Raw genomic sequence first — 56,636 nt, forward strand, 5'->3', positions numbered from 1 at the left:
GGCGGTTGACCCCGCTCCCTTTCACGCTGCGCATCTTCGTCGCGCGCGACGGGGCCGGCCAATGGCGGGTGATGCCCGGCGGCTTTGCTCGGCTGGCGGGACATGGCGACATGCGCGCCGTGCTGATGGGGCAGGGAGACATGTCGGCCGACCTGTGCGTCATCGACAGCAAGCCGGCCCCGCCCGACAGCCTGCCGGGCGATCAGGTGCCCGCGATCCGGCGCATCGGGGGCATGTTGCCGGCCAAGGCGGCGGACAATCTCTACTGGCTCGGGCGCTATATCGAGCGGGCGGAAACGACCCTGCGCGTGATCCGCGCAATCGTGGGCGGCTCGATCGAAGCGGATCTTGGCCCGTCGTCCGCCAGCGCGACCATGACGCGGCTGGTGGATCAATTGATGCTGTGGAACAGCGTGGCGGACGGGAGCGCGAACGTTGGCGCACTCTGCGCCGCGGCGCTGGGCGACGCGCAGCAGCCGGGAAGCGTCCGCACGTTGATGACCACGGTTGCCGCCATCGGCGAAGGGTTGAGGGACAGGCTGGCCAGCGACTTCTGGCGGCTGGCGCGCCTGCCGCTGCCGATGTTTGACGGAGAGGTGACCGAGACGTTGCTCGACGCATCGTCGCGGATGATCGAGCGCATATCGGCGTTGGCGGGGCTGGCGGCGGAAAATATGGGAAGGAGCGACGGCTGGCGCTTCCACGACATGGGCCGCAGGGTGGAACGCGCCATCAATGGCTGCCGCCTCGTCGCGCTGTTCGGAAGCGACAGGGCCGGCGCCGATGACCTGACGGTGCTGCTGGACCTGATGGACAGCCAGATCAGCTATCGGACCCGCTATCTGGCGGGGCCGGCGTTGGCCCCGGTGCGCGACCTGCTGATGTTGGAACCGCACAATCCGCGCGGCGTCGCCTATCAAGCGATGCGGCTGGCCGAGCATGTAGCGGCGCTGCCCAATTTGCGCGCGGACGGCATGCCGGAAGAGCAGCAGCGGCTGGCGGACGATGTCGCCGGCCGCCTTTCATCGCTGACCGGCGACATACTGACGGTGATGGACATCGCCGATGTGGAAAGCCGGTTGCTCCGCCTGTCGGACGCCATCGGGCAGCGCTATTTCCTGCAAGTCCACAAGACGCCCGACATGGACCTGCTCGCATGATCTATCGCGTCCGTCATCGCACGCTGCTGCGCTATCAGACGCCGGTGCGGCTGGCGCGCTTCAATCTGCGGTTGAAGCCGGCACCCTGGCGCGGCCAGTGGACGTCCGATCATGTTCTGGAGGTAGATCCCGCGCCTGTCCTGATCGAGCCGCGCCCGTCCGGCTGGCCGATGCAGGTCGCACGGCTGGTAATCGAGAGGCCGATCCGGCAACTCTCCATCGAAAGCCGGTTCCGCGCCCGCGTGGAGGGCGACGCCATGGGGCCGCAGCCGGACGATCCCACCGTCGGCACGGTGGCGTGCGCGGCTCTGGCGGACAGGGATATGGCATCGACTGCGCCCGCCCATTATCTTTTCTCCGGGTCTCGAACGCCCATGCTGGCGGCGATCGGCCAATGGGTGGGCGGCGACCTGGCGGTCGACCGGCCTGTGGTTGCCGCCGCGCTGGCGATGGCTGAGAGAATCCGGGCGGAGTTCGCCTATCAACCCGGCGTGACCGATGCAGGCACGCCGGTCGGCGACGCCTTCGCGGCGCGGCATGGGGTGTGCCAGGATTTCGCGCATGTCATGGTGGTCGCGCTGCGCCTCGCCGGCCTGCCCGCCGCCTATGTCAGCGGCTATCTGCGCACCCTGCCGCCGCCCGGCATGCCGCGGCTGGTGGGCGCGGACGCGATGCATGCCTGGGTCATGCTCTGGTGCGGGCCGGCGCGTGGCTGGATTGGCTTTGATCCCACCAATGGCTGCATCACCGGCGATGGGCATGTCTTCGTCGCCATGGGTCGCGACTATGCCGATGTCGCGCCTATGGATGGGCTGTTCGTTGGCGCAGCGGGACAGAGCCTGTCCGTGATGGTCGACGTCGCCCCGGAGGAGGAGGCGCTGCCGGTCAGCCAGCCTGCGTGAACAATAGCGGCATGCCGGTGCGCGGACGGATGGTGAGACGGCTGATCGGTTCGGGCCGAAAACCGCATGGAACGCTGATGCGATACCGCCGCACGACGCTGGCGATCACTGTCATCACCTCCTGCTGGGCGAAGCCCGCACCGACGCAGACCCTGGGGCCGCGGCCAAAGGGAAACCATGCCTGCTTCGCCATGTCCGCATTGGCAGGATGGTCGAACCGGTCGGGATCGAAGGCATGGGGGCAGGCCCAGTTGTCCTTGTTCCGCTGCGTCAGCCACGGCGCGACCACCAGCATCGCGCCAGCCTCCAGATGCTTGTCCCGCATCGGCATGGGACAGGTGACCTCGCGCGGGAGAAAGGAAACCGGCGGATAGAGCCGCAGCGTTTCCTTGAAGATGTTGCGCACCTGTCCCATGTCCTTGAGCATTGCGGCGGTGAACGGCTGGTCGCCCGCGATACGCGCGACCTCTTGCCGGACGCGGTCCTGGATATGCGTGCATTCGCCCAGCATGTAGAGCGCCCAGGTCATGGTGCTGGCCGAGGTCTCATGCCCTGCGAGGAAGATGGTGGAGACCTGCTCCATCACCTGATCGCAAGTGAAATGCGCGCCGGTGTCGGGATGCTTCGCTTCGATCAACGACTGGAGGATGTCGCGCGTCCCCGCCTCTCCCCGTGCATGGAAGCCCTCATAGCGCGCCTCGACGATCGGGCGGAACACGTCGTGAATGGCGCGCGCCGGGCCGCGCGAGCGCTTTTCGAACCAGCCGGCCGGGATGCCGTAGAGCCGCAGCATCGAAGCGCTGTGAGCGAGGCGCTGGAACTTGCCGAATGCGGTGTGGATGATGTTGGAGCGTTCCGCGTCGAGCGTCTGGCTGAACAAGGTCCGGAAGATGATATCGGCCGCGACATGCGTCATCATCGGATCGATGTCGACCGGCTTGCCCGCTTGGCTGGCCGCGTCGATCCGGGCGAGCAGATCGTCCGCCGCCGCGACCATCAGCGGCATCGACCGGCCGAGCGCGGTGTGAGCGAAGGCGGGGTTGACCATCGCACGCTGGCTTTCCCAATCCTCGCCATTGGCGGAAAAGACCGAATTGCCGATCAGCGGATCGAGGTTGCGCACCAATTCGCTATGCTTGGGGTAAGCGGTCCCGCCGCGCAGGATCTGGTCCACAAGGCTGAGTTCGTTGGCGATGTACATGGTGCGCCCCGGCAGGCGGATCTCGCCCATCTTCATCGTGTAGCTCTTGTCGAAAAGCACATGAATCCAGCTGTGCCAGCCGCGCAGGAAGCGCTTCACAAGGCCACGCTTGCTCTTTGGCGGTCGGGGATAGGGCGGGGTGAAAAGGTCGGTCAAGCGATGGTCCTGAATGCGGCGACAGCCTGATCCACGGTGCGGCGACCGGCGGTCAGGCTGATGAAGTCGAGCGGCGACAAGCGATCACCCACGCGGAGATAGTCGAAATGCGCCTCATATTTGTTCGACCAGCCGCCATGATAATTTTCCGGCCGGTAGAAGAGGTGGAAGCGTGGCGAGAGCATGTCTACGCGCGCGGCATGGCTGTCGGCCACGAGGCGGAAAGGATTGACGTCGAAATAGGCGGCACCATCGGGCGGCGAGCTGACGTCGACATAACGGAAGGGCTTGTCGGCAAGCGCGCGCAGATCGTCATGATACCAGGCCGCGTCGCGGCGTAGCCCGATCACCGGCACCACCTGGCCCAAGCCGAGCATGACGAAATGATCGGGCAAGGCATCCCCGCGCAGCGCAATCACGCGGCGGAGGAGGCGCATGCCCAGGATCGTGCCAGCGCTGTGGGTGACGAGTTGCACCTCGTCCCAGTCGCCGTCCAGTTCCTGCGCGATGCGCGCGGCGAAGCGGTCAAGCCTCTCGTCGAGCGCGGCGCCCGGCCCCTGCCGCGCCAATGCGCCATGATAGGTCATGAAGCGCAGCAGCCAGGGAACGACCAGCTTGGCGAGGATACGGCCCGACAGGGTGGCGCTCACGCCCACGCCCAGTAGCGCCGCCGCCCACCAGGGGATGAGCAGCGACAGGATGAGGGCCGGGACGAGCGCGAGCAGCAGCGGGATAAGAACGGCGAGTATCGGCGGATAAAGAATGGTTATGACTGGTCCCTTGCGCAGTCGTCGCATCCGCAGGAAGTCCATGTGGCGCGCATGGCCGGCATAGGCGCGCGCGGACTTGATCGCGAGAGCCAGCGGATTGCGGATCCAGACCTGTCCGATCAGGTCTTCCCAACGGAGATATTCATAGTGCGTCTCGACACCGGCGGTCGGGTTCGAAACGGTCCAGCACGCCGACACCGAAGCACCGGCAGGGCCGGACTGACGCCCGCTGACCTCGACCGCATCGCCGGTGAGCGCGGCATAGCGCGCCGCCTGCTCGCGATAGAGCTGGTGGTAGAAGCGCACGCCGCGCGGGTCGAAACCGCCGAGATAGAAGACTTTACGCTTGAACTTTTGCAACGGCATCGCCCTAATCGCGCGCATGAGCACGCCCGAACGCGACTACTGCTATTTCATCGACCACCGCAAATACAACCGCAATGTCGGCTGCCGGAAACATGACAACATGTACGGCATTAACGGCGGAGGCAGCGAACGGGACCGCTGGCACGCGGACCTGACATTTTACCGCCACATGAGGGCGAACGGAGATCCGATGGCGCTGCCGTCGCTGATCGCCTGTCTGGCGCTTGGTTGGTTCTGCTGGAATTACCATCCGGGCAAGGGGCTGTGGCGCGGACAATTGTTGCGCCGCTTCGTAAAAGCGCCCAAGTGACCACGCCATGACCAGCCCAAAGCATGTCAGCGTCGGCCCGATCACCATCGGCAACGACCTGCCCTTCATCCTCATATCCGGTCCCTGCCAGATCGAAAGCCGCGACCATGCGCTGTTCATGGCCGAGGCGCTCGCGAAGACGGCGGATGCCGCTGGCGTGCCCTTCATCTTCAAGAGCAGTTTCGACAAGGCCAACCGCACCTCCGTCTCGGGCAAGCGCGGCGTCGGCATCGATGCCGGGCTGGCGATCCTTGCAGAGGTGAAGGCGACGCTGGGCTGCCCGATCCTGACCGATATCCATGACGCCACCCAGGTCGAAGCGGCGGCGCAGGCGGTGGACATCCTCCAGATCCCGGCTTTCCTCTGCCGCCAGACCGACCTGCTGGTCGCGGCAGGCAAGAGCGGCGCGGTCGTGAACGTCAAGAAGGGTCAGTTCCTCGCCCCCTGGGACATGGCGGCGGTCGCGCAGAAGGTTGCATCGACCGGGAACGAGCGCATCCTGCTGACGGAGCGGGGGGCGAGTTTCGGCTATAACACGCTGGTCAGCGACATGCGCGCGCTGCCCACCATGGCGCAGACCGGATATCCCGTGGTGTTCGACGCCACCCATTCGGTGCAGCAGCCGGGCGGCCTGGGTTCCGCGTCGGGCGGCCAGCGGGAATTCGCTCCCCTGCTGGCGCGCAGCGCGGTGGCGGCGGGGGTGGCGGCGGTGTTCGCCGAGGCCCATGACGATCCCGACAATGCGCCGTCCGACGGGCCGGTGATGCTGCCGCTCGACTGGGTCGGCCCGATGCTGGCGACCCTGAAGGCGATCGATGCCGTGGTGAAGGGCCGATAGGATATCACCCGCTTAACTTCGCATATTTCCCGCAGATTTTGACATTTTATTGTGCCGCGCTGATCCTATTGGAAAGATGGGCCTGCCGCTGTCGTTGACCAATGATCGCAGTGCGGTGCGCTGTAGGACAGGGAGGCGGCCCTACGGCCGGGTCTGCCCCTGTCCTCGCACGATCCACTTGTAGGTGGTGAGCCCTTCCAGCGCCACTGGCCCGCGCGCATGGAGGCGCCCGGTGGAAATGCCTATTTCCGCCCCCAGCCCGAATTCGCCGCCGTCGGCGAATTGGGTGGAGGCGTTCCACATGACGATGGCGCTGTCCACCGCGTTGAGGAAGCGCTCCGCCGTTTCCGCGTCTTCCGTGATGATAGCGTCGGTATGGTGGCTGGCGTGAGCCGCGATATGCGCGATCGCACCGTCGACGCCGCCCACCAGCCCCACTGACACGATGGCGTCCAGATATTCGGTATCCCAATCCTCGTCCGCGGCAGGCTTCACGCGCGCATCCATCGCCTGCACGTCCGTGTCGCCGCGCACTTCGCAGCCCGCATCGATCAGCACCTGAACCAGCGCCGGCGCGTGGGCGTAGCTGCGGTCGATCAACACCGTTTCCGTCGCGCCACATACGCCGGTTCGCCGCATCTTGGCATTGACGACCAGCGCCTGCGCCATGGCGGGATCGGCCGCACCGTCCACATAGCTGTGGTTGATGCCATCGAGATGCGCGAGGACAGGCACGCGCGCCTCTTCCTGCACCCGCGCGACGAGGCTCTTGCCGCCACGCGGGACGATGAGATCGACGAACTCCGACGCCTTGAGCAGCGCGCCCACCGCTGCCCGGTCGGTGGTGGGGACAAGCTGCACCGCTTCGGCGGGCAGGCCGGCGGCGACGATCCCGTCGACCATCGCCGCATGGATGGCGCGATTGCTTTCCTTTGCCTCGCTGCCGCCGCGCAGGATGACCGCATTGCCGGCGCGCAGGCACAGCGCGGCTGCGTCTGCGGTCACGTTGGGCCGGCTTTCATAGATGATGCCGACGATGCCCAGGGGAACGCGAATGCGGCTGAGTTTCAGTCCGTTGGGGCGGACGGCGGTGTCGATGACGCTGCCAAGCGGATTGGCAAGCGCCGCCACCTGATCGACGCCGTCGGCGGCGGCAGAGATCCTGTCCTCGTTGAGCTTGAGCCGGTCGAGCAGCGCAGGCGACAGCCCGTTGGACAGGGCATTGTCCATGTCGCGCGCATTGGCCGCGAGGATGGCCGGCGCCCGTTCCCGCAACGCCTGCGCAGCCCGGCACAGTGCGTCCGCCTTCTGCGCGTCGCTTGCACCGGCCAGAAGGGCGGCGGCACCACGGGCTCGTGCGCCAAGCTGGGCGATCAGCATTTCGGGGGTTTGGGTCAGGTCGTTCATGAAAGACGTCTCGCGGCTTTGGTCGGGCGCGCCTTAGCATGAAAGGCGGGGCGGACAAAGCCGGCGAACAACGGGTCGGTAAGGGTTCCGACGACCGGACCATGGGTCGCGAATGATCCGGTCGCCGGGCAGGGCAGCGGTTGCCGCCTCACCTGGGACAATAGAGCAGGGGGCTCACGCCCACATAGTTATACGGGGTAAGCATCTAAAAATCAGGGATAAATTGCTGCAGCGACGATCAGGCGGCCTGGGCCATCTGGAGTTCGCGGGTGGCGCGGATCACGCGGCAGGGAGGAATGTTGCGCCATTCGGTTTCTTCCGACACGCTGTCGAACAGGGGCGTCAGGAACCGGCGGACGAATGAGGAATATTGGTAGATGAGGAACGCCCCCCCCGGCCGAAGCGCGGCGCGGGTTTCAGCACAGATATGCGCGCCCACGCCCTCGGGCAAGGTGGAGAAGGGAATGCCGGACAGGATATAATCAGCCTGGTAATGGCCCGCTTCTCGAATAAACCGGCCGACATCCGCTGCCGATCCGTGCATGACGCGCAGGCGCGGATCGTCGATCTGTGCTTCGAGATAAGCGACGAAGTCGAGGTTGAGGTCGATGGCGATCAGCGTGGCGTCCGCCGGCAAACGATCCAATATCTGCCGGGTGAAGGTGCCGACGCCCGGCCCATATTCCACGAAGACGCGCGTCGAGCGCCAGTCCACCTGATCCAATATGCGATTCACCAGCATGGGAGAAGACGGGATCACCGAGCCGATCATGCCGGGATGCTTGACGAACTGGCGGAAGAACATGCCCCACTGGCTGAGAAACGATCCGGCGCCGCCGGCCTTTGCCTTCGTCTTCTTCAATGGAATGGAGGCCATCAAAATCCGTCCGTAAATTTCATCTGCAGCGACTCGCAAATCCTGCGAGAACTGGCAAGCGCGTTTGCAACATGCCTGTCATGAACGCGGTGCCGGCGGATGGGTTCAATCCGCCGACACCGCTTTCGGACCCGCGCATAACCAGGGTCAGTCACCGCGTTCCCGCGAACGGACCATGCCGGGGGACACGAACCCGATGGGATCGACCTGCATCGCGCGCTGCTTCAGCTGCGACTGGATCTGTTCATATTCGCGCTCCATTTCAGGCGTTACCGACGCCCGGGTTTCCTCCAGTGCGGCATCGAAATGCGCCTGCGTGACCTTCTCCACGCCCAGCGACTGCCGTAGCGCGACGAGGCCGGCGCGGCGGACGAGATCCTCAAGATCGGCGCCGGTAAACCGCTCCGTATCCTTCGCCAGAGCGACCAGATCGATATCGTCGGCAAGCGGCATCTTGGCGGTGTGGATGCCTAGGATGCGGAGACGGCCCGCCTCGTCGGGCACCGGCACATAGATAAGCTCATCGAAACGGCCGGGGCGAAGCAGCGCCGGATCGACCAGCGTCGGCCGATTGGTCGCGCCGATGACGACCACGGACTGCAATTCCTCCAGCCCGTCCATTTCGGCAAGGATGGTGTTCACCACCCGCTCCGTCACCGCCGGTTCGCCAAGGCCGCCGCCCCGCGCGGGCACCAGGCTGTCCAGTTCGTCGATGAAGATGACGGTGGGCGCCACCTGCCGCGCGCGGGCGAAGAGGCGCGCGATCTGCTGCTCGCTTTCGCCATACCATTTGGACAGGAGATCGCTCGATTTTGTCGCGATGAAATTGGCCTGCGCCTCGCGGGCAACGGCCTTCGCCAGCAATGTCTTGCCGGTGCCGGGCGGGCCATAGAGCAGGAAGCCCTTGGCCGGGCGGATGCCGATGCGGCGGAAGGCATCGGGGTCTTTCAGCGGCAGCTCGACTCCTTCCTTGAGGCGCATCTGCGCATCGTCGAGACCGCCAATGTCGGCCCAGCCGATGTTCGGCGCCTGCACCATGACTTCGCGCATGGCGGACGGCTGGACGCGCTTGATCGCGGACATGAAGTCCTCACGCGTGACGGACAGTTCCTCCAGCACGTCGGCGGGAATGGTCCCTTCCTCCAGGTTCAGGCGCGGCATGAAGCGACGAACCGTCTCGATCGCCGCTTCCCGGCTGAGCGCGGCGAGGTCCGCGCCGACGAAGCCGTAGGTCATGCGGGCGAGTTCACCCAGATCGACCTTGTCGCCCAGCGGCATGCCGCGCGTGTGGATGCCCAGGATCTCGCGCCTGCCGCGCTCGTCCGGCACGCCGACAATGATTTCCCGGTCGAAGCGGCCGGGGCGGCGCAGCGCCTCGTCGATCGCCTCCGGCCGGTTGGTCGCGGCGATCACGACGAGGTTGGTGCGCGGCTCCAGCCCGTCCATCAGGGTCAGCAGTTGAGCGACGAGGCGCTTTTCCGTCTCGCCGGTCACATTGCCGCGCTTGGGCGCGATCGAATCGATCTCGTCGATGAAGAGGATCGACGGCGCGGACTTGGCCGCTGCCTCGAAAATCTCGCGCAACTGCTTTTCCGACTCGCCATAGGCCGAACCCATGATCTCCGGGCCGTTGATCAGGAAGAATTCGGCATCGGATTCATTGGCGACGGCGCGCGCAAGGCGGGTCTTGCCGGTGCCCGGCGGGCCATGGAGCAGCACCCCCTTGGGCGGATCGACGCCGAGCCGCTCGAACAGTTCGGGGTAGCGCAGCGGCAGCTCGACCATCTCCCGCAGCTGGTCGATCGTTTCCGCCATGCCGCCCACATCGTCATAGGTGACGTCGGCGCGGCGCGATTCGCGCGGTTCTTCATATTCGGCGCGCAATTCGACTTCCGTATCCTCGTCGATCCGGACGATGCCCTTGGGCGTGGTGGACACGACGACGAGCCGGATTTCCTGCAACGCATAGGCCGGCGCGGCGAGCATCTGTCGCAGCTGGGGCGGCATGTCACCCGGAGGAACCTGTTGTTGTCCGGCTGTAGCGACGATGTCGCCGGATGAGAGGGGCCGCTGGAAGAAAACGCGCTTCAACGCGTCGGGATTGCCCTGGAGCCGGAGGTTGTTTTGTGCGGGCGCGAACACGACGCGCTGGGCAGGTCGGGGATCGACTTTGGCGATCTGGACGAAATCGCCCGACCCCACGCCGGCGTTGGCGCGCTGAAGACCGTCGAGGCGGAGCACGTCGAGCCCCTCATCTTCCTTGTACGGACGCACCACGCGCGCAGAGGTCGGGCGCTTGCCCGCAATCTCTATCACATCGCCTTCGGCAAGATGTAGTTCGGCCATCACGCCGAGCGGCAGCCGCGCCAAACCGCGCCCGGCGTCTTCCGGCCGCGCGTTGGCGACCTGGATCCTGCGTTCCGTCCTGTCCTGATCGGCCACTCGCCATCCCCGTCTTTGTCGTTCCGTAACGAGATAGGAAACGCAAAGCGGTCCGGAAAGACCCCCGGATGACGATAACATGGGACAAAAAAAGGGCCGGCGATAAAGCCAGCCCGGAAGTTTTAGGAGAGGATGCCTGAAAGGCCCGTCCTATATGCGTTGCAGCGTGAAATTTTGCAAGTGCGAAAGAAACGGCCAGGTTGCAAAAATTGCATCTTGCCATTTCCGCCCTTTTCCTGCTCATTAGGGAGAGGATGCTTGGAACCGGGATGCGCGCCGTTCGATAAAGAGAATTGACGCGGCGCAGCGGATCGGCTTCGGAACTTGACAGATTATGCGCAGATTGCCGCCCCTTACGGCCCTGGAGGCCTTTGTTCAGGTCGCCCGCCTCGGCTCCGTCAAGGCAGCGGCCGAAGAGCTTGCGCTCTCTACGCCCGCGCTGAGCCGGCGGGTACAGGCGCTCGAACGCTTCATCGGCAGGCCCCTGTTCGACCGGAAACACCAGGCGCTGGAGATCAACGCGGACGGACAGCGGCTGCTGGACGACATCGCGCCGGCGCTGGATTCGCTCAGCCAGGCGCTGGAGAATATCCAGAGCGGGGGCAATCAGTTGCGACTACGGCTCGCGGTAATGCCGCTATTCGCCACGCAGCGGCTCTTTCCCCATCTCGGCCGGCTGCGCCAGCAGCATCCGCAGCTCCATATCGACATCGAAACCACCCCCCATGCCGTCGCGCGGCTGGGCGAAGGGCTTGACGCCGCCATCGTGCTGATGGCGAAGGACATCGACCCGGCGCTCTATGCGCATGAGCTGGACCATGAGGAAGTCTATCTGATCGGCCGGCGGCAGTTGCTGGAAGGCCCGCACGCGCTGACATCGCCCGAGGAACTGGCGCAGCAGACGATCCTGCTCCACCGCGACATGGTGCTGTCCTTCGACGCCTGGAAGGAAGCGGCGGGCCTGCCCGACCTGCAGCCGCTGGCGGTGGACAATTATGATTCGGGCCAGTTGATGCTGGAGGCGGCGGCGCAAGGCTTGGGCGTGGCGGTGATGCACGCCAGCCATTTCGAACAGTCGGGCGATCCCCGCCTGGTCCGCCTGTTCCCGATCCATGTCGAAAGCCCCTATCGCTATTTCTTCGTCTGCCGGCCGCGCGCGCTGCAGACGCGGGCGGTGCGCATCTTCCGCGACTGGCTGGTGGCCGCGGACATCTGACGCCTTTTTTGCCCCGTTCTTTGAGCGCGTTTTAAAGTTAATGGGAAGATGGCCGTTATGAGCCGCATGACCGCGGCAGCATCTCCCTCCTCCACCGGCCCGCAACATGGGCTAACCGACCGTCTGGCACGCTGGGCCAGGGGCTTTTCGCACAAGGCCGAGGAGGAAGAAGCCGAGGAGGTCGAGCTTCGCCCGCGCGCCGGCACCGCCGCAAGCCGGGAGATCAATCGGCGGCGGCAACTCTATTCCGAGATCGGCGACTTCCTGTTCGCCCATGACCTGGATCTCACCCCGGTCAATTTCAGCGTCGCGCTGGATTACCTGACCGGCGCCAACGTGGGCGTCGAGAAGGCGATCCGGGCCGTGATGATGGAGCGGGGCAAGATCACCAACGGCTGGCTGGAAGCGCTGGCCGCAGACCAGCGCGCCGACGAGATCACGCCGGACGGGCTGGCGACGATGCTGGATAAGGTCGAGGAGAATCTGACCCAGTTCACAGGCCTGATGCACGAGTCCCGCAATTCGGCGAAGGATTATGGCGCGGCGTTGCAGGAGCAGGCCAAGGAACTGAGCGAGAGCAGCGACAGCGAGCCGGTGCTCGCCCGCCTGGTCGGTCTGACCCGGTCGATGGTGGAGAAGACGCGGCAGGTCGAAAACCAGCTGCGCGAGAATCAGCGCCAGACGCAGGCGCTGAAATCGAGCCTGGAGTCCGCCCGCCGCGCTGCCGAACATGACCATCTGACCGGCCTGCCCAACCGCCGCGCCTTCGAAGCCGTGCTGCGCGAGGAAACGAAATTGGCGCAAGACGGTGGCGAAGCGCTGTCGGTCGCCTTTTGCGACATCGACCATTTCAAGCAGATCAACGACCTGCACGGTCACGACACGGGTGATCGGGTGCTGAAGTTCGTCGCCGGCCTCCTCGCGAAAATATCGAACGACCGCTGCCATGTCGCCCGGCATGGGGGCGAGGAATTCGTCCTGCTGTTCCGCGGCAAGACGGCCGGCGAGACATGCGAGGCGGTGGACGGCGTGCGCGAAGACTTGGCGGGTCGCAGTCTGGTCAATCGCACCAATGGCGAGCGGATGGAACGGGTGAGCTTTTCGGCCGGTGTCGCCAACGTGCTGGCCTATGACGACCCGCGCGCCGCGCTGAAGGCCGCCGACCGGGCGCTATACCTGGCCAAGGAACATGGGCGCAACCGCGTCTATCTGGCGGCGGAAGCCGACTGAAAGCCTTGAAGGCCCGCTTCCCTAGAAGTCCGGCTTTTCATAATGGGGCGGCGGCGTGATGACCTCCATCCGTTCGGACAGCAGCGGCCGGAAGGACGGGCGCGACTTGAAGCCGGCATACCAGCGCTTCACCGGCTCGTGCCCCGCCCAGTCGATGCCCCCCAGATAGTCCGCGACAGAGAGGTGCGCGGCAGCGGCGATGTCGGCAAGGCTGAGCGTAGCACCGGCCATCCAGCTGCGATGGTCGAGCAGATAATCCATGTAATCCATATGGACGTTGGCGCGCTTCATCGCTTCCCGCAGCACGCGCGCGTCGGGCGGCGCCCTGTCGATCAGCCGCTTCTTCATCCGTTCCTGCAGCAGCGGCCCGACCACGTCGCCGTAGAAATTCTGGTCGAAGAAGGCGGTCAGCCGCCGCACTTCCGCCCGGGCGGCGGCGGCACCGGAAATGAGCGGGAATTTTTCCACCGTCTCTTCAAAATATTCGCAGATCGCCTGGCTGTCGATCAGGGTGATGCCCTTGTCCTGGTCCACCATGACCGGCGTGGTGCCCGCAGGATTGAGATCGAGAAATTCGTCCCGCATCACCCAGGGCGATTCGCGCACCAGATCATAGCCGATCCCCTTTTCACCCAGCAGCAGCCGGACCTTGCGGGAAAAGGGGCAGAGCGGAAATTGATAAAGCAACCACATAGGCGATCCCTGTTAGGCGCGCCGGAGGAAAGGGGAAAGCCGCAAAATGCCGCTCCCGCCAGCGATATGGTTCCGGCCTTGAAGGCGGCAAAAAACGGCATGTTTCGCCCTTGCGGTGCGCCAATGCGGCGATAGAAGGGGCGCGAATTTGATTTCGCGACGGAAAGGATGCCCGATGTCTGACGATTTCTTCCCGGTGCCGGGCACATGGGCGCAGGACGCGCTGTTCGACCGCGCGGGCCGTGAAGCCGACTACCGCCGCTCGATAGAAGATTCTCACGCCTATTGGCTGGAACGGGCGAAGCGGCTCGACTGGATCGAAGCGCCCACCCTGACCGACGAGAGCAGCTTCGCCGAAGCCGATTTCGGCGTCCGCTGGTTCGCCGACGGCGTCCTCAACGTCAGCGCCAACTGCATCGACCGCCACCTGGCCGAACGTCGCGACCAGACCGCGATCCTCTGGGAACCCGACTCGCCCGACGCGGAAGCGCGGCGGTACAGCTACGCGCAGGTCCATGAAGAGGTGTGCCGCCTCGCCAATGTGCTGAAGGCGGCGGGGGCGAAGAAAGGCGACCGGATCACCGTCTATATGCCGATGATTCCGGAGGCCGCCTTCGCACTGCTGGCCTGCGCGCGCATTGGCGCTGTGCATTCGGTGGTGTTCGGCGGCTTTTCCCCCGAGGCGCTGTGCGGCCGCATCCAGGATTGCGACTCCACCCTGGTCATCACCGCCGACGAAGGGTGCCGCGCGGGGAAGAAGGTGCCGCTCAAGACCAACGTCGATGCGGCGCTGAAGGATTGTCCGGGGGTGAAGACGGTCCTGGTGGTGAAGGCGACGGGCGGCGACATCGCCATGCAGCCGGGCCGCGACCTGTGGCTGCATGAGGAGGCCGCCAAAGTGTCCGCCGACTGCCCGCCAGAACCAATGAACGCGGAAGACCCGCTGTTCATCCTCTATACTTCCGGCTCGACCGGCAAGCCCAAGGGCGTGCTGCACACCACCGGCGGCTATCTGCTTTGGGCGAGCCTGACGCACGAACTCTGCTTCGATTATCGCCCCGGCGACATATACTGGTGCGCCGCCGACATAGGCTGGGTCACCGGGCACAGCTATATCGTTTACGGCCCGCTGGCGAACGGGGCGACGACTCTGATGTACGAAGGGGTGCCCAACTGGCCGACGCCCAGCCGCATCTGGGACGTGGTGGACAAGCATCAGGTCCATACGCTGTTCACCGCGCCCACGGCGCTGCGCGCGCTGATGAAGGAAGGCGACGAGCATGTGACCCGCACCAGCCGCGCGTCGCTGCGCGTGCTGGGGACCGTGGGCGAGCCGATCAACCCGGAGGCGTGGCGCTGGTATCATGGCGTGGTGGGCGAAGGCCGCTGCCCGATCATCGACACCTGGTGGCAGACGGAAACCGGCGGCGCGATGATCGCGCCGATGCCGGGCGCGACCGACCTGAAGCCGGGCAGCGCCACCTTGCCGATGCCGGGCGTGGTGCCGCAGATCGTCGACGGCGAGGGCAAGGTGCTGGAGGGCGCGGCCGAGGGCAATCTGGTGATCGCGCAAAGCTGGCCAGGGCAGATGCGTACCGTGTGGGGCGACCATGACCGCTTCTTCCAGACCTATTTTACCACTTTTCCCGGCAAATATACCACCGGCGACGGCGCGCGGCGCGACGCGGACGGCTATTACTGGATCACGGGTCGGGTGGACGACGTCATCAACGTGTCGGGCCACCGGATGGGCACGGCCGAGGTCGAAAGCGCGCTGGTGCTGCATGAGGCGGTCGCGGAAGCGGCGGTCGTGGGCTTTCCCCATGACGTCAAGGGCCAGGGCATCTATGCCTATGTGACGCTGAACAGCGGGCAGGAGCCGAGCGACGATCTGCGCCAGACGCTGATCAAATGGGTACGAACGGAAATCGGCCCGATCGCGACGCCGGACGCCATCCAGTTCGCGCCCGGCCTGCCCAAGACCCGGTCGGGCAAGATCATGCGCCGCATCCTGCGGAAGATCGCGGAGGGCGAGGTGTCGGCCCAGGCGCTGGGCGACACCAGCACGCTGGCGGACCCTTCGGTAGTGGAGAATCTGGTGGCGAACCGGGTCGGGTGAGGGCGTGATTGAATCTTAATGCCCCGGATGCTATATCGTTTGTGCAAATGTCATGGGTTATGCCCCTGATACCGAACCCCCGTCATTGCCGTGGCGGGGGTTCACTCGTCCAAGGGGCGAGTTGCCGCCCGCCCCTTGTCCGTCGCACATCTTATTTGGAGCGCGAAACCTCCACGATCTTGAGGACCAAGGTCGCAAAGGCGATCATCACCCCAAGCGCGATGCACGAGTCTGCAAATGTCATGTGCTCTCCTTCTGATACGCGGCGGAAGTGCCGCGTCATCGGAATAAGGAAAGAACGCGCGCGTGCCTATTAAGGCTTTGTCACACCATCTCGCCGGTCAGCAGGCGGGGCAGCGCGCCGGACTGGCCGCGCGCCTCCGCCATGAAGCGATTCTTGAGCGGGGTTGTGCGTTGCACGGCGGCGAGGCCGGCGCGGCGGACGAGCGAGGGGAGCTTGCCCGGCACGTCGAACAGGCGGACGAGGCCGTCCATGGCGACGCTGGTCATCATCGAATCGAGGCCGCGCCAGCGCTGGTAGCGGGCCAGAAGCTGCGCGTCGCCGGGATCGAGACCGAGGCGCATGCCGTCCACCAGCACCTCCACCAACGCGGCGGCGTCACGAAAGCCGAGGTTAAGGCCCTGCCCAGCGATCGGGTGGATGGCATGGGCGCTGTCCCCGACCAGCGCGAGGCGGGTGTCGGTGATGCGCGCGGCATGGTGAAAGCCGAGCGGATAGGAGGAGCGCGGGCCGGCGAGGCTGATTTCGCCGAGGAAGCCGCCGATCCGCTTCTGCGCTTCGGCGAGCCAGGCGCGTTCGGAGAGCTTGAGCATCGCGGGCGCCTGGTCGGTCGGCACGGTCCAGACGACGGCGGAGCGGGTGCCGGGCTGCATCGGCAACAGGGCGAAGGGGCCGCCGACATAGAAGATTTCGTAGGCCGTGTTGGCGTGCGGCACGTCATGGTCGATCGCGGTGACCATGGCGGTGTGCTTGTACTGCCATTTGGTGGTGCGGATGCCGGCGGCTTCGCGCGTTGGGCTGTTGCGACCCTCCGCCGCGACCAGCAGCGCGCCATGGAGCGTCGCGCCGCTCGCCAGCGTCAGCGTGACGCAATCGGCGGTGCGATCCACATGGGTGGCGCGGTCGGGCTGGAAGATGGTGAGGTTGTCCGCGCCCTTTGCCGTTTCCGCCAGTGCCAGGCGTAGGTCGCGATTGGGGAACATGGTGCCCATGACGCCATCCTCCGCGTCGGGCACGAAGTCGAGCGCGCCCGGCTCCAGCCCGTCGCTGACCCAGATGCGGTCGATCGGACAGCCCTTCCCCGCGAGATGATCCGCCACGCCGATGGCCGACAGCATGGCATAGCTGGTCGAGCTGATCGCCGAGACGCGTCCGTCGAAGCCAGGCGCGGTCTGCGACAGGGGTTCGGCCGGATCGATGACGGCGGTGCGCACGCCATGGCGCGACAGGGCGATGCCAAGGGTGAGGCCGACCAAGCCCGCACCCAGAATGACGACGTCGAAGCGTTGCATGGCCCCCATGTAGAGGGTCGGACGGCGCTTGGGAAGGATGGCAAAAGAGACAGCGAAGTAGACAGCCAAAACGCTCCACATATCATTAGTTAGCTAACTAATTATTGGCGCTCCGGCGGGTTCATGGCTTGCTTACCAATTTGCGCTAGGGCGGCCTTATGAGCCGTGCAGACCCCCGCCCCCGTTCCGCCGTCAGCCATGGCGTTGGCGTCGCGGGCCTCGTGGGACTGGCGGCATGGACGCTGGTCGCGCGCCATTATGGCATGAACGGCCCCAATGCAGGGTTCGCGGCGGTCGTCGCCTGCGGGCTGCCGATGGTGCTGTGGTCGCTGCTGGTGGATCGGGTGCATCGCCATCCGTCGACCGGGATCGACTGGAATGCGCCGGCGCGGCCGTGGCGGGCAGCGGGCGACACGGCCATCGTCAAGATCGCCGGCCTGTGGGCGACATGGCTGGCGATCGCGCTCTTCTACTGCGTGGCGCGCTGGTATTGGAGCGGCAATTATCGTTATTCGATGGATTTGTTCACCGCCGCCGCGCCGTGGCTGCTGGTTGCGTCCATCCCCTATATTCTCTGGATCGACCGGCGGCTGGTCGATCCGCATGATGCCTCATACCATTTCGGCCAATGGGTGATCGGCGGCGCGGCCGGCAGGCCCGACATGGAACAGGTGGCGCATCATGCCCGCGCCTGGGCGGTGAAGGGCTTCTTCCTGGCCTTCATGGTGTCAATCGTGCCCGGCAATTTCGCGAGCGTGGTCGACTGGCGGGTCGAGGACGCGCTGGCGCATCCAGTGGCGCTGGCCGGCTTCCTGATCGCCATCATGTTCATGATCGACGTCTGCATGGCGACGGTCGGCTATATCCTGACCTTCAAACCGCTCGCTTCGCATATCCGCACCGCGAATCCGTATCTGGGCGGATGGATCGCGGCGCTGATCTGCTACCCGCCCTTCGTGCTGATGGGCGGCGGAGGGCCGCTTGACTATCATGCGGGCGGGCAGGAATGGGATGCATGGGTCGCGGGAATGCCGGCGCTGCAATGGACGCTGGGCGGGCTGCTGGTGTTGCTGACGGGTATCTATGCCTGGGCGACGGTGGCGTTCGGACTGCGCTTCTCCAACCTTACCCATCGCGGCATCCTGACGCATGGGCCTTATCGGTGGAGCCGGCACCCGGCCTATCTGTCGAAGAACCTCTTCTGGTGGCTGTCGTCGCTGCCTTTCCTGAGCGTCAGCGGTTCGATGACGGACGTGGTGCGCAACTGCATTTTGCTGGGCGCGACCAATGCCATCTATTATTGGCGGGCCAAAACAGAAGAGCGACACCTGTCGGCCGACCCCGATTATCGCGCCTATTGGGAGTGGATGTCGCGCAACGCGCCGGTGCCCCGTCTTTTCGCGTGGCTGACGGGGAAGCGGCCGATCGCGCCGCTGGCGCAACCGGCGGAATGATCAGAAACTCTCTTCCGCATAGACTCGGCTGAGGTCACCCGCCCATTCGCGATGATAGCGGTCGAGCAGCCGTTCGGCGTTGGTCTTGCCCGATGCGACGACTTCTTCGAGGAAGCTGAGATACCCCGTTTCATTGTCGCCGGCACCGTTGAGTCGCGCGCGCGAGGCGAGGCCCGAGCGGGCGATGTTCACGACTTCGCCAGCGATATCGCGCAGCTTGCGGCCGCCGCCGATCGGCGCGTCGAGGCCGAGCTTCGGCACGGAGTCGCGCAAGACCTGCCGCTCCTCCATCGACCAGTCCTTCACCACGTCCCAGGCGGCGTCGAGGGCGCCCTGGTCGTAGAGGAGGCCGACCCAGAGAGCGGGCAGCGCACAGATGCGGTTCCAAGGGCCGCCGTCCGCGCCGCGCATTTCGAGGAAGCTCTTCATCCGCACTTCGGGGAAGGCGGTGGAGAGATGATCCTCCCAGTCCTTTTCGGTGGGCTTCTCCCCCGGCAGGACGGAGAGGCGGCCGTCGAGGAAATCACGGAAGCTGAGGCCCGCCGCGTCGATATATTTGCCGTCGCGGTAGACGAAATACATCGGCACATCGAGCGCATAGTCGGCGTAGCGTTCGTAGCCGAAGCCGTCTTCGAACACGAAGGGCAACATGCCAGTGCGGTGCGGATCGGTATCAGACCAGATATGGCTGCGGTAGGAGAGGAAGCCGTTGGGCTTGCCGTCGGTGAAGGGCGAATTGGCAAAGAGTGCGGTGGCGAGCGGTTGCAGCGCGAGGCTCACGCGGAACTTCTGCGCCATGTCGGCTTCGCTGCCATAATCGAGATTGGTCTGAATGGTGCAGGTGCGCAGCATCATGTCGAGGCCCATGGACCCCACGCGCGGCATGTGCCGCAGCATGATCCCGTACCGGCCCTTGGGCATGATGGGCAGGTCTTCGCGGGCCTTGTCCGGCCACATGCCAAGGCCAAGGAAGCCCAGGCCCAGCATGTCGCCCACATATTTGACCTGTTCCAGATGGCGGCCGGTTTCCGCGCAGGTCTGGTGGAGATTTTCGAGCGGCGCGCCGCTGAGTTCCAGCTGGCCCGCCGGCTCCAGGCTGATCGTGCCGTCGCTTCCCGACAGGGCGATGATATTCTCGCCCTCGAACACCGGCTGCCAGCCGTAGCGGGTGAGGCCGATCAGCAGCGTGTGGATGCCGCCCTTTTCCTCATAGGCAGGGGCGTGATGGTCGGACCGGGCATAGACGAATTTCTCATGCTCGGTGCCGATGCGCCAGCTTGTCCGGGGCTTTTCGCCCCTGGCAAAGGCCGCGATCAGCTGCTCGCGGCTTTCGATGACGGGATCATGCCCCCCTGAGTCGGTTCTGGTGCTCATGCCCCGCCCTTAATCCTTCCCCTCGGCGCGTCAAACCAGAGCGCGCGGCGCACAGATAAGTTGCGCCCCGGAGGAACGCAACAACATAGCGAAATGAAACTATTTCGGGTCGTGCCAGTCGCCGTTGATCGCCATCCAGGCCGACGTGGCGGCGATGGCGGCGGTTTCGGCGCGTAGGATGCGGGGGCCGAGCGACACCGGCACTGCGCCCGGCGCTGCCCGGACAGCCTCGCGCTCTGCCGGGTCGAAGCCGCCTTCGGGGCCGACGAGAAAGGCGGCGGGGCCGGGGTGCGCGCGTAACGCCTGTTCCAGCGGCGCGCCGCCGGTCTCGTCCGCGAAGAAGAGGTGGCGACCGGCGGGCCAATCGCGCAGCAGGGCGTCGAGCTTCACCATCTCGCCAAGCTCGGGCAGCGCGGTGCGGCCGCATTGTTCCGCCGCCTCGACCAGATGGGCGTGCAGCCGGTCGAAATTGAGCTTGTCCACCACCGCGCGGCGGGTGAGGACGGGTTGCAGCCGAGCCACGCCCAGCTCGCACGCCTTTTCCGCGATCAGGTCGATCCGCCCCTTCCTGATCGGCGCGCAGCAAAGCCAAAAATCGGGCACGACCTCCGGCGGCCTGGTCTGCTCCACGCATTCCAGCACCAAATCCCGCTTGCGGATGTCGCGCGCGCGCGCCGCCCACTCGCCCGAGCGACCGTCGAAGAGCAGGATGATGTCATCCGGCTTCACGCGCATGACGCTGATGAGATAATGGGCGGGATTGCCGTCCACCGGCACGGCCACGCCTTCGCCCAGCTGGGTTTCGACATAGAGGCGCGGCGCGCTTTGCGGGGGCCAGGCAGGGGTGGCGGTCATTTCATGTCTTTCGTCCGACGGAGCTTGCCCGGAGGCAGGACAAGTCTTTAGAGAAACGAGGGGCTTCGACAAGCTCAGCCCGAACGGAGTGCAGCGTTGAGCGAAACCATCGTCCCAGACAGCCAGGCGCGCGGATTGCTTGCCCGGTTGCCGGACACGCCCCGGATGCTGGCGCAGCTGGCGCGATTCGACCGGCCCATCGGCTGGTGGCTACTGTTCTGGCCCGGCGCCTGGGCCGTCGCGCTGGCGGGCGGAGCCTTCGCACGCTGGCCGCTGATCGCCTGGCTGCTGTTGGGCAGCATCGCGATGCGGGGCGCGGGATGCGTGTTCAACGACATTGTCGACCGCGACATCGACGGGAAGGTCGCGCGCACCGCCGTGCGCCCGCTCGCCAGCGGGGCCATGTCGATCAGGACGGCTTGGGTCTGGTTGGTGGCGCTGTGTCTTGTGGGACTGGTCGTGCTGCTGCAACTGCATCTTTATGCGCAGGTCGTGGCGCTGGGCAGCCTGGCGCTGGTCGCGGCCTATCCCTTCATGAAACGGATCACCGGATGGCCGCAGCTGTGGCTCGGCCTCGTCTTTTCCTGGGCGGCGCTGGTGGGATGGAGCGAGGTCGTGGGCGCGCTGACGCCGGCGGGGTTGACGCTCTATGCCGGATGCATCTTCTGGGTGGTGGGCTATGACACCATCTATGCGCTGCAGGATCGGGAGGACGACTCGCTGATCGGGATCGGATCGAGCGCCCTGTCGATGGGGCGGCATGTGCGGGCGGGCGTCGCTCTCTGCTACATGCTGGCGCTGGCGTTGTGGGCGGCGGCGATCTGGCAGGTGCGGGGCCAGGCGCTGGCACTCGCCACGCTGCTGCCGGTGACGGCGCATTTGCTGTGGCAGGTGGCAACGTTGAAGGAGGATGGCGTCGATCCGCTGGCGAAATTCCGGTCCAACCGCTTCGCCGGACTGCTGATGTTCCTCGCCTGCCTGACCGTGGGGAGCGCCGCATGACGCCGCAGCCGGGCCGCGATTGCTGGCGCATCGAGCGGGCCGACAGCGCCAGCGTCATCATTGACGCCGACAGCTATTTCCGCCACGCCCGCGCCGCGATGATGAAGGCGAAGCATCGCATCATGCTGATCGGATGGGATTTCGACGCGGCGATCAGCCTGATCCGCGAGGACGAGGCGGATGACGGCGCGCCGGTGGCCATCGGGGAATTCATCAGCTGGCTGGTGGAGCGCAGGCCGGAGCTGCACATCTTCCTGCTGCGCTGGGACGTGGGCGCGATGAAGTCCATGGTGCGCCCCACCAACCTGTTCACCACGCTCAAATGGATGGCGCATCCGCGCGTGACGGTGAAGCTGGACGGCCACCATCCGCCGGCGGCTTCCCACCATCAGAAGATCGTGGTGATCGACGACTGCTTTGCCTTTTGCGGCGGGATCGACATGACGGGCGACCGGTGGGACACGCGCCATCATCGCGACGAAGACCCCGGCCGGCACCATCCCGACGGGTCGCCCTACGGGCCGTGGCATGACGCCACCACTGCGCTGAAAGGCCCCGTGGCGGCGGCGCTGGGGGAACATGCGCGGTCCCGCTGGACGGGCGCGGGGGGCGATCCGCTGGAGCCCATTAAGGGGGTGCAGGATTGCTGGCCCGACACCCTGCCGGTGATGTTCGATCAGGTCGACGTGGCGATCGCCCGCACCGCGCCCAAGATGGACGATCAGGAGGAGCTGACCGAGATCGAGCAGCTTTACCTCAGCCAGATCGCCGTGGCGAAGCGGCACATCTACGCCGAAAGCCAATATTTCGCCTCGCGCCGCATTGCCGAGGCGATCGCCGCGCGGCTGGCCGAGCCGGACGGGCCGGAAATCGTCATCGTCAATCCCGAGCAGGCGGACGGCTGGCTGGAGCAGCAGGCGATGGACACGGCCCGCGCCCGCCTGTTCGAGGCGCTGAAGGCGCGCGATCCGAAAGGGCGGTTCCGCATCTATCACCCCTTCACCCAGCGGGGCGCGCCCATCTATGTCCACGCCAAGATATTGATCGTGGACGACCGGCTGATTCGTGTCGGCTCCTCCAACATGAACAACCGGTCGATGCGGTTGGACACGGAATGCGACGTCTGCATCGACACGGCACTGCCTGCCAATGCCGGGCAGCAGGCGACGATCCTGCGCGTCCGCGACGACCTGATCGCCGAACATCTCGACCTGCCGCCCGAGAGAGTGAGCGCCGTGATTGCCGAACGCGGGTTGATCGCGGGGATTGAGGAGTTGCGGCAGAAGCCCGGCAAGACGCTGCGCCCCTATCAGACGCCCGACCTCAACGAGGTGCAGCAATGGCTGGCCGACCATGAAGTGCTGGACCCGGAGGGCCCGGACGAGATGTTCGAGCCGGTGAGCGAACGCGGGCTGTTCCGGCGCATGAAGGGCTGGTTCGGGCGGAGCTAAAGCCGCGCCAGCGCATCGGCGATGCGGCCGACCGCGATGTCGAATCCCTCCACCTGCTGCGCGAAGCCAAGGCGCATGTGCGCGGGATGGCCGAAACAGTCGCCCGGCGCGAGCAGCACGCCTGCCCCGGCCAGTGTCTCGCACAAGGGCCGGCCGTCACGCCCATCGGTAAGCCAGGGGAAGGCCGTCGTGCCGCCTTCCGGCCGGACCCAATCGAGCTTGCCCTGCGAACCCGCGACAAGTTGGTCCAGCAGGGCGATGTTCGCCCCGGCGACGGCCTCCAGCCGGTCGAGGATAGACCGTGCGTTGGTCAGCGCATGGGCGGCGAGGCGTTCCAGCAGCGGCGAGGCGCTGATCGTGAAATAGCTGCGCGCATCGATGATGCTGGCGCGCCGGTCGGCATCCGCGTCGATGAGCCAGCCGGTGCGCAGGCCCGGCAGCGACAGCGCCTTCGACAGGTCGCTCGTCACCAGCACATTGGGGATGCCGGCGGCGGAGCGTTGCGGCGCGGTGAAGTAGAGCGGGTGATAGACTTCATCCACCAGAAGGGGCACGCGCCGTTCGCCAAGCTGCGCTGCCAGCGCCGCGATCTCGTCCCTTTGCATGACGGTGCCGGTCGGATTGTGCGGCGTGTTGAGGATGACGAGGCGGGTGCCCGCATCGACCTGCGCCAGGATGGCCTCCTTGCGCTGCGCGAAGCCATCCGCGCGGTCCAGCCGGTAGCGGCGCGTGGCAAGGCCCCACCCCTGCGCTACCGCATCATAGGCAGGGTAGCCGGGATCGGGCAGGACGATGTTCGCGCCCGGCCCGGCGGCGAGGCAGAAGAGGATCGAAAGCGCTTCCGACGACCCGGTGGTGGCGACGACCGCGTCGGGATCGACGTCGTGAAAGGCGGCGATGGCCTGCCGCAGCGGCGCGCTTCCCTGCGGCGGGGCGTAACTGAGCACCGTGTCCGCAAGATCGAGCGGCGCGTCGCCCAGCGCAGCGACCTGCGCCACGTTCCAGCGAGGGCCGGTGCTGGACGCGAGATTATAGGCGATGGGCGGCGTCGCGAAGTCATAGGCCGAAAGCCAGTGATCAAGCGCGAAAGGCGGAAGATGGGCCATGGTCGTTCCTTGTCGTTCCCGCGCGACGCTGGCGGTGGTGGGCGGCAGGATCAAGCACCGGCTGCGCGGGACTGGCCCTATTCCGCCGCGAGGAGGGCTTCGGCGCTTTGCAGGTTGACCGAGACGAGCCGGCTGACGCCGCGTTCGACCATGGTGACGCCGAACAGGCGGTGCATGCGCGCCATGCTGACCGCATTGTGGGTGACGATGAGGTAGCGCGTGTTGGTCTGCGCCACCATCGCGTCGAGCAGATCGCAGAAACGCTCGACATTGGCGTCGTCCAGCGGCGCGTCCACCTCGTCCAGCACGCAGATCGGCGCGGGGTTCGTCAGGAACAGGCCGAAGATGAGCGCGACGGCGGTCAGCGCCTGCTCGCCGCCTGACAACAAGGTCAGCGCGGCGAGTTTCTTGCCCGGCGGCTGGGCCATGATTTCCAGCCCCGCCTCCAGCGGATCGTCGCTGTCGATCAGCTCCAGATGCGCTTGGCCGCCGTTGAACAGGGTGGTGAAGAGGCGGCGGAAATGGCCGTCCACCGCCTCGAAAGCGGCGAGCAGGCGCTGGCGGCCTTCGCGGTTGAGGCTGCCGATCGAGCCGCGCAACTGGTTGATCGCGGTCGTGAGTTCGGCACTTTCGGTGCGGCTGGTTGCCTGCGTGGCTTCCAGTTCCTCCAGTTCCTTCGCGGCGACGAGGTTAACGGGGCCGATCCGTTCGCGCTCAGCCACGAAGCGGTCATGGTCGGCCTGCTCGGTTTGGGCGAGGCGGATGTCTGCGCTGGCGAAACCCAGTCTTTCGGGCAGGACGGGCGGTGGACATTCGAAGCGCTCGCCCGACAGGCGGTTGGTTTCGACCCGGCGCTCGTCGGCCGCTTCGGCGCGGGCGGCGGCGGTGGCACGGGCCTCGCGCGCGGCGGCAAGGCTCTCTCCAGCCTGCGCGGCGTGGGATTCGGCGGCTCGCAGGGCGTTCTCCGCCTCCTGCTCGGCGCGGCGAGCCTCTTCCGCCGCCGTCGCAAGTCGCGCGCCGTCATCCGTCAGGTCGGCGATCGCAGCGGCAAGCTGGTCCGGCTGCGCGTCGATGGCGGCGCGTTCCTTCGCGATCTCTTCGCCGCGTTCGACCATCGCCGCGATGCGCTTTGCCGCTTCGCCCGCGCGCGTGCGCCAGCCCTTCGCCTCCGCATCCGCCGCCGCCTGCCGCTCCCGGTCGGCGGAAAGGGCGCGGTCGGCCAGCGCCTGATCGGCCTGAAGCTGGCTGACGGCGGCGCGGGCCTTTTCGCTGGCCTGGCTGAGAGTCGCGACAAGCGCGCGGGTTTCGGCGCCGTCGGGCACGGCAAGGCGCGTGGCCTGTGCCTTGTCATGCTCGGCCTGTGCGGCGGCCTCGTCGCGGCGGGCCTCGGCGAGCCGTTCCTCCACGCCCTCGCGCCGGCCGGCAAGCCGTTCGAGCGCGGTCGTCGCCTCGTCGGCGGCGCGCAGCGCGGCGCGCAGCCGCTGGTCGGCCTGCCCCAGCGCCGTTCGCCCGGCCGCCAGCGATTGCGCTGCCGCCTGTTCGCGCGCGCGCGCCTCCTCCTGTGCTGCGACGGCCTCATCGACCTCCGCCTGTGCCGCAGGTCGCGCGGCGGCGAGCGCCTCCAGACGGTTGAGGCGGATCAGCCGTTCGGCAGCGGCCGCCCCGCCTTCCTCCGCGACATAGCCGTCCCAGCGGCGCAAGCGTCCGTCGCGGGTGACGAGTCGTTGCCCCACGGCGAGCGGTTGGCCCTCGTCCGTTGGCGCAACAAGGATTTGCGCGAGGCGACGCGCCAGTTCGGACGGAGCGGTGACATGGGCGGCAAGCGCCGTCGCGCTGGGGGGTAGCGGGGGATCGGTCGCCTGAGCCTGCGCTCCGGCCCAGCGGCGCTTGCCCTCCACGCCGACTGCCGCCTCCAGATCATCGCCGAGCGCGGCGGCGAGCGCGCGTTCGTAGCCCGGCGCGGCCTTCAGCCGGTCGAGCGCGCGCAGCTTCGACGCCACGCCGCTTTCCACGGCGCGTTTCAGTGCAGCAGCCTCGCTGTCGAGCGCGGCGAGAGCGGCCCGGGCGGAGGCGAGCGCCGATTCGGCGGCGGCGCGCGCCTCGGCTGCGGACTGGCGCTGGGCATCGGCGGATATGATCTCGGCTTCGGCAGCGTCGCGATCTGCTTGCGCTGCAGCTTGCGCCATGATCGCCTCGCTACGCTGCGCCTCCAGCGGGGCGGCGTCGGGCAAGGCGGCGGCTTCGGCGGCGAGGCGGGCGGCATCGCGCTGCGCCCGGTCCAGCCGGTTGCGCGCGGCGGCGAGCGCCGCTTCGGCGACTCGCAACTCCGCCTGCTCGGCCGCCTGCGTCGCCATGGCGCGGGCAAGCTCCAGTTCGGAGTCGCGCGCCGATGCTTCCGCCGTGGCGATGCGTGCGGCGAAATCGGGCCGCAGCTTCTCCGTTTCGGTGATGCGGCCCTTGAGGGTCGCGATCTCGGCGGTGAGGCGGGCGATCGCTTCGGCCGCATCATTGGCGAGCGTCCCTTCGCGCACCCGGTCTTCCTCCAGCCGGTCGGCCTGCTGCGCCAGGTCAGCAAGGCGACGGACGACCGATTCGCGTTCGGCGCGGAGTGCGGCGAGTCGGTGTCCGGCCTCGCTGGCGGCGTCGCGCGCGGTCTGTGCCGCAGCGCGGCGGTCCGCCAGCGCGGCGACGGCGGCCTGGGCCTGTGCCGTCGCGGCGGCCTGTCCCTGCTGGGCGGCGGTCACGGAGGCGTCGGCCTGTTTGGCTTCGGCGCGGGCGGCTTCCGCGCTGGCGTTCGCCTCCCGCCAGCGGGCGAAGAGGGTACGGCCTTCCGCGGTCCGGATCTGGTCGGACAGACGGATATAGCGTTCCGCCGCCTTCGCCTGACGGCGCAGGGCGTTGGCGCGCGCGTCCATGTCGAGCAGGATTTCGTCCAGCCGGGCAAGATTGGCCTCGGCCGCGCGCAATTTCTGTTCGGCATCCTTGCGGCGGACGTGGAGGCCCGCAATGCCGGCCGCTTCTTCCAACATGGCGCGCCGTTCCTGCGGGCGGGCGGCGATGGCGGCGGCGATGCGGCCCTGGCTGACCAGCGCGGGGCTGTGCGGACCGGTGGCGGCGTCGGCGAAGATCAGCGCCACGTCCTTCGCGCGAACGTCGCGGCCGTTGGCGCGGTAGGCGCTGCCTGCGCCACGTTCGATCCGGCGGGTGACTTCCAGTTCGCCATCCGCGCCCACATCGACTGCGGAGAAGAGTTCGCCCTGTTCCTGCACGGTGAGCAGCGCGACTTCGGCAAAGTCGCGCTGCGGGCGCGTGGCCGTGCCGGCGAAGATCACATCCTCCATGCCCGCGCCGCGCATGGACTTGGCGCTGGATTCGCCCATCACCCAGCGGATCGCTTCCAGGAGGTTGGACTTGCCGCAGCCATTAGGGCCGACGATGCCCGTCAGTCCCGGTTCGATCCGCAGTTCGGCGGGGTCGACGAAGCTCTTGAAGCCGGAGAGCTTGAGGCGCTTTATCTGCACGAGGGCGTGGCGGGACGGCGCGCCGTCCCTGCCCCCCTAGCCCGCGATGTCGCCCCCCCGTGCGTCAATCAGAGACCTGCTTCCTTGAGCTTGGGCTGAAGCGTCGCCCAGGTGGCGACATTGTCCACCAGCACGCCGTTGATCAGGAAGCTGGGCGTGCCCTGGATATTATATTGCGCGTTGGCGGCCTCGACTCCCTTGGCCAGCTTCTCGGCCGCCGCGGTGTCGGCCAGGCATTGCTTCGCCTGATCGGCGGACACGCCGCGCTGCTGCGCGAATTCGACCAGGCCCGCGATGTTGGCGATCGCGCCGAAGCGCTGCGCCGGCGGCATCGATTCGACCGCCTTGAACGCCGCGTCCTGACCTTGCACCTTGTCGAACATCGCCGCCTGATTGGCGAAGAACTGTTCCGACAGGGGGTAGAAGACATCCTTGCCGCCGCAGCGCGCCAGCAGCGCCGTCGTCAGGTCGATCGGATCGCGGACATAGGTGCGGAATTCGAAGTTCATCTTGCCGGTATCGACCAGCTTCTTGACCTCTTCCGATGCCTCGGCCGAAAAGTCGCGGCAGTGGCTGCAGGTGTAGGAGCCATATTCGACCAGCTTCACCTTGGCCGAAGGGTTGCCCATCAGGAAGGTGCCGTCGGGCGTCTGCGACACGGTCTGCGACCAGCTGGTCCCCGCAGGCGCGGGCACGGCGGCGACCGGATCGCCCGAAGGCTTGGCGCCCTCCTCGCTCTTGTTGCAGGCGGCAAGAGTCAGGCCGAGGGCGACGATGGCGATACCAGGCAGGATTTTCACGACGAGGCGCGCTCCAGTTAGAAAAGAATGGACAAGGCGTTTAGATCAGCGCGCGGGCGCGGGCAATGCGGCCTTCACGACGTCCCAGGTGGAGCCCTTCACCAGTGTGCCGTTGATGGTGAAGCCGGGCGTGCCGCCGATCTTCACCTTGTTCCACGCCTCGTCGGTCATGGCGAGCACCTGCTTCATCGATTGCGGGCTGGCGATGCACTGGTCGAGCTGGGCGTTGGTGAAGCCGCGCTTGTTCATGAGGGTGTAGAGACCCGTCTTCTGCCCGATATCCTTGAGCGCCGCCGTCTGGTCGGTCGGCTTGGTGGCGTCGCGATCGTAGGTTTCGAGCCGTTCCATCCAGGCGGGCTGGTTGGCGAACAGCGCCTCATGATTGCCCATGAAGCGGGCCGGACCGCCGCAACGGGCGAGCAGGGCGGCCGCCAGGTCATATTTGTCGCGCACGGCGTTGCGCACCTCCACCGCGACGGTGCCGCCCTTCACATAGTCGGCCTTGAGCGGTGCGCTCGCTTCCCCCACGAAATGGGCGCAGTGGGAACAGGTATAGCTCACATATTCCACCAGCTTCGTCGGCGCGGCGGGATTGCCCATATAATGGCCGCCGATGGGCGTCATTACGACCCGGCCGACCCAGTTGGCGGCGGGCGCGGCGACCAGAGCGGCGGGAATGGCGACGAGGGCAAGCGGCAGGAACGTCTTCATGGCGATGCTTTCTGATGCGGCACGGATGAACCGGACCGGAACTAGCCGATTTTCGGCAAACCGCTGCTGTTGGCAAGCCCCTGCGCCAGCGATTCGAGCACGGCGCGCAATTCGGGATCGCCGATGTCGCGGAGCGAATCGCCAAGTTCGACCGGAACGGGCTTGAGATTGCGAGGGGGCGGGCGGCGTTCGGGCGTGGCGGGCAGGATATCGCCCTGCCGCAGGGCGACCTTCGCCACGGCGGCATAGCCGAAGAAGCGATTCACCCGTTCGACGATGTCCGGCAGCATATGCTGGATCATGGGCGCGTGGCCGCTCATGACCGTCAGCTGGAGCGTGCCGCCCGCCTTCTTGCCCACCGGGAAGCGGATCGATTCGGGCGCGGAGATGGACGCATAATGTGCGCCGGCGATCTCCGCCCAGCGCGTCACGATGCTGGATTGTACGAAGCCGAACTTGCGGAAGGCGGCGCGGCCGATGTCTGGCATCAGGTCGGCGATGGCGCGCGGGCCGCCGGCGCGGGGGCGCTCTTCGGGCATGGCGCGGGTCTTCAATTTCGGTGAGGCGGGGCGTTCCGTCATGGCCGACTTAATGGCATAGGGCCGCCATGCGCGTCGAGGGCAGAGAGTCAAAAATAGCGGGCGAGTTGCTGGCCCATTATGACGTCCATGCGCGCAAGCTGCCTTGGCGCGCGCCGCCGGGGGCCAACGCTGCCGATCCCTATCGGGTGTGGCTGTCCGAAGTGATGCTGCAACAGACGACGGTGGCGGCGGTCGGCCCCTATTATGCGAAGTTTACCGAGCGCTGGCCGACCGTGGAAGTCCTGGCAGCTGCGGACGACGCGGACCTGATGGCGGCTTGGGCCGGCCTTGGCTATTATGCGCGGGCGCGCAACCTGCTGGCCTGCGCGCGTGCGGTGACGCGAGACCATGGCGGGCGGTTTCCGGCGACGGAAGAAGGGCTGCGCGCCCTGCCGGGAGTGGGCGCCTACACCGCCGCCGCCGTGGCCGCCATCGCCTTCGGCCAGCGGGCGGTGGTGGTGGACGCCAATGTCGAGCGGGTGGTCGCCCGACTGTTTGCGATTGGAACGCCCTTGCCCGCCGCCCGCCCCGCCATCCGTGCGGCCGCCGACCGGATCACGCCGGACACGCGCGCCGGGGATTTCGCGCAGGCGATGATGGATCTGGGGGCGACCGTCTGCACGCCGCGCAATCCGGCCTGCGGCCTGTGCCCGCTACGGGAGGATTGCGCCGCGTTCGCCACCGCCGATCCCGCCGCTTTCCCGGTCAAGCCGGCGAAGAAGGCAAAGCCGCATCGGTTAGGCCATGGCTGGTGGATGGAGCGGGACGGACATGTGTGGCTGGAGCGGCGACCGGAACGTGGCCTGCTCGGCGGGATGCGCGCGCTGCCCAGCGGCGCGTGGAGCGATGCGCCCGATCCCACGCCGCCCATCAATGCGGAATGGCGGACGCTGGCCGAGCCGGTCGGCCATGTCTTCACCCATTTCTCTCTGGCGTTGCGCGTCCATCATGCCCATGTGGATGCCGCGCCGGATGGCGAGGGCGAATGGTGGCCGATAGACCGGCTGGACGAGGCGGGATTGCCGACGCTGTTCGCCCGGGCGGCGGCGGCGGTGCGAAAGGAACGGGATGCACGGAACTGAAATCGGAAAGCCGCTTCCGGGCTTTGCAGGTGGGACGCTGGACCGGGTCGATCCGATCCGCAGCGATCCCGCGCGGCTGGCCGCCGCCTTTGCCGATCCCGCCACACGGCAGCTCGTTCTGGACGGGCTGGAGCCGGTCGAGGAAGACGGCCATCTCGTGCTGGAACCGGTCGAGCCGGGCGCGGACGTCGCGAACCATGTGCTGCTCGGCATCGATCCCCACGGCCGTCCGATCTTCGCGCGGCTGGTCGCCGATCTTGGTCCCGCCATGGTTCCCACGCCGCGCAGCCGCGCCATCGCCGGGCTGGTGCCGGCCGAGGAGGTCGCGCTGTACGGCACGGCGCGCAGCCTGGTGCACTGGCATGCGCGGCATCGCTTCTGCTCCGTATGCGGCGGCGCGACGAACCCGGCCAAGGCGGGCTGGGCACGCCGTTGCGAGCTTTGCGCCGCCGAACATTTCCCGCGCACCGACCCGGTCGTCATCATGCTGGCCGAACATCGCGGACGCGTGTTGGTGGGCCGGCAGCATAGCTGGCCGCAGGGCCGCTATTCGGCACTGGCCGGCTTCGTTGAGCCGGGCGAGACGATCGAGGAAGCGGTGGCCCGCGAAATATATGAGGAAGCGGGCGTTCGCGTGCGCAACGTGCGCTATGTGACGAGCCAGCCCTGGCCGTTCCCGTCTTCCCTGATGATCGCCTGCATCGCTCAGGCCGACGACGATACGCTGGCTGTCGATGCGAGCGAGATCGAACATGCTTTCTGGTGCGACGTTGAAGGCGTGCGCGCGGCGATGAACGAAGATCCCGCCGCGCCCTTCATCGCCCCTTCGCCCATGGCCGTCGCCTGGCATCTGCTGGACCATTGGCTGGCGAACGTTGCTCCTGGAACGGCAAGCGCCTAAGGCCGTTCCCTTTCCCCCTTAGCCCAGACAAGGACCATTTTCCCCCGATGCTCAGCCTAGACGAAGCCCAGTCGCGCGCGCAGGACCTGGTGAGCGCCGCGCGCAAGGCGGGCGCGGACGCAGCCGACACCATCTATGCCTGCAACGCGTCGACCAACGTGTCGGTGCGGCTGGGGGCGCTGGAGGATGTCGAGCGGTCCGAAGGCGAGGAGATCGGCCTGCGCGTCTTCATCGGCCAGCGGTCGGCCAGCATTTCCGCGTCGGACATGAACCCGGCGACGCTGGGGACGCTGGTGGAGCGTTGCATCGCGATGGCGCGCGAAGCGCCGGAAGACCCCTATGCAGGGCTGGCCCCGGAAGACAGGCTGCTGCGCAAGCGCCCGCCTTCGCTCGACCTGACGGACGAGGAGGAACCCGAGCCGGCGGCGCTGCGCGAACGCGCGCTGATGGCCGAGGATGCGGCCCGTTCCGTCCCCGGCGTTACCAACAGCGAGGGCGGCGGCGCATCCAGCGGGCGCAGCCAGGTGGCGCTGGCCACCAGCCATGGCTTTGCCGGCGCCTATGCGGGCACCAGCCATTCGACCTGGGCGAGCGTGCTCGCGGGCGCGGGATCGGACATGCAGCGCGACCATGCCAGCCATAATGTCCGCCATCTGGAGGATCTGGACGACGCGGAAACGATCGGCACCCGCGCCGGGCAGCGGGCCGTGGCGCGGCTCAATCCGGTGAAGGTGGAAAGCGGCGTCATGCCGATCATTTTCGATCCGCGCATCGGGTCCAGCCTGATCGGCCATCTGATCGGCGGCATCGTCGGCCCCGCTATCGCGCGGCGTTCGAGCTTCCTGCTCGACATGCTGGGCGAGGCGATCTTCGACGCCGGGGTCACCATTATCGACGACCCGCTGCTGCACCGGGGCCTGCGCTCTCGCCCGTTCGACGGCGAAGGGCTGCCGGTGGAACGGCGCGCGCTGATCGATCGGGGCGTGCTGACCGGATGGCTGATGGACAGCGCGTCGGCGCGCCAACTGGGACTGGAGCCGACCGGCCATGCCAGCCGCGGCGGCAGCGGCGCGCCCGGCGCCAGCGTCACCAACGTCCATATGGAGCCGGGCATTGCATCGCCGGGCGACCTGATGGCCGACGTGAAGCGCGGCCTGTACGTCACCGAACTGATCGGCATGGGCGTCAACGGCGTCACCGGCGATTATAGCCGGGGCGCGGCGGGATTCCTGATCGAAAATGGCGCGGTGGCGCATGCGGTGTCGGAAATCACCATCGCCGGCAATTTGAAGGACATGTTCCGCGCGCTGACGCCCGCCAGCGACCTGCAGTTCCGATATGCGATGAACGTGCCAACGCTGCGCATCGACGGGATGACCGTTGCCGGCGGATGACCCCTTCCTTCGCGCAGTGGTATCCGCCGCTGCTGACGCCGCCGACCACGCGCTGACGCTGTGGGCGGGGGGCGAAACCCGCGTGCGGCAATGGGAGAAGGTGCCCGGCCATCCGGTGTGCGAGGCCGACCTGGCCGTGGACGCCATGCTGCGCGAGCGGCTGGCGGCGATCGATCCGGGCGCGGGCTGGCTGTCGGAGGAGACCGCCGACACGGTGCACCGGCTGGGCGTCCCGCGCGTGTGGGTGGTCGATCCGATCGACGGCACGCGCGATTATCTGCGCGGCCGGCCGGGATGGGCGGTGTCCGTGGCGCTGGTGGAGGATGGCGCGGTGCGGCTGGGCGTGTTGGCTGCGCCCGCGCGCAACGAAACATGGATCGCGCAGGCGGGCAGGGGCGCGACGCGCAACGGTGTCCTGCTGCGCGCGGGGGACCGCACCCGGCTGCCGGGGGCGCGGGTGCCTGCCGACCAGTTGCCGCGCCAGGACCGCGATCTGGTGGCGGTGGCCAAGCCCAACAGCATCGCGCTGCGCATGGCGATGGTCGCTGCCGACGACGCCGATCTGGTGGCGACGGTGCGATGGGGCAATGAATGGGACGTTGCGGCGTCGGCGCTGATCTGCGCCGAAGCGGGCGCGGTCGTAACGGATGCGCTCGGCGTGCCGTTGCGTTTCAATCGGCCGCAGCCGACCGCCTTCGGGCTGCTTTGCGCCGCGCCGGGCATCCATGCCGCGGCCGTGGAGCGGCTGAAGCCGCGCGCGGTCGATATACTGGATCAGGCGCGCCCCTGATTGACTAGCCTGCCGGCTTGAGCGTGAGCGGGAGGCCGGCCGCAAGGAAGACCACCTCCGCGCAGGCGGCGGCGACACGCTGATTGACCAGGCCGGCTGCATCGCGGAACCGGCGGGCGAGCGCATTGTCCGGCACGATGCCGAGACCCACTTCGTTGGCGACGAGGATGACGGGGCCGGCCGCACGGGCCAGCGCGCCGATCAGATCGTCAGTCGCGCGCGTGACGTCATGGTCGCCGAGTATCAGGTTGGAGGTCCAGAGCGTGAGGCAATCGACCAGGATCACCCTGTCCGGCGCGGAACGGGCGTCGAGGGTTGCGGCGATATCAATGGGCGCTTCCACTGTATGCCAGCTAGCGCCCCGTTCCTGTCGATGGCGGGCGATGCGGTCGCGCATCTCATCGTCGAAGGGCTGCGCCGTCGCGATGAACAGGCGGTCAAGGCCGGTCGTTTCGGCACGCGCCTGAGCATGGCGGCTCTTGCCCGAACGTGCGCCGCCCAGGACGAGAAGCGTGCGAGTCATGCCGCCTCCCGGGCGATGGCGATCAGCGCGTCGATGTCGAGATGTTCCTCCAGTTCGGAAGCGATAGCATCGAGCGCGACATCGACGCTGGCGTCATAGTCGGCTCCGCTGCTGGCCGACCCCAATAGCCCCAGCAGCGCCCGCCGCATGTCGGCGCTGGCGAGCAGGCCATGGACATAGCTGCCCATGACGCGGCCTGACGGACTGACGGCTCCATCCACCCGACCGTCAACGAGATGCGCAAAGGGACGTTCGGTGTCGGGGCCCGATGTTTCGCCCATATGCATTTCATAGCCGGTGAAGTCCGCGCCAAGCGCTGTGCCGGCGACCCGCTTCAGCGTCTTGGCGGGGGACAGGCGGGTTTCGATGTCCAGCAGGCCAAGTCCAGCGACGGAGGCTGGCGGCCCTTCCAATCCCAACGGGTCCGCTACCGTGCGCCCCAGCATCTGATAGCCGCCGCACAGGCCCAGTGTTGCGCCGCCGCGCCGGTGATGGGCAAGGATGTCGATGTCCCATCCTTCCTGGCGCATTGCGTGGAGGTCGCCGATGGTCGCCTTCGACCCCGCCAGGATGATGAGCGTGGCGTCGGCCGGAACGGGCTGGCCCGGCGGGACCATCACGAGGCGCACGGCCGGTTCGAGCTTCAGCGGATCGAGATCGTCGAAATTGGAGATGTGCGGCAGGATGGGGCACGCGATCAGCAGCGCGTCACCAGACAGGGGTCGGCCGCGTTCGAGCATGACCGCATCCTCGCTGGGCAATTGTGCCGCGGCTGGCAGCCAGGGCACGATGCCGAAGCCGCGCCAGCCCGACAGCGCCTCCGTCTGCGCATAGCCGTCGCTGAAAAGCGCAGGATCGCCGCGAAATTTGTTGATGATGAAGCCGCAGATCATCGCCGCATCCTGTGGGTCGATCACGGTGCGGGTGCCGACGATGGCCGCGATCACGCCGCCCCGGTCGATGTCGCCGACCAGCACCACGGGAACGCTGGCCGCGCGCGCGAAGCCCATATTGGCGATGTCGCCGGCGCGCAGGTTGATTTCCGCCGGCGATCCCGCTCCTTCCACCACCACGAGGTCGCATGCCGCGCGCAGACGGCGATAGCTGGCCAGCACATCGGGAAGCAGCGGCGTGCGCGCCTGCCGGAAATTGCCGGTGCCCAGAGTCCCGCGCACCTTTCCATGGACGATGAGCTGGGATGTGCGATCCGCCTGGGGTTTCAGCAGCACGGGGTTCATGTCGCTGTGGGAATCGACCCGGCAGGCGAGCGCCTGGAGCGCCTGGGCGCGGCCGATCTCTCCGCCGTCAGCCGTCACGGCGGCGTTGTTGGACATATTCTGCGGCTTGAACGGCAAAACCCGCAGACCCCGGTTGGCGAGCGCACGGCAGAGACCCGCGACCAGCACCGACTTGCCGACGTCGGAGCCGGTGCCCTGCAGCATCACAGCGCCCATGCGACGCCCCCTGCGATGAGCCAGAGGAGCAAGCAGGCGCGGCGGTAGATGCGCAGAGCCCGGCGGATGTCCTGCGGACCCGCCGCTGCCCTGCCCCTGCCGATCCATGGCTTGTCCTGCATGACGCCGTCATAAGCGATCGGGCCGGCAAGACGAAGGCCGAGCGCGCCCGCCATCGCGGCTTCGGTCCAGCCGGCATTGGGCGAGGCGTGGAGGCGCGCGTCGCGTGCCATGGTACGCCAGCCGCTGCACCCTGCGACACAGATCAGCACGCCGCCGATACGCGCGGGAATGAGGTTCAGCGCGTCGTCCATCCGGGCGGCCGCCCAGCCGAACGCGCGCCAGCGTTCCTCGCGATGGCCGATGAGGCTGTCGGCAGTATTTACCGCCTTGTAAGCCCAGACGCCGGGCAGGCCGAGCGCCAGCAGCCAGAAGAGAGGCGCGGCGACACCGTCGCAATAGCTTTCCGACAGGCTTTCTATCGCGGCGCGAACGACGCCCGCTTCATCGAGCGTGGCGGTGTCGCGGCCGACGATCCTGCCGACGGCGGTGCGCGCTTGCGGAAGATCGCCGCCGCGCAACGCCCGCTCCACGGCGGACACATGGTCGTGGAGGCTGCGCTGGGCGAGCGCCGGCCAGGCGAAGAGGGCGAGAAGGGGCCACGCCACCGGGCCGGGAAGCTCATTCATCGCGCGCTGGATCAGCAAGGCAGGGCCGACGGACAGTAGCAGGAGCAGCGCGAGCGTCCCGATCCCGGCCAGCCTGCGTCGTGCAGACGGCAAAGACGGGCGGTTCCAATGACGCTCGCACCCGTCGATGAGGCGCGCGAAGGCTCCCACCGGATGGCCGGTGCGCCGGTAGAGCGCGGCAGGCCAGCCGATCGCGGCATCGAGGGCGAGAGCGGCGAGTGCCACTGGATCAGCCACCGGCCAACGCCTCCATCAGCCGGTCCAGCGCAGCGGCGTCGGGCGGCAGGCCGATGCGCAGCCATGCGGGGTTATCAGCGAAAGGCCGGGTCAGGATATGGCGGCGGGCGAGTCGCTCGAACAGCGTGGGGGCGTCTGGCACCTGCAGCAGGCGGAACAATGGACAGGCTCCGGTCGGAGCGAAGCCCATCGTCTGAAGACGGGCGTCGAGCCTGCTCGCCCGCAGCGCCAGTTGATCGCGCGTCGCTTCGATCCAGTCCCGATCGCGATAAGCGGCCGTGCCGATCGCGATGGCCGCCGCAGAGAGCGGCCATGCGCCCAGGCTTTGGCGGAGGCGCTCGAGAATAGGCGGCGCGGCCAAGACAAAGCCGAGGCGAACGCCGGCAAGGCCGAAATATTTGCCGAAGGAGCGGAAAAGGATCAGCCGATCGTTGCGAGCGACCTCGCTCGCCAGGCTGATGCCGGGGGATGCATCGGCAAAGGCTTCGTCGAGCAGCAGCCGGCCGCTGGTGCCCCTCCGGTCGAGCAGGTCGCGCATCCGGCTCCGATCCAGCACGCGGCCGTCTGGATTGTTGGGGTTGGCGAGGATCAGGGTTGCGCCATCCGCCTTTGCCATGTCCGTCAGCAGGAGTGGCGCGCTGCCACCCATTATTTCGGTATGGGTGCGGTAGGTCGGCATGAGGTGAAAGGCCAGTCCCGAAACGAGCTGGCCGATGAGGCGCAAACCGATCTCAGTCCCCGGCACGGCGCAGACATGGTGGGCGGCTACGCCGAAATGATCGGCAGCGGCGGCTTCGAGCGCGCGCAGGTCCGCTTCGTCGGGCAGGCGCGCCCAGTCTATGGCGAGCGGCGGCACCGGCCAGGGGTCGGGATTGATGCCGGTCGACAGGTCGAGCCAAGGTGCGCCCCCATCGCCGAAGGTCACGCGCGCAGCGGCGAGGCCGCCGCCATGCCAGGTCCAGCGGTCGCTCATCCGAGCGCTGCCCACAGAAGGGAGGCGAGCAGCAGGCCGCTTTCGATGAGTTCGATGCCTGCGCCATGGCCGTCACCCGAAATGCCGCCGATGCGGCGGCGCAGCCAAAGGCCCCAGAGCAGCAGCAGGAGAGGCGTCGCCACAAGCGCCGGCACGAAGCAGGAGGCGGCGATCAGGGAGAGGCTCCAGATCAGCAGATCGGACGTCCGCACGAACTGGCGGAAACGCGAGCCGAGTCCTTCATGCAAGGGTGGGAGCGTCCGGGTCCAGACGAGCGGCGCGATGCGCGCTGCGAAGGGGATCAGGACGAGGGGCAGGAGCAGGCTGCGTTCGAGGAGGGCATGGAGCAGGACCAGTTTGGTCACAAGCTGCGCCCCGATGGCGACGACGGCGAAGCTGCCGACATGCGGATCGGCGAGAATCGCGCGGAGATGCGCGCCGTCCTTGCCCTTATGCGCGGCACCGGCTGCATCGGCGATGTCGCCAAGCCCGTCGAGGTGCAGCGCGCCGGTGAGCAAGACCCATGTCAGCAGGGCCAGCAGCGCGCCGGTCCAGCCGTCGATCAGGCAGCCGAGCCGGGCGGACATCGTGATGAACAGGCCGAGGATCAGCCCGACCATCGGGAACCAGCGCATCGACCGGGCGAATGCCGCGTCGGTCACGGCGATGCGGGGCGTGGGCAGGCGCGTCAGGAACTGGATGGCGGCGATCAGGCCCTTCATGCGCGCAGTCCCACGATCTGCGCGCCGCCATGGGGCTCCGGCCAGATGCGGACGGTCAGCAAAGCCGCATAAGGAAGGTCGAAGAACCAGAGTTGCGCCGGCCCAAAGCCGCACAGACGGGCGAGCGCCGCACGCATCGCCCCACCATGGGTGAGGACGAGGATGTCGCCGGCAGGTCGCTCGCCAATGGCCGCGCCGACGCGGTCCACAAGGTCAGACCAGCGCTCGCCCTGCGGTGGGGGATGACGGTCAGGATCGTCGTAAAAGCGGGCGAGCGCTGGCGGATCGATGCTGGCCGGGTGCTGGCCGTCCCACGCGCCGAAGTCCAGCTCGCGCCAGCGGGGATCGACGGTGAGGGGATGTTCGTCGCGATCCGCGATGGCCTGCGCCGCCGCATGCGCACGGCGAAGGTCGGAACTCACGACCGCGTCCACGGCAAGGCCGCGCGTGCGTTCGAGACATGCGGCGATCCCTTCCGGCGTCGGCATGACGTCGGTCCTGCCCATGAGCAGGCCGGGCCTTTCAGGCGCGCCATGGCGCAGCAGGTGGAGCAGGCGCGCGCTCATGCCCTGGATGAAACGCCCGCTTCCGCGAAGGTCGCCATTTGGGCGTGAGTGGCGAGCGCGGCGCGGACGATCAGTGTCGCGACCGCCGCGCCGCTGCCCTCGCCAAGCCGCATGCCCAGGCGAAGAAGCGGCTCAAGGCCGAGCTTTTCAAGCAGCAGGCCGTGGCCCGGTTCGGCCGAACAATGGCCCGCCAGGCAATGATCGACGATGGCTGGGGTCGCGGCCGCCAGTGGCGCAACGGCGGCGCAGCTGATGAATCCATCGAGAATGACGGGAATGCCAAGCTGCCGCGCCCGCAACACCGCGCCGGCCATCGCGGCGATCTCTCGCCCGCCGACACGGCACAATGTGTCGAACGGGCTGTGCGGCGCGTCGGCGTGGAAGGCGAGTGCGTCCGCGACGACCTGGGTTTTCCTCTCGACACCGTCGCGATCAAGGCCAGTGCCCGGCCCCACCCAGTCCGACACCGCGCCGCCGAAGCTGCGCGCGGCAAGGGCCGCGGCGGCGGTCGAATTGCCGATGCCCATTTCGCCCAATATGATGGCGTGGAGGCCCGGTTCGACCGCTTCCGCGCCGATCGACAGGGCTGCCAGACATTCCGCTTCGGTCGTGGCGGGCGCGCGGGTGAAATCGGCGGTCGGGCGGTCAAGCTCTATCGGCAGGACACGGATCTCGAGATCGGCCAAGGTCGCTAGCGCGTTGATGGCCGCGCCTCCCGCCGCGAAATTGGCGACCATCTGCGCGGTGACCTCCGGTGGGAAGGCGCTGACCCCGTGCACCGCAACGCCATGGTTGCCAGCGAAGATGAGCGCCCTGCCCCGTTCCAGCATCGGCCTTTCCACGCCCTGCCAGCCGGCGAAGAAGAGGGCGATCTCCTCCAGCCGCGCCAGCGAGCCGGGCGGCTTGGTCAGTTGGGCCTGCCGCGCCCGCGCCGCCGCGATCGCACATGCGTCAGGAGAGGGCAGCGCGGACAGCGCCGCTTCGAACCGGCTGCGGGTCGAGGAGATCATGTGGCGACATATCCTTCCGGTGGCGATCGGGTGATGAAATGGCCCTTCACGCCCTCCGGCCATTCGGCATAGGGCACGCTGCCATGGTCGCTATCGGCATAGCGGGCCGCATAATCGAGGATGGCGCGCGCGGCATCCCGATCCGGGGCGAAGCGGCCCAACACATAGCTGACCTTGCCGGGCGCGCGCAGATGGACGGTGCAATGATCCCCGCAGGCGAAGAGGCAGGGCATGTCATGGATGGCGATGCCGGCATAGCGCGTGTCCGTCGCCGCCAGCGCGCGGAGCGCTTCCCCGAGGCGCGCGCCGCCGCGCACGCCGCGATCATCGTCCCGCGCCTGCGCCGAAAAGCGGCAGGTGCTGCAAACGACGACAGCGGTTCCGCCTTCCTCTGCCTTCAGCATCGGAGCGCCCCCATCAGAAGCGGCCCCGCAAGCCGGCATAGACGCTGCGGCCCAGCGACCCATAGCGGTAGGCGGTCATGTAGCTTTCGTCGAACAGATTCTCGACCCGGGCGAACAGGCGCAGATTGTCGTGCAGCGCGACTTCTGCGCGCAGATCGACCAGCGTGTAGCCGTCAAGGCGCTGCGTGTTGGACGCATTGTCGAAACTGTGGCCCGACCAGCGCAGGGCCGCCCCGGTGGTGAGACCAAATGGCCAAGCGTAGCTGATCGAGGCATTCGCCTGATTGCGGGGGCGGCGCGGCAGCCAACGGCCGAAATTAGCGCCGGGCGAGCGGTCCTCCGCCACGGTCCAGCTATAATTGCCGTCGAGGATCAGGCCCTTGACCGGCTCCACGCTGGCCTGCGCCTCTATGCCGTGCGCCTTCGCGCGGGCGACATTCTGATAATAGCCGCTGCGGCGGATGGTGGTGCTGCCCGGCTGGAGGCAGAGGGGCAAGCTGGATGTCGCCGAGCAACTGTTGAAGATGATCTGGTCGCGCGTGGTGCGTTCGAACCATGCGCCGCCTAGCCGTATCCTGCCGTCGAGGAAGTGCTGCTCCACACCCGCATCCCAGCCATGGGCGCGTTCGGGGTTGAGCGCCTGGTTCCCATATTCGGAAAAGAGCTGGTAAAGCGTCGGTGCCTTGAACCCCTCGCCATAATTGGCGCGCAGGACGGTGCCGGTGGGCAGAGCCCAGACCGCGCCCGCCGAACCCAATGTCTGGCCGCCGAAGCGGTTGTGATCGTCATGCCGCACGCCTACGGTCAGGGTGAGGCCGGTCAGCAGTTCGGCCGACAACTGGCCGTAGACGCTGCTGATCTCCGCCCGGCCGCGCACCGCCGGAGGGATGGGCACGGCAAGCGAGGATGGCGGCGACACGCTGCGGAAGCGGGAGCGTTCATTTTCCACCCCGAACTGTGCAGTCCATGTGTCGCTGATCGCGAAGCTGCCTTGATATTCCAGCCGCTGGTTGCGGCCGGCCGAATCGAATGTCCTAGTTCGCGGCAGGCGGGGATCGAAATTGTCCCGGTCGGTGTCGGTATAGCCATAGCCGATGCGATTGCGGAACCGGCCGTCGAGAAGGTCGAGCCGCAAGCCCGCATAGCCGACGAATTCCCGATTGGTGCCATAGGCGGGGTTGTCGCCGCTGAAAGCGTCGAATGCGTTGCGCCCGCTGGAATAATAGCCGCGCAGGTCGGCAACGAGGCTGGCCGCCAGGGCGATTTCCGCGCGGCCGGTCAATTGGCGATTGTGGTAGCCATCCGCTTCCCGGCCGCCGAAGGCAGGGGCGATGGCTGAAATGCCGGCGGTGGTGAAGCTCTGCCCGCCGATGCGCCAGCGCAACGGTCCGCTGACGCCGCCGATCGCCGCGCGCGCGCTGACCGTGTCGCGCGAGCCGGCCTCTATGTCGAAGCTGCCCTCCATCGCCTTGGTAGGCAGCGGCGTGACGACGTTGACGACGCCGCCGATCGCCTGGCTTCCCCATAGGATCGACTGCGGCCCCCGCAGTATCTCGATCCGGCTGGCGTCGCCCACCAGCAGGTTGGCGAAATTATAGCCGCCGCCCGCCGAGGACGGGTCGTTCAGCTTCACGCCGTCAATGACGACCACGGTCTGGTCGCTTTCCGCGCCGCGGATGCGCAGCGAAGTGGATGTGCCGTAGCCGCCGTTGCGCGACATGCTGACGCCCGGCGTCCGCAGCAGCAATTCGGTGACGCCGATGTCCTGCGCGCGGTCGATCGCCGCCTTGTCGAGCGCGGTGATCGACGCCGCCACCTTGTCGAGCGGCAGGGCGAGGCGGGTGGCGGTTACGAAGATGTCCGGGCGATCTGGCTCATCGGTGGCGGCGGTGCCGGTGGTAGCGGCGGCGTCCGGCGGCGGCGCGGTCTGGTCGGCGGCGGCATCGCCAAGCGGGACGGACGAAAGCAGGAAAACAAGCGCAGTCAAAGTCGACATATGTACAGCCCAAGCAGGACGGGCCGCATCGCGCGGGGTCATGCCGGGCCGAAGGCGCGACGCTTCCCCCGCAGCCATGCGGTTCCGAGCGTTCTGCCGTCATGCGGGTTCACCCCCGTCCGCCCGGCACACCCTGTCCGCGCGAAAGACGACTGCAGCAGGCAGGTCTCCTGGCTAGCGGGTCGGTGCCGATTGGCCGCCTTCTCGGGACGTGCGTCCCAATGGCGATTGGCCAATGGCTCTCCGCTTACAGTTGCAGGGGCAGCCGGGGTTTTCCCGTTCCCTTTTCATCCCCCGTCCGAGGGAACCTGTTGCATCGCCGCCGATAGGCAGGTGGCCGGCAAAGGTCAATCGTTCGTTACGCGGCCGGTCGGAATGATCGTCGACTTGCCTGCGGACAGGTCGATGTCGGCGTCTATGCCATAGACCGCGCGCAGCCGATCGGCGGTCAGCACCTCCGCCGGTGTCCCCTGCGCTACGAGGGTGCCCCTGTCGATCAGCAGGATGCGGTCGCAATAGCGCGCCGCCATCGTCAGGTCGTGCAGCACGGCGACGACGGTCGATTCCCGTCGCGCCTCTTGCCGAAGCAAATCCATGACGTCGATCTGATGTCCCGGGTCGAGCGAGGCGAGCGGCTCGTCGACGGCGAGCGCCGGCGCCCCCACGGCGAGCGCACGGGCGAGCATGACCCGCGCCCGCTCTCCGCCCGACAGCCGGGCCGCGTCCCTGTCCGCGAGGTGCAGGATGTCGGCCCGCGCCATCGCCTCGCCGATTGCAGCCTGATCCGCCGCGCCGATGCGCGACAAGGGGGCAAGGTGCGGCAGGCGGCCAAGCGCGACGACCCGCGCGACGCTGAGCGGCCAGTGCAGCGTCTGGCCCTGGGGCAGATAGGCGATGCGGCGCGCAAGGTCGCGCGGCGCAACTTCCGCCAGACTCTGCCCGTCGATGACGATATCGCCCCGCGCGATAGGGGTGAGGCCGAGCATGGCCCGCATCAGCGTGGATTTTCCCGCGCCGTTGGGTCCGAGGATGCCGGTGAACAGGCCGGGCGCGAAATCCGCGTCGATGGCGTGCAAGATCGTTCGGCGGCCAAGCGCGACCGAGAGCTGGCGAACGGCGATGCTCACCATGTGCGGCGCTCCCTGAGCAGATGGAGGAGGAAGACGGGCACGCCTAGGAAGGCCGTCACCACCCCGAGCTTGAGTTCATTGGTGGTAGGGGTCAGCCGGACGAGAATGTCTGCCGCAGCCAGCAGCACCGCCCCGCCAAGCAGCGATGGAAGGAGGATCGCGGACGGGCTTCGGTCGGTCAGCGGGCGGACGATGTGCGGGACAATGAGGCCGACGAAGCCGATGGCACCCGACACGGCGACGGCGCCCCCCACACCGATCGCGACACCCAGCAGCAGGCGAAGGCGCGTCCGGCGCAGGTCGACGCCGAGCGAGCGCGCACCATCCTCGCCCAGCGACAGCGCGTCCAGCGCCCGTCCATCCAACAGCAACAACCCCGCGCCCAGCAGGATGCAGGGAAGCGCGATCCAGACATGCTCCATCGACCGGTTTTCGATCGATCCGAGCAGCCATGTCATGATCTCCATCGCGGCGAAGGGGTTGGGAGACAGGTTGAGCGCCAGGCTGATCCCCGCTCCGGCGAGCGTCGAGATGGCGATCCCCGCGAGAATGAGGCTGAGCGGACTTTCCGACCGGCCGCTGAGCGCGAACAGCGCCAGCAGCGCCAGTAGCGCGGCCAGGATCGCCAGCAGCGGGAGCGCAACAGGATGCGCGACATAGAGGCCGAAATAGATCGCGCCCACAGCACCTAGCGCCGCTGCGTTGGACGCGCCCAATACGGAGGGTTCGGCGAGCGGATTGCGCAGATAGCCTTGCAGCACCGCGCCGGCGAGACCGAGCATTCCGCCCACGATCAGGCCGACGATCGTGCGCGGCAGGCGCAGGTCGAACAGGATGGTTGCGGCGACCCGGTCGCCATGGCCCAGCAGAGCCGCGCCGATCCGCTCGGGACCGAGAGCCACCGGGCCGAAGGCGAGCGACGCGATAGTGACCGCCACCAGCCCGGCGGTAAGCACCGGGATCAGGGCGCGGCGGCGCGAGGGGGGAATGTCAGGATTATCCACAATGCCTCGCAATATGGGCGTGAGCCGTGTCTCTTGTGTCGTCATGCCGGAACGTTATGGACGTTTCGCCATGAAGCCTTTCCTTCCTGTCCCGGTCCGTCAGATGATCGGCAGCCTGATGCTGTTGCTGTGCGGCGGCGCGACCAGCGCAACGCTTCCCACGGGGGTCGGACAGTCCAGAGCCGCCGCTCCGCGTCGGATCGTGTCGCTCAACCTGTGCGCCGATCAGCTGGTGCTGGCGCTGGCCGATCGCAGCCAGATCGCCGGCCTGACGCACAATGCGACCGACGTCGAGATGTCTGCCGCTGCTGCGCAGGCAAGGGGGCTGCCCCTCCTGAGCGGATCGGCAGAAGAGGCGCTCGCGGCTGACCCGGACCTGATCGTCGGCATGTCGCCACATCGCCATCCTGCCGCCGCCGCGCTGGACCCGGCGCGCTACGCCGTCGTCGACCTGAAATCCGCGGACACCTATGAGGCCATCGTCGCATCGATCCGCCAGGTTGCCAAGGCGGTGGGTCACAAGGCGCGCGGCGAGGCGCTGATCGCCGGCATGAACGCGGATCTGGCGCGGATCGGCCGGGCGCGGCCGGGACTCGTCGCGGCCTATTATCAGCGGCGAGGTTACATGACCGGCACGGGCACGCTGATCGACGAGCTGATGCAGCGGGTGGGCCTTACCAACCTGGCCGCGAAGATCGACAAGCCCCCGCTGTCGCAAATGAGTCTGGAGGAGATGGCCGCTTCCCGGCCCGATTATCTGATCCTGGAAAGCGCCACCGACACAGTGGCCGATCAGGGGACCGAGATGCTGCATCACCCCGCCCTCGCCGGCATCAAGCGCATCAGCATCCCGCAGGCATGGACGGTGTGCGGCGGCCCCGCCTATGTGAAGGCGGCGCGGGCGCTGGCGGCGGCGCGCTAGGGGGCGCCCGTTCAAAACTCGATTCCCGCCTGCGCGCGGACGCCCTGATCGCGGAACGGGTGCTTGAGCTGCGTCATCTCTGTGACGAGATCCGCCATGTCGAGCAGTGCGTCGGGCGCGTTGCGGCCGGTGACGATCACATGCTTCATCGCCGGTCTTGCCGCCAGCACATCCAGCACTTCGTCCAACGGCAGATAGTCGTAGCGCAGGACGATGTTCAGTTCGTCGGCCACCACCATCGCATAGGCCGGGTCGGCGATCATCCGCTTCACTTCCTCCCACGCTGCGCGCGTCGTCGCAATGTCTCGCGCACGATCCTGCGTATCCCAGGTGAAGCCTTCGCCCATCGGCTTGAACTCCACCAGTTCAGGGAAAGCGTCGAACACCGCCTTTTCGCCGGTGGCCATGGCGCCCTTCACGAACTGGATCACGCCCACTTTCTGCCCATGGCCGATGGCGCGGACCACCATGCCGAGCGCGGCGGTCGTCTTGCCCTTCCCTTTGCCAGTATGGACGATCAGCAGGCCTTTTTCAGCCGTCCGGCTGGCAACGATCCTCTGCTGGGCCGCCTGCCTCTTGCGCATTCGCGCCTTATGCTCTTCCTCGCTACGTTGCATCGTCCTGATCCCGTTCCGCGCCGGGGCAACAGGCGGGGCGAGCCATGATCATCCCGATAAAGGGACGGGCGATGGCCGGACAGACGCCCTGGGGCGGGCGCTCGCCCCGGACGCATGACCGCGCGGCCCCAGCCGCATCACGCACGTCGCTCAGACGGATACAGACCGTGCCCCGGCCAATCCCTGGGCCAAAGGCAAGAGCGACCAGACGCCGGCAGGTCTCCTGGCTCGCGGGTCAGGGCTTGATGCACGCCTTCCCAGGCCAGGCGGAAAACGCGGCAGGCCCAGTGGCTGCTTCCCTGCTGGAAGGAAGCGCTGTGCATCGCGCTCGCCGCTTACAGTTGCAGGGACAGCTGCGGATTTGGGCATGTGGCCGCCAAGGCCCCGCCCGCACCGCCTTCCCATTTTAAGCCTCTTTCGAGGCACCGGCGCGATCTTTGCCCGGACATCGGCGATGCCCGGATGCCCAAGCCGATAATGGCGGCGATGGCCAGCCGCAACTTCTTTCGCAAGGGCGTGGTTTTGGAAGGCCGATCAGATCGGCACCGCGGTCGTATATTTGACCTGCGCCAGCGCGAAATGCGACGATCCGGTCGCCACCGAAGGATGACGCAGCACGGTGCGCATCAGAAAGCGGGTGTAATCCTCCACATCGGCGACCAGGATGCGCAGCAGATAATCCCAATCGCCGGACATGGAATAGCATTCGATGATCTCGTCCCGCGCGGCGACAAAGCCTTCGAATGCCTCTGTCGTTTCGGCCAGATGGTTCTTGATCTTGATATGGCAGATGACATTGACGCCCCGGCCGACCCGCGCCGCGTTCACCAGGCGAACGGGTCGCGCCAATATGCCGTCCGCCTCCAGCGCACGCATCCGCCGCCAGCAGGATGCGGTGGACGCGCCGACCCGATCCGCCAGATCGGCATGGCTGATTGAGGCATCGCGCTGCAGTTCGTGCAGCAGCTTTCGGTCGATGGCGTCGAGGGGACGGGCTGCGGTCATCGTCTGCGCCCTTTGCCGTGAAAACCCGATGCGCCGATAATGTTCATGATGAAATGTCCGCAGCCTTTGCCTTAATTAGGAAATGATGTTATCTTGAATGGCCTATTTTCCGCAAGCTTTGAGATGGGCATCCGCGAAATCATGCTAGGCTGCACTCATGGCAGAGGATAGTGCACCGCCCGCGGGCGCGGCTCCGGACTGGACGATATCGCAGGACTGGGCGTCGTACAGTTCCGAGGAGCATGCGGTCTGGGACCGGCTGTTCACCCGCCAGTCGCGCATGTTGCCGAACCGGGTCGTTCCCGCCTTCATGGAGGGGCTGGATGTGCTGCGCATGTCTAAATCCGGCATCCCGGATTTCGACGAGCTGAACGAGCGGCTGTTCCGTGCGACCGGATGGCAGGTGGTCGCCGTGCCAGGCCTGGTGCCGGACGCGATATTCTTCGAGCATCTCGCCAACCGCCGCTTCGTCGCGGGACGCTTCATCCGAACCCCTGATCAGTTCGACTATCTGCAGGAACCGGACATCTTCCACGATGTATTCGGCCATGTGCCGCTGCTCGTCCATCCGGTCTTCGCCGACTATATGCAGGCCTATGGCATGGGCGGGCTGCGCGCCGCTAAACTGGGCATGATAGAGGCCCTCGCCCGTCTCTACTGGTATACGGTTGAATTCGGCCTGATCCGCGACGGCGGAGACATCAAGCTGTACGGCGCGGGCATCATATCATCCTACGGTGAAAGCCTCTTCGCGCTCGACGACCCGTCGCCCAACCGCATCGGCTTCGATCTGGAGCGGGTGATGCGGACGCGCTATCGCATCGATGATTATCAGCAGAGCTATTTCGTAATCGACAGTTTCGATGACCTGCTGCGACAGACGCGCGATGCCGACCTTGGCCCGATCTACGAGCGATTGCGCGGAATGGACACGATCGCGGAAGACGCAGTGCTGCCGACCGACGGGCTGCTGCATGCCGGGACGCAGGCCTACGCGGCTGCAAGGGCGAGCGGCTGACTCGAGCTAGGCATTACGGGGCCGGCGCAGATGCGCGGCTTTCCCGGGGCGACCGATCGCAGGCCGATCTGATATATCTGTCCGACTGGACCATGACGGGCAATCGCGCCATCTTGATCCGCACCATCGTGGTTGTGGTGGAGGAAGACATGGTGACGGGGAACGCGTATTCATGGGTAGTTCAGCGGTGAGCGGCATGGATGCACGGGCAGGGGATCGTGCCACCGGCGATGCCGTTGCAGCGCGGCGGCCAAGTGCCGTCGAAGCGGCGCCGGCAGACTGTATGGAGTATCCTATGAACCGACGCGATCTTCTCGCCATGGGCGGCAGCGCCGCGCTGCTGGCTGCCGCCGTGCCCCGCATCATTCCCACCGCCGCAGCTCTCGACGATCAGCCCGGATCGCTGCGCGCGCGGGCCGACCGCAAGGGGCTGCTGTTCGGATCGGCGGTCAGCGGCCGGGCTCTGGGCGATCCGCGGCTTCAGCAGGTGCTGATCGCCGACGCGAACATCCTGGTGCCCGAAAATGAGTTGAAATGGGACGCGGTGATGCCCGCGCCTGACGTTTACGACTTTTCGCGCGCCGAGGCGATCTATGCCTTCGCCAAGGCGAACGACATGAAGATGCGCGGCCATACGCTGACCTGGTATCGTAGCGAACCGGCCTGGGCGTCGGACCGGATCGCCGGGCTGAGCGCCGCGCAGGCCGGCCAGTTCCTGGAGGACTATGTCGGCCATGTCGTCGGTCACTGGAAAGGCCGCATCGCCCAGTGGGACGTGATCAACGAGCCGACAACGGCCAAGGGCGCGCTGCTGGAACAGCTGTGGTCCGGGAAGCTGGGCGAACGCTATATGGACATAGCGCTTCACGCCACCGCGGAGGCCGACCCAAGCGCGCTGCGGATGATGAACCAGACGCTGATCGCGCAGGAATGGTGGTGGGAGGACAAGCAGCGCGACGAAACGCTGCGGGTGGTCGAGGGGCTGCTGAAACGCGGGGCACCGCTTCAGGGCTTCGGCTATGAAGCGCATCTGCGCACCGCCTACGCCTTTTCGGAGGGCAAGTGGGCGCGGTTCCTGGAGGAACTCAAGCAAATGGGCCTCAAGTTCATGATCACCGAACTGGACGTCGACGACAGCGGCACGATCGGCGATCAGGACAAGCGGGATCAAGCGTCGGCCGCGCTGGTCAAGTCATTGCTCGACGTGTCGCTCAGCTTCGATCATTGCCTGGGCGTGCTGACCTGGGCAGCGGGGGACCGTTATAGCTGGCTGATGCAGGAAAAGGACCGCCAGCGCAAAGACGGCATGCCGCTGCGGCCCACGCCTCGCGACGCGAATTTCCGGAAGAAGCCGATGTGGAATGCGATCGCGCAGGCACTGGACGCGGCGCCCGCGCGCTGAGGCTCAGCGCCCCTCGGTCCCCATCGCGGCGGGATAGGTCGCGCGCAGCTTTGCCAGAATGGCGTCGGCGACGACCGCGGATCCCGGCGCGGTCAGGTGGCCATAGTCGAACTGCATCGGCTCACCCGGGCGCGCCTGCGTGCGGCAGCGCCCCTGCGCGTCGCACAGGAGGTCGATGAGCGAGAGATAGGGCGTGCCGGTGCGCGCAGCGATGGCGCGCATCTGGCGATCCACTATGAACATCTCGTCCATCAGCATCCGACGCGGCAGATCTGCGTCGTCCCGCCGCCGGGCGGCGAGGATGAGGCGGGGCAGCTCCGTCTCATATTGCGGGATCGGGCCGACGAGCAACGGGTGCGACCGGCGGACCAGCGGATCGCGAAGCGTTTGCTCGACGCCGTCCAGCACGCCCAGCCGCCAGCGGGACGCCAGGATGAGCGCGGCGGGGCGATGATTCCTGAGCCACCCCGTCAGCAGGCCGCCGATCACCGCTTCGCAGCTCCCCGGCTTCATCCGCTCAGGGATGCGCGCGACGCAGCCGATCGCCGTCGCCTGCACCAGATCATAATGCCCCGCATAGCGGGCAAGGCCGGGCCACAGATGCGCGGCATGGCTGTCCCCGACGAACGCGATGGCGGGCTTGTTCGTCGTGGCGAGGCAGTTTTCAGGCTGGTAGGCGCTGTTCCAGCCGACCTTGAAGCAGCGTCCGGCGCGGTAGGCGTCATCGCCGCGATAGAATAGATAGCCTGCCAGACGCCTGTCCTGGGCATCATAGCGCGACAGGCCGTTAGCGATCGACGGCAGCACCAGCGCAAGGGCAATCAGGCCGGCGATGGCGGCGGCTCCGCCCCACAACACGCGCGGCGTCGGCCAGCCCCGGCTGGCCACCCGGAACGGGCGTTCGACATACCACCAGGACGCGACCGAGAGGATCAGGATCACGGCGATCATGGCGACTTTGGCAGGGATGCCGTGGCCTATGAACAGGCCGCTTTCGGCAAAGACGATGACCGGCCAGTGCCACAGATAGAGCGAATAGGAGATGAGGCCGATCTGGCGGAACGGCGCGCCGGCGAGCCGCCTGGAAACCCAGGTGTCCGATCGGCCGGCATGGATCAGCAGCGCCGCGCCGACGCAGGGCAGGGCTGCGGCAAGGCCCGGAAAGGGCGTGGTTTCGGTGTAGAATTTGACGGCGACGGCGATCATCCCCAGCGCTGCGACGCTCATCAGTTCGGCGAGCCAGCGGCGCGACGGCGCGTGCCGCGACACGGCGAGCCATGCGCCGGTTCCCAGTTCCCAGGCGCGTGTGGGCAGGAGGTAGAAGGTCGCGGAAGCATCGCGCGGGAGCAGCCAGATCGCGCAGGCGAAGGACAGGATGGTGATGACGACGACCGTCACGAGGATGAGGCCATGCCGCCGCGTCGCCAGCAGTCCGATCACGAGCGGCCAGGCCAGATACCATTGCTCCTCGACAGCCAGCGACCATGTGTGGAGCAGTGGTTCGGACAACGCGCCGAGATTGAAATAATCGGTGGCGAGATAGAAGCTGATGTTGGACCCGAACAGCGCCGTCGCCATCAGCGACCGTGCATAGCGCTCCCATTCACCCGGCAGCAGCCAGATGACCGCGCCCACGGACGTGCACAGCGCCATGACGATGAGCGCCGGAAAGATGCGCAGAATGCGGCGGCGATAGAATTCGGCGATCGAGAGCTGCCCCATCTGCGCGTCGCGCAGCAGGATGCCGGTGATGAGGAAGCCCGAAATGACGAAGAAGATGTCGACGCCGACGAAGCCGCCCCGAAACCCCCGGACGCCTGCATGAAACAGGACGACCGGGATCACGGCCAGCGCGCGCAGACCGTCAATGTCGCCGCGATAGGCAAGGTGCGCCGATGGCGCCGCGGCCGTGACGATGTGGCGCATATCGTCGGCGCGAGAAGCAGGGGTGGCCGGCAACGCTATGGCTCAGGCCACCTGCCCGCCGACACTCCGCTGAGCGCCGGCCGGCAGCGATGCCTGCCAGATGTCGGAGAGGCTGGCGCTGAAGGACTGAAGCGAGAAGCGGCGGTGGTAAAGGGCGAGACCATTGTCGCTGAGGGACTGGCGCAACGCCGGCTCGCGCAGCAGCGCCGCGATTCGCCCGGCCAGTGCGGAAACGTCGCCCGGCTGACAGAAGAGCACGTCCTGCCCGTCGGTCAGCACTTCGGGAATGACGCCGACCGGCGTGGTCACGACCGGCGTGCCCAGCCCCAGCGCCTCCAGTATCACGAGCGGCAGGCCTTCATGATAGGAGGGCAGCACCATGATGTCCGACGTGGCGGTGACTTCGCGTGACCCTGCCTGGTCGAGCCATCCGGTGAAGCGGCAGCGGTCGGCGATGCCGAGGTCCGCCGCCTTTGCTTCGAACATCGCAATGTCGCCCGGCCCTGCGAAGGTCATGCGCCAGTCGGGCACATCCGCCGGAAGCTGCGCGAGAGCGGCGAGCAGATCGTGCGTGCCCTTGCGCTGGCCAAGGCTGCCGAGGAACAGGATGTCGAGCGGCTTTGTTCCGTTCGCGTGAAGGCGGTGCGGCGGCGTCGCGACCGGCACGCCGTTCCAGAGAATTTTGGCGCGTTCAGGCTTCACGCCCAGCCGGTCGATCACCCAGCGCCGATAGCGTTCGCCAAGGACCACGACCGCCGTGGCGCTGCGGAATACGAAGCCGAGCAGCGCCAGCGCCGGGCCGGGCATTTGCTCCAGTTCGACGGCATGGAGATGCAGAACCGTAGGAAGGCGCAGCAGGCGGGAAAAGAGCGTCACCACCGACTTTCTGGCCGCAGACCCCTTGTCCCCTATATTGACGTGGACGAGCAGAATCTCGCGCCGATGGCGGAAGATGGTGCCCAGCGCCTTAAGGAGCAGAAACAGCGACTGGAGCTTCGTCGATTCATCGCGGGTGACAAGGTGAAGCGTCCGCAAATCGGGCCAGGCCGATGGCGCAGCCTCGATAATATAGTCTTTCACCCTGCCCATGCCACCGCCTGCCGCGCCTTGGGGCGCAGCGATGAAGACAATGTTGCGTCGCACGTTCAAGACAGCCTCGCTTTCTGCGGGTCCGTGGTTGCCGGTTCCGTGCATCCGCCATATGGGAATCAGGGCGATTGGACGAATCCGGCGGGGCGGACATGACTTTCCTCCCTCATCACAAATAAAGCAGACGGGAGCAACGTGCGTGAAACGCAGGATCGCATTTCATTTTTTCAGTCTGGACCAGGGCGGCGTCGAGCGGATGCGAATCGCCCTTTCGCACGAATTGCTGGCGCGCGGCTATGATGTCGATTTCGTTCTGGTCAAGAAGCAGGGAGAGTTGCTGCCCCTGGTGCCCGCAGGCGTCCGCATCGTCGATCTGGGCAGCAGCCGCACCGCGACCAGCCTGTTGCCGCTGGCCCGCTATCTGAAGAAGGAACGGCCCGACGCCCTCTTTTCCAGCATGGGACCGCAAAATGTGATGGCGATCATCGCGCGGCGGCTGGTGGGTGCGAAGGGCTGGCTGGGCGTGATGCAGCATAATGCGCTGTCGGCGGAGGCCAAGGCGGGCATTTCGCTTCAGCAGGCGCTGGTGCCACTGTCGTACCGTGTCTTCCTGCCCGGCGCGGACGGGGTGTTCGCCGTATCGGCGGGCGTGGCGGATGATATGGCGCGCGCGACGGGTTTCGAACGCGAGAAGATCGGTGTGCTCTACAACCCGGCGTGCCCCGAAGGGCTGGACCCGGATGCCCTGCCGCGGGTCGATCATGCCTTTTTCGACAGCGGCGATCCGGTCGTCATCGGCTGCGGCCGGCTGGTGGCGCAAAAGGGATGGGATACCCTGTTGCAGGCGTTCGCGCAGGTGGTCGAACGGCGAGCGGCACGATTGCTGATCCTGGGCGTCGGTCCGGAAGAAGAAGCGCTTAAAGCCCAGGCGGAGGCATTGGGGCTGAGCGACCATGTGGCGTTCATGGGATTCCAATCCAACCCCGCGGCATGGATGGTGCGGTCCAACCTGTTCGTCATGAGTTCCCGCTACGAAGGATTCGGCAACGTGATCGTCGAAGCGCTGGCGGTCGGCACCGCCGTGGTCAGCACCGACTGCAACTACGGCCCCTCGGAAATATTGGACGGCGGGCGATATGGGGCGCTGGTGCCGGTGGGCGATCCGGCAAGCATGGCCGATGCGATCGTCGCGTCGCTGGAAAAACCGGTGGACCGCAAGCGGCTGATGGCGCGGGCAAAGGAATTTTCGGTCGCGCATGTGGTCGACAATTATCTGCGCGCGGCGTTCGGCGACGAGCAGCGCCAGGCGGCGTGACGCACGTGGCCTAACGCGGATCATCCTTGTCGGCATTGACCCGGCCGATCGCCGCCGCCACTGCCAGCCGGAATTCCTCTCCCGCCGCGCGAACCCACCGCATCATGTTGGCATGGCGGATGGCGCGCCACGGAGCGCGCATATCCTCGATGCAGGCGATCACCAGCATCAGCACGAATTGCATGAACTGGTCGGTCGCCATGATCGAGCTTTCGGTCACATTATGGCCGATCGAAAAGAACAGGATCGCGAACATGAGCGCTCGGTATCTGTCGGGCAGATCCGCCTCGAAGATGAGCTTGGCCAACGGCACGACGAAGATGGCGAGGACCGACAAGCCAAGCCCGATCAGGCCGAGTTGGGCGGTGATGTCGAGATAGCCGTTATGTCCTTCGGCCACCTGAAGGAGAATCCAGCGCTGGCTGGTATAATGGCTGAGCGGGCCGCTGTCGCCCACCGCCCAGAAGGAGGCGAAGCCCGCGCCCAGCATCAAATGATCCTGAATATAGTCCACAAGGATGCGCCAGATCTGGATGCGTCCGGTGAAGGCATCCTGACTGCTGCCGAGATAGGAGAGGTAGGATGGCAGATAGGTGTCGATCACATAGGCGAGTACGCATCCCGCCACTATGGCACCGGGTACGACGAGCAGCCGCACCCGCGGATGGTAGTTTTTGACGATATAGCCGCCCAGGATTGCGGTCAGCGAGAGCGCCATCGACGTCTTGGAATTGGTCTGAATGAGGAAGAATATATCCGCCGCGATCAGGCCCAGCCGGACCACCAGCGGCATTTCGCCGATGCCGAAGACCAGCAGGAACAGGGTGAGTGCGCAAACCGGCCCGGTGATATTCTTGTGCGGCACGATGCCGCGCCACGCCCCCAGCAGCGACGGATCGTTGCTGTCGGCGCTCAGGTGGATCGCCGCCACAGGCTTGAGCAGGACCGCCAAATAATTGGCGATCAGCATCGCAATGCAGCAATAGCAGAGAATCTTGAGGAACTGCCGGTAGCCCAGCGCGTCGACCGCGCGGAAGATCGACCAGATGACGAGGAATGTCAGGATCAGGCGTCGCAGCGATACGCCCGGCGCCGCCGCCCAGCCCAGGCTGAGGACGCACCAGCCCAGCAGTATGATCATGCTCAGCGGGAAGCGCAGAAGGCCGGCCGGATTGATCAACGGCCGGCTCGCCGCCAGCACGAGGCCTGCGCAGAGGAACAGGATGACCTGCCGCAGCGCGCTGCCGCCTTCTCCCGCGCTTTGGCTCACATCCATGTCGCCCTGAAGCGGCGTCAGGCGGGTGGCCGTCGCAAACAGCAGGATCGCGACGGCGATGATAGCGAGAGCGCGGTAATAGCGGGAAAAATCCAGTCTCCGGCGACCGGGATAATAGGCCATAATTTCAGGACCGGGCGACCAGCACGCATCCCGCCGCGATCAGCAACGTGCCGCCCACGCGCAGCGGCGTCACATTTTCGCCCAGGATCACGAGTCCGAACACCATCGTAAGGATGAACCCCAGCCCGACGAACGGATAGGCCATGCTGAGCGGGGCGCGCGCCAGCACCGACAGCCACAGGATCGCACCGATGCCGTAGAGCGCCAGACCTCCGATGACGAGGGGCTGGAACAGATAGGCGAGCAGGTCGCCCGACCCCTGCGCCCGGCCAACGCCGATCTTGAGCACCAGTTGGGCGGCGGCCGACAGCGAAACCGAAACGATGATGAGGAGAAAGAGAAGCGGGCTCAACGTGGCGGTCTCCGTGCAGCGGCGATCCTTAGTAGCGATTTCGGCGGCCGACGCCAGCGGCCAGCCCCGCGGGCATCGCCGGAACGAGGCACGGGCCAGCCCAAGTCAGGAGGCGGCAAGCATGATGGTGACTATGCCGACCAGGCACACGCAGCTTCGCCAGTCGCGCAGCGCGAAAGCGATCGGATCGTCATCCATCAGCCGCCGGTGCGCCAGCATCAGCACGCGCGCGATCCAGTACATGAGGATGGGGCAGATGAGCCAGAGCAGCGTGGGATGGCGATAAAGCTGGCGCACGGAATCGGAGGAAACGTAGAGCGCGAACACCGTGACCGCGTTGAACCCTGCCGCCGCCGCCAGCGTCGCGACGATCGGAAGATCGGCGACGCGATAGTTGCGGTTGCTGGGATCGGGGAGAGAGGCGTCGAGCCGGACCGACAGTTCGGTATAGCGCTTCACCAGCGCCAGCGAGGTGAAGATGAACATGGAAAAGCCGAGCAGCCATTCCGACATCCAGATACCGACTGCCGCCGATCCGCCGATGACGCGGATCGAATAGAGCATGGCAAGGACGATGGCATCCACCAGCATCTTGCGTTTGAGGCTGAAGGAATAGGCGCAGGTGAGCAGAAAGTAGCCCA

At 66.8% G+C, this 56,636-nt stretch carries 50 protein-coding genes and 2 riboswitches (2 of these 52 only partly in view); of the genes, 18 read left to right on the top strand and 32 right to left on the bottom strand.

Annotated features, from left to right (window positions below):
• Positions 1 to 1,160 carry the 3' portion of a circularly permuted type 2 ATP-grasp protein gene (locus tag ACFQ24_RS19340; RefSeq protein WP_380914197.1) on the top strand. 1,303 nt of this gene lie to the left of the window's left edge, so only the last 1,160 of its 2,463 coding nucleotides appear in the window; its start codon lies beyond the left edge, outside the window; it ends in the stop codon at positions 1,158 to 1,160.
• Positions 1,157 to 2,062 (top strand): transglutaminase family protein, encoded by a 906-nt coding sequence (locus ACFQ24_RS19345; protein WP_380914199.1) that lies wholly within the window; start codon positions 1,157 to 1,159, stop codon positions 2,060 to 2,062. The genes ACFQ24_RS19340 and ACFQ24_RS19345 overlap by 4 nt, the downstream gene beginning before the upstream one ends.
• On the opposite strand, the gene ACFQ24_RS19350 is transcribed toward ACFQ24_RS19345, so the two are convergent.
• Both ACFQ24_RS19350 and ACFQ24_RS19355 read right to left on the bottom strand, forming a co-directional pair.
• Positions 2,046 to 3,419, bottom strand: coding sequence for a cytochrome P450 (locus ACFQ24_RS19350; protein ID WP_380914202.1), 1,374 nt, complete (start codon positions 3,417 to 3,419; stop codon positions 2,046 to 2,048). The two genes, ACFQ24_RS19345 and ACFQ24_RS19350, sit on opposite strands and share 17 nt — an antisense overlap.
• On the bottom strand, positions 3,416 to 4,549 hold the full coding sequence (locus ACFQ24_RS19355) for a hypothetical protein (protein WP_380914204.1): 1,134 nt from the start codon (positions 4,547 to 4,549) through the stop codon (positions 3,416 to 3,418). The genes ACFQ24_RS19350 and ACFQ24_RS19355 overlap by 4 nt, the downstream gene beginning before the upstream one ends.
• 22 nt (positions 4,550 to 4,571) lie before the next feature.
• Here ACFQ24_RS19355 and ACFQ24_RS19360 point away from each other — a divergent pair, with 22 nt between their 5' ends.
• Together ACFQ24_RS19360 and kdsA are read left to right on the top strand one after the other, a co-directional pair.
• On the top strand, positions 4,572 to 4,865 hold the full coding sequence (locus ACFQ24_RS19360; protein WP_380914401.1) for a hypothetical protein: 294 nt from the start codon (positions 4,572 to 4,574) through the stop codon (positions 4,863 to 4,865).
• Between the two features lie 7 nt (positions 4,866 to 4,872).
• Positions 4,873 to 5,703 (top strand): 3-deoxy-8-phosphooctulonate synthase, encoded by an 831-nt coding sequence (gene kdsA, locus ACFQ24_RS19365; RefSeq protein WP_380914206.1) that lies wholly within the window; start codon positions 4,873 to 4,875, stop codon positions 5,701 to 5,703.
• A 141-nt stretch (positions 5,704 to 5,844) separates the two neighbouring features.
• Here kdsA and ACFQ24_RS19370 read toward each other — a convergent pair whose 3' ends face one another.
• The 3 genes from ACFQ24_RS19370 to ACFQ24_RS19380 all read right to left on the bottom strand — a co-directional run bounded on the left by ACFQ24_RS19370 (position 5,845) and on the right by ACFQ24_RS19380 (position 10,429).
• Positions 5,845 to 7,110: a glutamate-5-semialdehyde dehydrogenase gene (locus ACFQ24_RS19370; protein WP_380914208.1), complete on the bottom strand. Its 1,266-nt coding sequence runs from the start codon at positions 7,108 to 7,110 to the stop codon at positions 5,845 to 5,847.
• A gap of 238 nt (positions 7,111 to 7,348) precedes the next feature.
• Positions 7,349 to 7,987 (bottom strand): class I SAM-dependent methyltransferase, encoded by a 639-nt coding sequence (locus tag ACFQ24_RS19375; RefSeq protein WP_380914209.1) that lies wholly within the window; start codon positions 7,985 to 7,987, stop codon positions 7,349 to 7,351.
• Between the two features lie 147 nt (positions 7,988 to 8,134).
• Positions 8,135 to 10,429 carry a CDC48 family AAA ATPase gene (locus ACFQ24_RS19380; protein WP_380914211.1) on the bottom strand — a complete coding sequence of 765 codons (2,295 nt, stop codon included), beginning with the start codon at positions 10,427 to 10,429 and terminating at the stop codon, positions 8,135 to 8,137.
• 334 nt (positions 10,430 to 10,763) lie between these two features.
• Between ACFQ24_RS19380 and ACFQ24_RS19385 the strand changes: the two genes are divergently transcribed.
• The gene (locus ACFQ24_RS19385) at positions 10,764 to 11,645 is read left to right on the top strand and encodes a LysR substrate-binding domain-containing protein (protein WP_380914213.1); all 882 of its coding nucleotides are present in this window, start codon (positions 10,764 to 10,766) and stop codon (positions 11,643 to 11,645) included.
• Between the two features lie 66 nt (positions 11,646 to 11,711).
• Positions 11,712 to 12,875, top strand: coding sequence for a GGDEF domain-containing protein (locus ACFQ24_RS19390; protein WP_380914403.1), 1,164 nt, complete (start codon positions 11,712 to 11,714; stop codon positions 12,873 to 12,875).
• 21 nt (positions 12,876 to 12,896) lie between these two features.
• On the opposite strand, the gene ACFQ24_RS19395 is transcribed toward ACFQ24_RS19390, so the two are convergent.
• Positions 12,897 to 13,568 (bottom strand): glutathione S-transferase family protein, encoded by a 672-nt coding sequence (locus ACFQ24_RS19395; RefSeq protein ID WP_380914215.1) that lies wholly within the window; start codon positions 13,566 to 13,568, stop codon positions 12,897 to 12,899.
• 175 nt (positions 13,569 to 13,743) lie between these two features.
• Here ACFQ24_RS19395 and acs point away from each other — a divergent pair, with 175 nt between their 5' ends.
• Positions 13,744 to 15,687, top strand: a complete 1,944-nt coding sequence (gene acs, locus ACFQ24_RS19400) for an acetate--CoA ligase (protein WP_380914217.1) — start codon at positions 13,744 to 13,746, stop codon at positions 15,685 to 15,687.
• Between the two features lie 324 nt (positions 15,688 to 16,011).
• On the opposite strand, the gene ACFQ24_RS19405 is transcribed toward acs, so the two are convergent.
• Positions 16,012 to 17,220 (bottom strand): UbiH/UbiF/VisC/COQ6 family ubiquinone biosynthesis hydroxylase, encoded by a 1,209-nt coding sequence (locus ACFQ24_RS19405; protein ID WP_380914218.1) that lies wholly within the window; start codon positions 17,218 to 17,220, stop codon positions 16,012 to 16,014.
• A gap of 158 nt (positions 17,221 to 17,378) precedes the next feature.
• Here ACFQ24_RS19405 and ACFQ24_RS19410 point away from each other — a divergent pair, with 158 nt between their 5' ends.
• The gene (locus tag ACFQ24_RS19410; RefSeq protein WP_380914220.1) at positions 17,379 to 18,674 is read left to right on the top strand and encodes a methyltransferase family protein; all 1,296 of its coding nucleotides are present in this window, start codon (positions 17,379 to 17,381) and stop codon (positions 18,672 to 18,674) included.
• Here ACFQ24_RS19410 and ACFQ24_RS19415 read toward each other — a convergent pair whose 3' ends face one another.
• Both ACFQ24_RS19415 and ACFQ24_RS19420 read right to left on the bottom strand, forming a co-directional pair.
• Positions 18,675 to 20,048 (bottom strand): glutamate--cysteine ligase, encoded by a 1,374-nt coding sequence (locus ACFQ24_RS19415; RefSeq protein WP_380914222.1) that lies wholly within the window; start codon positions 20,046 to 20,048, stop codon positions 18,675 to 18,677.
• 99 nt (positions 20,049 to 20,147) lie between these two features.
• Complete coding sequence (locus ACFQ24_RS19420; RefSeq protein WP_380914224.1) at positions 20,148 to 20,903, bottom strand: 16S rRNA (uracil(1498)-N(3))-methyltransferase; 756 nt, start codon at positions 20,901 to 20,903, stop codon at positions 20,148 to 20,150.
• A 96-nt stretch (positions 20,904 to 20,999) separates the two neighbouring features.
• On the opposite strand from ACFQ24_RS19420, the gene ubiA reads away from it, so the two are divergent.
• Both ubiA and ACFQ24_RS19430 read left to right on the top strand, forming a co-directional pair.
• Entirely contained in the window at positions 21,000 to 21,905 is a 906-nt protein-coding gene (gene ubiA / locus ACFQ24_RS19425; RefSeq protein ID WP_380914226.1) for a 4-hydroxybenzoate octaprenyltransferase, read from the top strand.
• A complete protein-coding gene (locus ACFQ24_RS19430) occupies positions 21,902 to 23,356 on the top strand; it encodes a phospholipase D-like domain-containing protein (RefSeq protein ID WP_380914228.1) in 1,455 nt (484 codons plus the stop codon). Before ubiA ends, ACFQ24_RS19430 begins: the two co-directional genes overlap by 4 nt.
• Here ACFQ24_RS19430 and ACFQ24_RS19435 read toward each other — a convergent pair.
• The 5 genes from ACFQ24_RS19435 to ACFQ24_RS19455 all read right to left on the bottom strand — a co-directional run bounded on the left by ACFQ24_RS19435 (position 23,353) and on the right by ACFQ24_RS19455 (position 30,075).
• Complete coding sequence (locus ACFQ24_RS19435; protein ID WP_380914230.1) at positions 23,353 to 24,462, bottom strand: aminotransferase class I/II-fold pyridoxal phosphate-dependent enzyme; 1,110 nt, start codon at positions 24,460 to 24,462, stop codon at positions 23,353 to 23,355. The two genes, ACFQ24_RS19430 and ACFQ24_RS19435, sit on opposite strands and share 4 nt — an antisense overlap.
• A gap of 77 nt (positions 24,463 to 24,539) precedes the next feature.
• Positions 24,540 to 27,983: a chromosome segregation protein SMC gene (smc, locus tag ACFQ24_RS19440; RefSeq protein ID WP_380914232.1), complete on the bottom strand. Its 3,444-nt coding sequence runs from the start codon at positions 27,981 to 27,983 to the stop codon at positions 24,540 to 24,542.
• Positions 27,984 to 28,051: 68 nt separating this feature from the next.
• Positions 28,052 to 28,783, bottom strand: coding sequence for a thioredoxin domain-containing protein (locus ACFQ24_RS19445; protein WP_380914234.1), 732 nt, complete (start codon positions 28,781 to 28,783; stop codon positions 28,052 to 28,054).
• Positions 28,784 to 28,828: 45 nt separating this feature from the next.
• Positions 28,829 to 29,494, bottom strand: a complete 666-nt coding sequence (locus tag ACFQ24_RS19450; RefSeq protein ID WP_380914236.1) for a thioredoxin domain-containing protein — start codon at positions 29,492 to 29,494, stop codon at positions 28,829 to 28,831.
• 41 nt (positions 29,495 to 29,535) lie between these two features.
• On the bottom strand, positions 29,536 to 30,075 hold the full coding sequence (locus ACFQ24_RS19455; RefSeq protein ID WP_380914238.1) for a DUF721 domain-containing protein: 540 nt from the start codon (positions 30,073 to 30,075) through the stop codon (positions 29,536 to 29,538).
• Between the two features lie 26 nt (positions 30,076 to 30,101).
• Here ACFQ24_RS19455 and ACFQ24_RS19460 point away from each other — a divergent pair, with 26 nt between their 5' ends.
• The 4 genes from ACFQ24_RS19460 to ACFQ24_RS19475 are packed head-to-tail and all read left to right on the top strand — an operon-like array spanning position 30,102 to position 34,242.
• The gene (locus tag ACFQ24_RS19460) at positions 30,102 to 31,157 is read left to right on the top strand and encodes an A/G-specific adenine glycosylase (RefSeq protein WP_380914240.1); all 1,056 of its coding nucleotides are present in this window, start codon (positions 30,102 to 30,104) and stop codon (positions 31,155 to 31,157) included.
• Complete coding sequence (gene nudC / locus ACFQ24_RS19465) at positions 31,144 to 32,058, top strand: NAD(+) diphosphatase (RefSeq protein ID WP_380914242.1); 915 nt, start codon at positions 31,144 to 31,146, stop codon at positions 32,056 to 32,058. The genes ACFQ24_RS19460 and nudC overlap by 14 nt, the downstream gene beginning before the upstream one ends.
• A 47-nt stretch (positions 32,059 to 32,105) precedes the next feature.
• The gene (locus ACFQ24_RS19470; RefSeq protein WP_380914244.1) at positions 32,106 to 33,452 is read left to right on the top strand and encodes a TldD/PmbA family protein; all 1,347 of its coding nucleotides are present in this window, start codon (positions 32,106 to 32,108) and stop codon (positions 33,450 to 33,452) included.
• Entirely contained in the window at positions 33,439 to 34,242 is an 804-nt protein-coding gene (locus tag ACFQ24_RS19475) for an inositol monophosphatase family protein (protein ID WP_380914246.1), read from the top strand. Before ACFQ24_RS19470 ends, ACFQ24_RS19475 begins: the two co-directional genes overlap by 14 nt.
• A 4-nt stretch (positions 34,243 to 34,246) precedes the next feature.
• Here ACFQ24_RS19475 and cobU read toward each other — a convergent pair whose 3' ends face one another.
• The 11 genes from cobU to ACFQ24_RS19530 form a co-directional block, all read right to left on the bottom strand.
• Complete coding sequence (cobU, locus tag ACFQ24_RS19480) at positions 34,247 to 34,765, bottom strand: bifunctional adenosylcobinamide kinase/adenosylcobinamide-phosphate guanylyltransferase (protein ID WP_380914248.1); 519 nt, start codon at positions 34,763 to 34,765, stop codon at positions 34,247 to 34,249.
• On the bottom strand, positions 34,762 to 36,219 hold the full coding sequence (locus ACFQ24_RS19485; protein ID WP_380914250.1) for a cobyric acid synthase: 1,458 nt from the start codon (positions 36,217 to 36,219) through the stop codon (positions 34,762 to 34,764). The genes cobU and ACFQ24_RS19485 overlap by 4 nt, the downstream gene beginning before the upstream one ends.
• Entirely contained in the window at positions 36,207 to 37,145 is a 939-nt protein-coding gene (gene cbiB, locus ACFQ24_RS19490; protein ID WP_380914252.1) for an adenosylcobinamide-phosphate synthase CbiB, read from the bottom strand. Before cbiB ends, ACFQ24_RS19485 begins: the two co-directional genes overlap by 13 nt.
• The gene (locus tag ACFQ24_RS19495; RefSeq protein ID WP_380914254.1) at positions 37,138 to 38,118 is read right to left on the bottom strand and encodes a threonine-phosphate decarboxylase; all 981 of its coding nucleotides are present in this window, start codon (positions 38,116 to 38,118) and stop codon (positions 37,138 to 37,140) included. Before ACFQ24_RS19495 ends, cbiB begins: the two co-directional genes overlap by 8 nt.
• The gene (locus ACFQ24_RS19500; protein ID WP_380914256.1) at positions 38,115 to 38,840 is read right to left on the bottom strand and encodes an adenosylcobinamide-GDP ribazoletransferase; all 726 of its coding nucleotides are present in this window, start codon (positions 38,838 to 38,840) and stop codon (positions 38,115 to 38,117) included. Before ACFQ24_RS19500 ends, ACFQ24_RS19495 begins: the two co-directional genes overlap by 4 nt.
• Positions 38,837 to 39,406, bottom strand: coding sequence for a histidine phosphatase family protein (locus tag ACFQ24_RS19505; protein WP_380914258.1), 570 nt, complete (start codon positions 39,404 to 39,406; stop codon positions 38,837 to 38,839). Before ACFQ24_RS19505 ends, ACFQ24_RS19500 begins: the two co-directional genes overlap by 4 nt.
• Positions 39,403 to 40,416 (bottom strand): nicotinate-nucleotide--dimethylbenzimidazole phosphoribosyltransferase, encoded by a 1,014-nt coding sequence (gene cobT, locus ACFQ24_RS19510; protein WP_380914260.1) that lies wholly within the window; start codon positions 40,414 to 40,416, stop codon positions 39,403 to 39,405. Before cobT ends, ACFQ24_RS19505 begins: the two co-directional genes overlap by 4 nt.
• Positions 40,413 to 40,820 (bottom strand): DUF1636 domain-containing protein, encoded by a 408-nt coding sequence (locus ACFQ24_RS19515; protein WP_380914262.1) that lies wholly within the window; start codon positions 40,818 to 40,820, stop codon positions 40,413 to 40,415. The genes cobT and ACFQ24_RS19515 overlap by 4 nt, the downstream gene beginning before the upstream one ends.
• A 13-nt stretch (positions 40,821 to 40,833) precedes the next feature.
• Complete coding sequence (locus ACFQ24_RS19520; protein WP_380914264.1) at positions 40,834 to 42,816, bottom strand: TonB-dependent receptor; 1,983 nt, start codon at positions 42,814 to 42,816, stop codon at positions 40,834 to 40,836.
• A 143-nt stretch (positions 42,817 to 42,959) separates the two neighbouring features.
• Positions 42,960 to 43,143: riboswitch (cobalamin riboswitch) on the bottom strand.
• Between the two features lie 20 nt (positions 43,144 to 43,163).
• Complete coding sequence (locus ACFQ24_RS19525; protein ID WP_380914266.1) at positions 43,164 to 43,946, bottom strand: ABC transporter ATP-binding protein; 783 nt, start codon at positions 43,944 to 43,946, stop codon at positions 43,164 to 43,166.
• A complete protein-coding gene (locus ACFQ24_RS19530) occupies positions 43,940 to 44,950 on the bottom strand; it encodes a FecCD family ABC transporter permease (protein WP_380914268.1) in 1,011 nt (336 codons plus the stop codon). The genes ACFQ24_RS19525 and ACFQ24_RS19530 overlap by 7 nt, the downstream gene beginning before the upstream one ends.
• A gap of 70 nt (positions 44,951 to 45,020) precedes the next feature.
• Here ACFQ24_RS19530 and ACFQ24_RS19535 point away from each other — a divergent pair, with 70 nt between their 5' ends.
• Entirely contained in the window at positions 45,021 to 45,872 is an 852-nt protein-coding gene (locus tag ACFQ24_RS19535; protein ID WP_380914270.1) for an ABC transporter substrate-binding protein, read from the top strand.
• Positions 45,873 to 45,883: 11 nt separating this feature from the next.
• On the opposite strand, the gene cobO is transcribed toward ACFQ24_RS19535, so the two are convergent.
• The gene (gene cobO / locus ACFQ24_RS19540) at positions 45,884 to 46,489 is read right to left on the bottom strand and encodes a cob(I)yrinic acid a,c-diamide adenosyltransferase (protein ID WP_380914272.1); all 606 of its coding nucleotides are present in this window, start codon (positions 46,487 to 46,489) and stop codon (positions 45,884 to 45,886) included.
• A gap of 196 nt (positions 46,490 to 46,685) precedes the next feature.
• Positions 46,686 to 46,934, bottom strand: a riboswitch (cobalamin riboswitch).
• 89 nt (positions 46,935 to 47,023) lie between these two features.
• A complete protein-coding gene (locus ACFQ24_RS19545; protein ID WP_380914274.1) occupies positions 47,024 to 47,494 on the bottom strand; it encodes an Lrp/AsnC family transcriptional regulator in 471 nt (156 codons plus the stop codon).
• 157 nt (positions 47,495 to 47,651) lie between these two features.
• On the opposite strand from ACFQ24_RS19545, the gene phhA reads away from it, so the two are divergent.
• Positions 47,652 to 48,512 carry a phenylalanine 4-monooxygenase gene (phhA, locus tag ACFQ24_RS19550; protein WP_380914275.1) on the top strand — a complete coding sequence of 287 codons (861 nt, stop codon included), beginning with the start codon at positions 47,652 to 47,654 and terminating at the stop codon, positions 48,510 to 48,512.
• Positions 48,513 to 48,807: 295 nt separating this feature from the next.
• Positions 48,808 to 49,914: an endo-1,4-beta-xylanase gene (locus ACFQ24_RS19555; protein WP_380914277.1), complete on the top strand. Its 1,107-nt coding sequence runs from the start codon at positions 48,808 to 48,810 to the stop codon at positions 49,912 to 49,914.
• Positions 49,915 to 49,917: 3 nt separating this feature from the next.
• Here ACFQ24_RS19555 and ACFQ24_RS19560 read toward each other — a convergent pair whose 3' ends face one another.
• A complete protein-coding gene (locus tag ACFQ24_RS19560) occupies positions 49,918 to 51,840 on the bottom strand; it encodes an acyltransferase family protein (protein ID WP_380914279.1) in 1,923 nt (640 codons plus the stop codon).
• A gap of 42 nt (positions 51,841 to 51,882) precedes the next feature.
• Complete coding sequence (locus ACFQ24_RS19565) at positions 51,883 to 52,983, bottom strand: glycosyltransferase family 4 protein (RefSeq protein WP_380914281.1); 1,101 nt, start codon at positions 52,981 to 52,983, stop codon at positions 51,883 to 51,885.
• A 145-nt stretch (positions 52,984 to 53,128) separates the two neighbouring features.
• On the opposite strand from ACFQ24_RS19565, the gene ACFQ24_RS19570 reads away from it, so the two are divergent.
• Positions 53,129 to 54,244, top strand: coding sequence for a glycosyltransferase (locus ACFQ24_RS19570; RefSeq protein ID WP_380914283.1), 1,116 nt, complete (start codon positions 53,129 to 53,131; stop codon positions 54,242 to 54,244).
• Positions 54,245 to 54,254: 10 nt separating this feature from the next.
• Here the strand turns inward: ACFQ24_RS19570 and ACFQ24_RS19575 are convergent, their stop codons facing one another.
• The 3 genes from ACFQ24_RS19575 to ACFQ24_RS19585 all read right to left on the bottom strand — a co-directional run.
• Positions 54,255 to 55,643 (bottom strand): O-antigen ligase family protein, encoded by a 1,389-nt coding sequence (locus tag ACFQ24_RS19575; protein ID WP_380914285.1) that lies wholly within the window; start codon positions 55,641 to 55,643, stop codon positions 54,255 to 54,257.
• 4 nt (positions 55,644 to 55,647) lie between these two features.
• Positions 55,648 to 55,995, bottom strand: coding sequence for a permease (locus ACFQ24_RS19580; RefSeq protein ID WP_380914287.1), 348 nt, complete (start codon positions 55,993 to 55,995; stop codon positions 55,648 to 55,650).
• Positions 55,996 to 56,100: 105 nt separating this feature from the next.
• Positions 56,101 to 56,636, bottom strand: partial view of a UbiA family prenyltransferase gene (locus ACFQ24_RS19585; RefSeq protein WP_380914289.1) — the final stretch only. The gene runs 1,012 nt beyond the window's last position; 536 of the gene's 1,548 nt are visible here — the last part of the coding sequence; the start codon falls outside the window, past its right edge; it ends in the stop codon at positions 56,101 to 56,103.

The organism is Sphingobium olei (genome assembly GCF_042678845.1).
Lineage (GTDB): Bacteria > Pseudomonadota > Alphaproteobacteria > Sphingomonadales > Sphingomonadaceae > Sphingobium > Sphingobium olei.

Bases quoted from the DNA above. Each gene is read 5' to 3' on its own strand.
- ACFQ24_RS19345 (WP_380914199.1), top strand. From the start codon at position 1,157: ATGATCTATCGCGTCCGTCATCGCACGCTGCTGCGCTATCAGACGCCG.
- ACFQ24_RS19360 (WP_380914401.1), top strand. From the start codon at position 4,572: ATGAGCACGCCCGAACGCGACTACTGCTATTTCATCGACCACCGCAAA.
- kdsA (WP_380914206.1), top strand. From the start codon at position 4,873: ATGACCAGCCCAAAGCATGTCAGCGTCGGCCCGATCACCATCGGCAAC.
- ACFQ24_RS19370 (WP_380914208.1), bottom strand. From the start codon at position 7,110: ATGAACGACCTGACCCAAACCCCCGAAATGCTGATCGCCCAGCTTGGC.
- ACFQ24_RS19375 (WP_380914209.1), bottom strand. From the start codon at position 7,987: ATGGCCTCCATTCCATTGAAGAAGACGAAGGCAAAGGCCGGCGGCGCC.
- ACFQ24_RS19385 (WP_380914213.1), top strand. From the start codon at position 10,764: ATGCGCAGATTGCCGCCCCTTACGGCCCTGGAGGCCTTTGTTCAGGTC.
- ACFQ24_RS19390 (WP_380914403.1), top strand. From the start codon at position 11,712: ATGACCGCGGCAGCATCTCCCTCCTCCACCGGCCCGCAACATGGGCTA.
- ACFQ24_RS19395 (WP_380914215.1), bottom strand. From the start codon at position 13,568: ATGTGGTTGCTTTATCAATTTCCGCTCTGCCCCTTTTCCCGCAAGGTC.
- acs (WP_380914217.1), top strand. From the start codon at position 13,744: ATGTCTGACGATTTCTTCCCGGTGCCGGGCACATGGGCGCAGGACGCG.
- ACFQ24_RS19405 (WP_380914218.1), bottom strand. From the start codon at position 17,220: ATGCAACGCTTCGACGTCGTCATTCTGGGTGCGGGCTTGGTCGGCCTC.
- ACFQ24_RS19410 (WP_380914220.1), top strand. From the start codon at position 17,379: ATGAGCCGTGCAGACCCCCGCCCCCGTTCCGCCGTCAGCCATGGCGTT.
- ACFQ24_RS19415 (WP_380914222.1), bottom strand. From the start codon at position 20,048: ATGAGCACCAGAACCGACTCAGGGGGGCATGATCCCGTCATCGAAAGC.
- ACFQ24_RS19420 (WP_380914224.1), bottom strand. From the start codon at position 20,903: ATGACCGCCACCCCTGCCTGGCCCCCGCAAAGCGCGCCGCGCCTCTAT.
- ACFQ24_RS19430 (WP_380914228.1), top strand. From the start codon at position 21,902: ATGACGCCGCAGCCGGGCCGCGATTGCTGGCGCATCGAGCGGGCCGAC.
- ACFQ24_RS19435 (WP_380914230.1), bottom strand. From the start codon at position 24,462: ATGGCCCATCTTCCGCCTTTCGCGCTTGATCACTGGCTTTCGGCCTAT.
- ACFQ24_RS19450 (WP_380914236.1), bottom strand. From the start codon at position 29,494: ATGAAGACGTTCCTGCCGCTTGCCCTCGTCGCCATTCCCGCCGCTCTG.
- ACFQ24_RS19455 (WP_380914238.1), bottom strand. From the start codon at position 30,075: ATGACGGAACGCCCCGCCTCACCGAAATTGAAGACCCGCGCCATGCCC.
- ACFQ24_RS19460 (WP_380914240.1), top strand. From the start codon at position 30,102: ATGCGCGTCGAGGGCAGAGAGTCAAAAATAGCGGGCGAGTTGCTGGCC.
- nudC (WP_380914242.1), top strand. From the start codon at position 31,144: ATGCACGGAACTGAAATCGGAAAGCCGCTTCCGGGCTTTGCAGGTGGG.
- ACFQ24_RS19470 (WP_380914244.1), top strand. From the start codon at position 32,106: ATGCTCAGCCTAGACGAAGCCCAGTCGCGCGCGCAGGACCTGGTGAGC.
- cobU (WP_380914248.1), bottom strand. From the start codon at position 34,765: ATGACTCGCACGCTTCTCGTCCTGGGCGGCGCACGTTCGGGCAAGAGC.
- ACFQ24_RS19485 (WP_380914250.1), bottom strand. From the start codon at position 36,219: ATGGGCGCTGTGATGCTGCAGGGCACCGGCTCCGACGTCGGCAAGTCG.
- ACFQ24_RS19495 (WP_380914254.1), bottom strand. From the start codon at position 38,118: ATGAGCGACCGCTGGACCTGGCATGGCGGCGGCCTCGCCGCTGCGCGC.
- ACFQ24_RS19500 (WP_380914256.1), bottom strand. From the start codon at position 38,840: ATGAAGGGCCTGATCGCCGCCATCCAGTTCCTGACGCGCCTGCCCACG.
- ACFQ24_RS19505 (WP_380914258.1), bottom strand. From the start codon at position 39,406: ATGAGCGCGCGCCTGCTCCACCTGCTGCGCCATGGCGCGCCTGAAAGG.
- cobT (WP_380914260.1), bottom strand. From the start codon at position 40,416: ATGATCTCCTCGACCCGCAGCCGGTTCGAAGCGGCGCTGTCCGCGCTG.
- ACFQ24_RS19515 (WP_380914262.1), bottom strand. From the start codon at position 40,820: ATGCTGAAGGCAGAGGAAGGCGGAACCGCTGTCGTCGTTTGCAGCACC.
- ACFQ24_RS19520 (WP_380914264.1), bottom strand. From the start codon at position 42,816: ATGTCGACTTTGACTGCGCTTGTTTTCCTGCTTTCGTCCGTCCCGCTT.
- ACFQ24_RS19525 (WP_380914266.1), bottom strand. From the start codon at position 43,946: ATGGTGAGCATCGCCGTTCGCCAGCTCTCGGTCGCGCTTGGCCGCCGA.
- ACFQ24_RS19535 (WP_380914270.1), top strand. From the start codon at position 45,021: ATGAAGCCTTTCCTTCCTGTCCCGGTCCGTCAGATGATCGGCAGCCTG.
- cobO (WP_380914272.1), bottom strand. From the start codon at position 46,489: ATGCAACGTAGCGAGGAAGAGCATAAGGCGCGAATGCGCAAGAGGCAG.
- ACFQ24_RS19545 (WP_380914274.1), bottom strand. From the start codon at position 47,494: ATGACCGCAGCCCGTCCCCTCGACGCCATCGACCGAAAGCTGCTGCAC.
- phhA (WP_380914275.1), top strand. From the start codon at position 47,652: ATGGCAGAGGATAGTGCACCGCCCGCGGGCGCGGCTCCGGACTGGACG.
- ACFQ24_RS19555 (WP_380914277.1), top strand. From the start codon at position 48,808: ATGAACCGACGCGATCTTCTCGCCATGGGCGGCAGCGCCGCGCTGCTG.
- ACFQ24_RS19560 (WP_380914279.1), bottom strand. From the start codon at position 51,840: ATGCGCCACATCGTCACGGCCGCGGCGCCATCGGCGCACCTTGCCTAT.
- ACFQ24_RS19575 (WP_380914285.1), bottom strand. From the start codon at position 55,643: ATGGCCTATTATCCCGGTCGCCGGAGACTGGATTTTTCCCGCTATTAC.